39 protein-coding genes and 1 tRNA gene (2 of these 40 cut by a window edge) are annotated in these 57,671 nt (G+C 47.7%); 32 read left to right on the top strand and 8 right to left on the bottom strand.

The features are described from left to right. On the bottom strand, positions 1-42 hold part of the coding region annotated (locus HMPREF3190_RS03645) for a response regulator transcription factor (RefSeq protein ID WP_066780482.1) (this coding region is incomplete at its 3' end). Its footprint begins 904 nt before the window's first position; 42 of 946 annotated nt are visible. Positions 43-364: 322 nt separating this feature from the next. Between HMPREF3190_RS03645 and argF the strand changes: the two genes are divergently transcribed. From argF to HMPREF3190_RS03625, 4 genes are all read left to right on the top strand, one after another. Continuing rightward, positions 365-1,357: an ornithine carbamoyltransferase gene (argF, locus tag HMPREF3190_RS03640; RefSeq protein ID WP_066780480.1), complete on the top strand. Its 993-nt coding sequence runs from the start codon at positions 365-367 to the stop codon at positions 1,355-1,357. A gap of 10 nt (positions 1,358-1,367) precedes the next feature. Then, the gene (gene arcC, locus HMPREF3190_RS03635) at positions 1,368-2,324 is read left to right on the top strand and encodes a carbamate kinase (RefSeq protein ID WP_066780478.1); all 957 of its coding nucleotides are present in this window, start codon (positions 1,368-1,370) and stop codon (positions 2,322-2,324) included. Positions 2,325-2,742: 418 nt separating this feature from the next. Next, positions 2,743-4,326, top strand: coding sequence for a YfcC family protein (locus HMPREF3190_RS03630; protein ID WP_066780476.1), 1,584 nt, complete (start codon positions 2,743-2,745; stop codon positions 4,324-4,326). Positions 4,327-4,947: 621 nt separating this feature from the next. Next, the gene (locus HMPREF3190_RS03625; protein WP_066780473.1) at positions 4,948-7,674 is read left to right on the top strand and encodes an InlB B-repeat-containing protein; all 2,727 of its coding nucleotides are present in this window, start codon (positions 4,948-4,950) and stop codon (positions 7,672-7,674) included. Between the two features lie 175 nt (positions 7,675-7,849). Here the strand turns inward: HMPREF3190_RS03625 and HMPREF3190_RS03620 are convergent, their stop codons facing one another. Continuing rightward, complete coding sequence (locus HMPREF3190_RS03620) at positions 7,850-8,449, bottom strand: hypothetical protein (RefSeq protein WP_066780471.1); 600 nt, start codon at positions 8,447-8,449, stop codon at positions 7,850-7,852. Between the two features lie 277 nt (positions 8,450-8,726). On the opposite strand from HMPREF3190_RS03620, the gene HMPREF3190_RS03615 reads away from it, so the two are divergent. The 18 genes from HMPREF3190_RS03615 to HMPREF3190_RS03520 all read left to right on the top strand — a co-directional run bounded on the left by HMPREF3190_RS03615 (position 8,727) and on the right by HMPREF3190_RS03520 (position 41,438). Next, positions 8,727-8,981 (top strand): dynein gamma chain protein, encoded by a 255-nt coding sequence (locus HMPREF3190_RS03615; protein ID WP_066780469.1) that lies wholly within the window; start codon positions 8,727-8,729, stop codon positions 8,979-8,981. Positions 8,982-8,987: 6 nt separating this feature from the next. Beyond that, a complete protein-coding gene (nikR, locus tag HMPREF3190_RS03610) occupies positions 8,988-9,410 on the top strand; it encodes a nickel-responsive transcriptional regulator NikR (RefSeq protein ID WP_066780467.1) in 423 nt (140 codons plus the stop codon). A 249-nt stretch (positions 9,411-9,659) separates the two neighbouring features. Then, positions 9,660-10,682: a hydrogenase expression/formation protein HypE gene (gene hypE / locus HMPREF3190_RS03605; RefSeq protein ID WP_066780466.1), complete on the top strand. Its 1,023-nt coding sequence runs from the start codon at positions 9,660-9,662 to the stop codon at positions 10,680-10,682. Between the two features lie 406 nt (positions 10,683-11,088). Beyond that, positions 11,089-11,736: a hypothetical protein gene (locus HMPREF3190_RS03595; protein ID WP_066780463.1), complete on the top strand. Its 648-nt coding sequence runs from the start codon at positions 11,089-11,091 to the stop codon at positions 11,734-11,736. Between the two features lie 103 nt (positions 11,737-11,839). Beyond that, positions 11,840-16,450 carry a hypothetical protein gene (locus HMPREF3190_RS03590; RefSeq protein WP_449676136.1) on the top strand — a complete coding sequence of 1,537 codons (4,611 nt, stop codon included), beginning with the start codon at positions 11,840-11,842 and terminating at the stop codon, positions 16,448-16,450. Positions 16,451-16,805: 355 nt separating this feature from the next. Then, the gene (gene dnaK / locus HMPREF3190_RS03585) at positions 16,806-18,734 is read left to right on the top strand and encodes a molecular chaperone DnaK (RefSeq protein WP_066780459.1); all 1,929 of its coding nucleotides are present in this window, start codon (positions 16,806-16,808) and stop codon (positions 18,732-18,734) included. Between the two features lie 5 nt (positions 18,735-18,739). Continuing rightward, the gene (locus HMPREF3190_RS03580; protein WP_066780457.1) at positions 18,740-19,630 is read left to right on the top strand and encodes a nucleotide exchange factor GrpE; all 891 of its coding nucleotides are present in this window, start codon (positions 18,740-18,742) and stop codon (positions 19,628-19,630) included. Positions 19,631-19,698: 68 nt separating this feature from the next. Beyond that, positions 19,699-20,850, top strand: coding sequence for a DnaJ C-terminal domain-containing protein (locus HMPREF3190_RS03575; RefSeq protein ID WP_066780455.1), 1,152 nt, complete (start codon positions 19,699-19,701; stop codon positions 20,848-20,850). Between the two features lie 39 nt (positions 20,851-20,889). After that, on the top strand, positions 20,890-21,288 hold the full coding sequence (locus HMPREF3190_RS03570; protein WP_066780453.1) for a heat shock protein transcriptional repressor HspR: 399 nt from the start codon (positions 20,890-20,892) through the stop codon (positions 21,286-21,288). A 44-nt stretch (positions 21,289-21,332) separates the two neighbouring features. Then, positions 21,333-23,924 (top strand): ATP-dependent chaperone ClpB, encoded by a 2,592-nt coding sequence (gene clpB, locus HMPREF3190_RS03565; protein WP_066780451.1) that lies wholly within the window; start codon positions 21,333-21,335, stop codon positions 23,922-23,924. 553 nt (positions 23,925-24,477) lie between these two features. Further along, the gene (locus HMPREF3190_RS03555; protein WP_066780447.1) at positions 24,478-26,010 is read left to right on the top strand and encodes a TrkH family potassium uptake protein; all 1,533 of its coding nucleotides are present in this window, start codon (positions 24,478-24,480) and stop codon (positions 26,008-26,010) included. 3 nt (positions 26,011-26,013) lie between these two features. Then, on the top strand, positions 26,014-26,952 hold the full coding sequence (locus tag HMPREF3190_RS03550; protein ID WP_066780445.1) for a hypothetical protein: 939 nt from the start codon (positions 26,014-26,016) through the stop codon (positions 26,950-26,952). Next, the gene (gene rsgA / locus HMPREF3190_RS03545) at positions 26,952-27,959 is read left to right on the top strand and encodes a ribosome small subunit-dependent GTPase A (protein ID WP_066780443.1); all 1,008 of its coding nucleotides are present in this window, start codon (positions 26,952-26,954) and stop codon (positions 27,957-27,959) included. The genes HMPREF3190_RS03550 and rsgA overlap by 1 nt, the downstream gene beginning before the upstream one ends. Positions 27,960-28,208: 249 nt before the next feature. Further along, positions 28,209-29,495, top strand: a complete 1,287-nt coding sequence (locus tag HMPREF3190_RS03540; RefSeq protein WP_082715134.1) for a glycosyltransferase family 2 protein — start codon at positions 28,209-28,211, stop codon at positions 29,493-29,495. Between the two features lie 2 nt (positions 29,496-29,497). After that, the gene (locus tag HMPREF3190_RS03535) at positions 29,498-30,427 is read left to right on the top strand and encodes a sulfite exporter TauE/SafE family protein (protein WP_066780441.1); all 930 of its coding nucleotides are present in this window, start codon (positions 29,498-29,500) and stop codon (positions 30,425-30,427) included. Between the two features lie 183 nt (positions 30,428-30,610). Beyond that, positions 30,611-31,969 (top strand): histidine kinase, encoded by a 1,359-nt coding sequence (locus HMPREF3190_RS03530; RefSeq protein WP_082715133.1) that lies wholly within the window; start codon positions 30,611-30,613, stop codon positions 31,967-31,969. A 9-nt stretch (positions 31,970-31,978) separates the two neighbouring features. Further along, positions 31,979-32,932: a class I SAM-dependent methyltransferase gene (locus HMPREF3190_RS03525; RefSeq protein WP_066780439.1), complete on the top strand. Its 954-nt coding sequence runs from the start codon at positions 31,979-31,981 to the stop codon at positions 32,930-32,932. Positions 32,933-33,269: 337 nt separating this feature from the next. Next, on the top strand, positions 33,270-41,438 hold the full coding sequence (locus HMPREF3190_RS03520; protein ID WP_449676131.1) for an InlB B-repeat-containing protein: 8,169 nt from the start codon (positions 33,270-33,272) through the stop codon (positions 41,436-41,438). A 123-nt stretch (positions 41,439-41,561) separates the two neighbouring features. On the opposite strand, the gene HMPREF3190_RS03515 is transcribed toward HMPREF3190_RS03520, so the two are convergent. The 5 genes from HMPREF3190_RS03515 to HMPREF3190_RS03495 all read right to left on the bottom strand — a co-directional run bounded on the left by HMPREF3190_RS03515 (position 41,562) and on the right by HMPREF3190_RS03495 (position 46,500). Continuing rightward, positions 41,562-42,383, bottom strand: coding sequence for a TlyA family RNA methyltransferase (locus HMPREF3190_RS03515; RefSeq protein WP_449676129.1), 822 nt, complete (start codon positions 42,381-42,383; stop codon positions 41,562-41,564). Further along, a complete protein-coding gene (locus tag HMPREF3190_RS03510) occupies positions 42,373-43,101 on the bottom strand; it encodes a class I SAM-dependent DNA methyltransferase (protein ID WP_449676127.1) in 729 nt (242 codons plus the stop codon). The genes HMPREF3190_RS03515 and HMPREF3190_RS03510 overlap by 11 nt, the downstream gene beginning before the upstream one ends. Before the next feature lie 217 nt (positions 43,102-43,318). Next, positions 43,319-44,251 (bottom strand): ABC transporter ATP-binding protein, encoded by a 933-nt coding sequence (locus HMPREF3190_RS03505; protein WP_082715130.1) that lies wholly within the window; start codon positions 44,249-44,251, stop codon positions 43,319-43,321. Positions 44,252-44,263: 12 nt separating this feature from the next. Beyond that, positions 44,264-45,355, bottom strand: a complete 1,092-nt coding sequence (locus HMPREF3190_RS03500; RefSeq protein ID WP_066780433.1) for an iron ABC transporter permease — start codon at positions 45,353-45,355, stop codon at positions 44,264-44,266. A 5-nt stretch (positions 45,356-45,360) separates the two neighbouring features. Next, a complete protein-coding gene (locus HMPREF3190_RS03495) occupies positions 45,361-46,500 on the bottom strand; it encodes an ABC transporter substrate-binding protein (protein ID WP_066780431.1) in 1,140 nt (379 codons plus the stop codon). 496 nt (positions 46,501-46,996) lie between these two features. On the opposite strand from HMPREF3190_RS03495, the gene HMPREF3190_RS03490 reads away from it, so the two are divergent. Next, positions 46,997-47,083: transfer RNA gene (locus HMPREF3190_RS03490), tRNA-Leu, on the top strand. A gap of 75 nt (positions 47,084-47,158) precedes the next feature. Beyond that, positions 47,159-49,327, top strand: coding sequence for a serine/threonine-protein kinase (locus HMPREF3190_RS03485; RefSeq protein ID WP_066780429.1), 2,169 nt, complete (start codon positions 47,159-47,161; stop codon positions 49,325-49,327). 248 nt (positions 49,328-49,575) lie between these two features. Here HMPREF3190_RS03485 and HMPREF3190_RS03480 read toward each other — a convergent pair whose 3' ends face one another. Further along, positions 49,576-49,827, bottom strand: coding sequence for a DUF6724 family protein (locus HMPREF3190_RS03480; protein ID WP_066780427.1), 252 nt, complete (start codon positions 49,825-49,827; stop codon positions 49,576-49,578). Between the two features lie 466 nt (positions 49,828-50,293). Here HMPREF3190_RS03480 and serS point away from each other — a divergent pair, with 466 nt between their 5' ends. The 8 genes from serS to HMPREF3190_RS03440 form a co-directional block, all read left to right on the top strand. Then, entirely contained in the window at positions 50,294-51,571 is a 1,278-nt protein-coding gene (gene serS / locus HMPREF3190_RS03475) for a serine--tRNA ligase (protein ID WP_066780558.1), read from the top strand. 14 nt (positions 51,572-51,585) lie between these two features. Further along, positions 51,586-53,055, top strand: coding sequence for a hypothetical protein (locus tag HMPREF3190_RS03470; protein WP_066780425.1), 1,470 nt, complete (start codon positions 51,586-51,588; stop codon positions 53,053-53,055). A 3-nt stretch (positions 53,056-53,058) separates the two neighbouring features. Further along, entirely contained in the window at positions 53,059-53,478 is a 420-nt protein-coding gene (locus HMPREF3190_RS03465) for a hypothetical protein (RefSeq protein ID WP_066780420.1), read from the top strand. 219 nt (positions 53,479-53,697) lie between these two features. After that, positions 53,698-54,237 carry a YtxH domain-containing protein gene (locus HMPREF3190_RS03460; protein ID WP_066780418.1) on the top strand — a complete coding sequence of 180 codons (540 nt, stop codon included), beginning with the start codon at positions 53,698-53,700 and terminating at the stop codon, positions 54,235-54,237. Positions 54,238-54,320: 83 nt separating this feature from the next. Next, positions 54,321-55,214, top strand: coding sequence for a PRC-barrel domain-containing protein (locus HMPREF3190_RS03455; RefSeq protein ID WP_066780416.1), 894 nt, complete (start codon positions 54,321-54,323; stop codon positions 55,212-55,214). A gap of 43 nt (positions 55,215-55,257) precedes the next feature. Beyond that, positions 55,258-56,136, top strand: a complete 879-nt coding sequence (locus tag HMPREF3190_RS03450) for a TVP38/TMEM64 family protein (protein ID WP_082715128.1) — start codon at positions 55,258-55,260, stop codon at positions 56,134-56,136. Further along, a complete protein-coding gene (locus HMPREF3190_RS03445) occupies positions 56,129-56,416 on the top strand; it encodes a TM2 domain-containing protein (RefSeq protein ID WP_066780556.1) in 288 nt (95 codons plus the stop codon). The genes HMPREF3190_RS03450 and HMPREF3190_RS03445 overlap by 8 nt, the downstream gene beginning before the upstream one ends. A gap of 341 nt (positions 56,417-56,757) precedes the next feature. After that, on the top strand, positions 56,758-57,671 hold the 5' portion of the coding sequence (locus HMPREF3190_RS03440; protein WP_066780414.1) for an aldolase. The gene runs 31 nt beyond the window's last position; only the first 914 of its 945 coding nucleotides appear in the window; it begins with the start codon at positions 56,758-56,760; the stop codon falls past the right edge of the window.

Genomic DNA, 57,671 nt, shown 5'->3' with positions numbered 1-57,671 from the left:
CATAATAATGAGGGTGTAAAAGAACAAAATAAATTCCATCATTGCGTACACCCTTTCTTATGAAAGAAATTTCGTCATTTCTGAAACCATATACACTATAATGCTTTCAACAGGATTTTCCAAGAGGAGTAGTGCGGTATACCATCCCACTGGTACGGGAGTACTCCTTACTAGCACCGCAAATGCACCTTTATATACACCTATAAGTATACTTTTCAATTCACGCACAACTTGTCATGATACAAGTGTCCCCAGACGTTGGAGCGTTGCCCGCGGGTGGCGTTTCGCGTTGGAAATAGAAACAGCCTTCATAAGAAGGCAACAATCAAGTGCCGATATTTCGGCAGGAAGAAAGGAAGAGATCATGGGTGTAAACATTAGTGGACGTAACTTCTTAAAGCTCCTCGACTACACGCCACAGGAAATTGAATACCTCCTTGCGCTTTCTAAAAACTTTAAGGATATGAAGCGCGCAGGCGTTCCTCACCGCTATCTTGAGGGCAAGAACATTGTTCTTCTTTTCGAAAAAACCTCTACGCGCACTCGTTGCGCCTTTGAAGTAGCAGGCTCCGATTTGGGCATGGGCGTTACCTACCTCGAGCCTGGTTGTTCTCAGATGGGCAAAAAAGAGTCAATTGAAGATACTGCGCGCGTTCTTGGACGAATGTACGACGGTATCGAGTATCGTGGTTTTGCTCAGGAAAAAGTGGAAACGCTGGGTAAATATGCAGGTGTTCCTGTATGGAATGGTCTTACAACCGAATTCCACCCAACACAAATGCTGGCTGACATTCTTACCGTTCGCGAAGAATTTGGCGATACGCGTGGCCGCAAGCTTACCTTTATGGGCGATGCGGGCAACAACGTTGCAAATTCACTGATGGTTGTGTGCGCCAAACTGGGTATCGACTTTTGCGCATGCGGTCCTAAAAAGCAAATGCCTGCAGCCGATTTGGTTGAAACATGCAAGAAAATTGCTGCAGAAAATGGCTCAAGCATTCTTCTTACGGAAGATGTTGCTGAAGGTGTTGCTGGCGCAAGCGTGGTATACACCGACATTTGGGTATCAATGGGCGAGCCTGCAGAGCTGTGGGAAGAGCGCATCAAGATTTTGTCTCCGTATCGCGTAACCAGCGAGGTTATGGCAAAAGCTGCTCCTGACGCTATCTTTATGCACTGCCTGCCTTCATTCCATGACACCAAAACAACTGTTGGTGCTGAAATTGCTGAGAAATTCGGCGTAACAGAGATGGAAGTAACTGACGAAGTGTTTGAAAGCTCTCGTTCACGTGTGTTTGATGAGGCCGAAAACCGCATGCACACCATTAAAGCTGTTATGTATGCAACCTTGAAATAAGGAGTTCACTATGCCTTATACAAAAGGAGATAAAAATAGCGTGGTAGTTGCACTGGGCGGCAATGCGCTTGGCAAAACGCCAGAAGAGCAGCTTGAGCTGGTGCATCATACTGCGAAACACATTGTAGACATGGTTGCTGAAGGCATTAACGTTGTTCTATCACATGGCAATGGCCCTCAAGTTGGCATTATTAACAACGCGTTTGGCGTGGCATCAAAAGCCGACGACAAAATTCCATCGATGCCGTTCCCTGAGTGCGGTGCGATGAGCCAAGGCTACATCGGATACCACCTTTCACAAGCTATTTTAGGTGAAGTGAAGCGCCGCGGCATTTTGCGCTCAACAGTAACGCTTATTACGCAAACGGTTGTTTACCCTGATGACCCAGCGTTTAAGAACCCCACCAAGCCAGTGGGTGCGTTCATGACGGAAGAAGAAGCGAAGGCGAAAGCCGCTGCAACGGGAATTACCGTGAAAGAAGATGCTGGTCGTGGCTGGCGTCAGGTAGTTGCAAGCCCCGAGCCTCAGCGTATCGTTGAGTTTGATGCCGTGAAAGACCTGATGGACGCAGGATACATTGTTATTTCAACAGGTGGCGGCGGCATTCCTGTGTTCGAACAGAACGACAGTTACGTTGGTGTACCTGCAGTGATTGACAAAGACCGTTCGTCTGCAAAGTTAGCTGCTGCGTTTAAGGCCGACATGCTGGTTATTCTTACTGCTGTTGAAAAAGTGGCAATTAACTTTAACACGCCTCAGCAGGAAAACATCGATCACATGAACATTGAACAGGCGCAAGAGTACATTAAGCAGGGACAATTTGCTCCTGGCTCTATGCTGCCGAAGATTGAAGCGTGCTTGGCATATTTGAAAGAGTATCCACAGGGTAAGGCTCTTATTACGAGCCTCGATCATGCTGCTGCGGGCTTACGCGGAGAAACAGGTACTGTTATTACTGCACTGTAATGGTGCAATACTACAGCCGATGTATTCTTTGCAAGGCTCTTAGCATTATTCGCTGACGAGAGAAGGATTATGCGTTTTTCATTACACTCACACATACAGCGCATAGTTCCTTTTCTCGCAGTGAATTACATTGCAGCACGTGAAAGTACGCAGAGCTAGCTGAAAGTATGCAGATCGAAAACAAAGAATAAAATCGCGATGAAATTGATCGCGGAGTATTAAAAACTGGTAATGCAAGTAAGAATAGTAAAATTATCGGGTATACTATGACCGTTTATAAACATGCAGGATGTATATCGACCTACGTTCAACGCGCGCTGCGCATACGCCCGATAGGTTACGAATCTACTTGCTGTTTGAGCACGAAAGAAAAACAGGTACATGTGCAATGAATGTTTCATTGCCGAAAGGAGGAGTGATGACAACAGATACCACGCAGGTTGCATCTCCTGTTGAACCTACGAACGAAAAGAAGAAGCATCACATTAAGGTGCCTTCGGCGTTTACCATTCTTTTCTTGGTAACCGTTCTTGCCGTTGCTGCGACTTGGCTAATTCCTGCCGGTTCGTACGCAAAATTGCAGTATCAAACCACAACTCATACGCTGCAAGTGAAAGCCCCCGATGGAACAAAAAGCGATTTACCCGCTACTCAAGAATCTCTCGATAAACTAGGCGTAAAAATTGGAATTGAAAAGTTTACCGAGGGAGCTATTACCAAAGCAATTTCTATTCCTGGAACGTATTCGGGGCTTCCCCAAAAGGGGCAAGGTGTTGAACAAATCCCTGTAAGTATGGTAAGCGGTACTATTGAAGGTATCGACATTATCGTATTTATTTTGGTTTTAGGTGGTCTTATTGGAGTAGTTGAGGCATCAGGCGCGTTTGAATCGGGCTTGGTGGCGCTTACGAAAAAAACGAAAGGGCGCGAGTTTGCGCTGGTACTTTTCGTAAGTTTGTTCATGGTACTGGGCGGATCGCTGTGCGGTCTTGAGGAAGAAGCGGTAGCGTTTTATCCCATTCTGGCACCAATTTTCATAGCTCTTGGCTACGACTCAATCATAACGGTTGGTTCAATTTTCATGGCTGGATCAATCGGAACGACGTTCTCAACCGTTAATCCATTCTCAACAATTATCGCGTCGAACGCAGCCGGCTTTATGTGGACTGAAGGCTTGGTATGGCGTGTGGCGTCGTGCATCGTTGGTGCTATCGTTATTATTTGCTACCTGTATTGGTACGGCAAAAAAGTGAAGGCTGACCCTTCGTTCTCATATACCTATGAAGACCGCGAGCAGTTCAACGCTCAGTGGGGCTTGATGGGTGCAGCCGACAAAGTTCCACCGTTCAACATCAAGCGTAAGTTCATTTTGGTGTTGTTCGTGGCGGCATTTGTGCTGATGGTATTCGGCGTTATGAAGCTGAAATGGTGGTTCCCACAGATGGCAGCGTCGTTCTTGACCATCGCTATCATCATTATGTGCATTGAAGGTTTCTCGAAGGGCGGAAAGAGCGAAAAGCAGCTGGTAGACGCGTTTTCTGCCGGTTCTTCAAGCCTCGTAGCTGTTGCTCTTATCATCGGCTTGGCTCGTGGCGTAAACCACGTTCTTGATCACGGTATGATTTCTGACACCTTGCTGTTCTGGTCGTCGAACTTGGTTTCTGGCATGTCAGGCCCGCTGTTTATCATTATGCTGATGGTGGTATTCTTCCTGCTGGGCTTCGTAGTGCCATCGTCTTCGGGCTTGGCAGTGCTGTCGATGCCAATTTTTGCGCCTTTGGCAGACACCGTTGGCATTCCTCGCTGGATTATTGTTTGCGCATATCAATGGGGTCAATACGCGATGCTCTACATTGCTCCTACGGGCTTAGTTATGGCAACGCTGCAAATGCTTGATATGAAGTATCAGCATTGGTTGAAGTTCTCATTGCCGATGGTTGCATTTACGTTTGTGTTCGGTGCAATCTTGTGCGCGATTATGACTATCATCTATCACGTGTAGCGCCGCTGGATATTGTGAGAGGCATTACGTTGCATGTTTCGTAATGTCGTACGGTGTATCTCGCTGGTGCGTGTAGAAAAAGTTCAAGAAGAGCTGCTGGCATACGCTGGCAGCTCTTTTTTTGCGTTTACGCGGCAACTTTTATGAACCCGGCTGCGTGTTTGTTGCGTCCAGCTTGCGCTTATGAAGGTAGGAGTGTTTCTGCAATTACGCCGTGGCACGTTCCACTATCCACGCCGCCGCTATCCGTGGCGCCGCCAACTCCACCCTCCCGCTCCCGTTGCAAAATCTCATAACCCCAGTTCTGCGCATCGCTACGAAAAAAAACTGTGGAAATGCACGTTTTTTTCACGCAACTCTTGCAATACTTATTCTTTCCTACTTCCTATGCCATCCTAATAACACTCTGAGCAAAGCTAAATGATAGACGTAGGAGTTTGATTACATATGTTGAACTCGGATTATTTTGTTTGAAGCAAGTAAAAGTTGAAGTTTCTTAAAAAAGAATTAATATTCGCTGTCTTGTATTATGTATGGCAAGATAATCAGGTATTATTTCTACTAATATAAATGTTTTACTATATGCTTATAACAGTGATGCCGTCATGAGAGGAGAGCTTTATGTATTGCACACGAAAAGCTATTCCAAGGTGTATAAGCGCCGTATTGGCAATTCTTTGTTTGGCTGCTCTTGCATTATCGGTACACGTTGTACCTGCATTTGCAGCTCATGATATTGCTGGTACTGACAGAGCGAATCAAACTGTTATTCATGTTAATGCCACAACAGGTGATGACGCTTATGACGGTACAGAGGCGCATCCGTATAAAACATTGCAAGCTGCAATTACAAACGCACCTGATGGCACATGTCTTACGATACACGGCGAACAAAAAGTTTCCTCTAAAATTACCATTTCAAAATCTCTAACCTTAGTTGCAGGGGACGCTCAAGCAAAATTGGTACAAGAAGGCAACAATGGCGCGCTTGAGTTTAACGCTGCTGATAAAACGCTTACTGTTGGTGACGCGCAAGCCGCCAACGCGAATGCGGCACAAGCGTCAAGCGCACCTGTATTGACCATTGAAAAATTATCCTTAAAGGTAACCGCTGGCCGTTTTGAAATGTATGATGGTGTGAAATTTGTTGGCCCTGATGATGCTGCGGTATTGTTTCAAGGAAAGCAAGCTAAAGGCGCTGTTTATGGCGGAACTGTTACAACCGATTCCACATTAGCTAAGCCGCGTTATGCATTCTCGCTTACCGATGGCGCGCATATCGACGCTGTTCGGGGGGGGGTATTCAGTGTTGGCGCTTCAGCGATAAGCGTTGTTGGTGAAGGCAGTACAATAGATGAAATATCAGGTGGCACTTTCAAAAACAATAAGCCGCAACCGCTCGTAAGCGGTTCATCTTGCATATATGTTGCTAACGGGGGGCATATCAAAAAAATTTCTGGCGGAACGTTTGAGTCAGTATGGGATGCAGCACTCGATGTACGCGATGGAGGCTGGGTTGACGAGATAAGCGGCGGTTCTTTTAACGCTACGCCTGATGTTGCGTATCATAAATATGAAAAGAGTGGTGGTTGGTGGAGGTATCATTATTTTTCTGGGGTTCTTGTGTATGTGACACCGGGCGCAAACAATCTCAAGAATAAAACGGGCATCGGAACTATTAGTGGCGGAACATTTAATGGCGTGCATTCAATTTTTACCGTAGGTAGAAACGATTTAGGTGCTGAAAAAAATGGAGAAGCCACTATCGATAAAATTACGGGTGGTACTTTTAGTTCAACTGCTATTCCTGATCTTCCTAAAGATGCGGTTTTATCTATGAGTGCATTGTTTTTTGGGCAAGTTTCAAAAATTGACACAATCGAAGGTGGCAATTTTACTACTGATGCCGGCACTGCACTTACTCTTGAAGGAGATTTCAACTTTCAAGAAACAGTGCCAGAAATAGGTGAAATAAAGGGAGGAGCCTTTACGTCATCACGTGGCACCGCAGTGGTTGTCAACCAAGGTCATGTAAAGAAAATATCAGCCGGCACTTTTGAAAGTACGGGCAATGGGTATGCAGTAGAAGTTTCGATGAGGCGAGGTTCAATTGATGAAATTTCTGGTGGTACCTATAAAGGTACACAAGGAGTAATTAAGTGTGAAAGCGGTAGTATCGGTAAAATTTCAAACGGCATATTTTACACGAAAAACGATACAGCAAATGAGAATTTTGACAAAGCTGCAGCGTTGAATAATCATTCACAGAATGCATTATTGCTTGAGCCAGAGCTTAGTACGACACAGGTCGACAAAGGACAAGGAAGATATTTTGCGCATTTAAGAGAAGATCAGTGGTGGGTGCACACTAAAATCGGTCAAAACCTTACTATGCCGCAGTATACAGGGCTTGATGGTACAAAAAAAGATTATGTCTTCAGCGGATATAATTATATTTTCCCGTTTAAAAATCCTTCAGCGAGTGATGCATACGATAATGCATATCGATTTTTCAAGGTACTCTTTATAAAGAGCGACAAATCTTTAGGAGCGATTGATAGAAAAGATAACGATTATTATGATGCGTCTGAGGGTTTTGACACAACTCCACATACTATTTATGCACTTGAGAAGAAGTACGACACCACTGGGGATATGCTCGATAATGATTATCGATATTTAAAAAAACAAGCTACATTATCGTACGATGCTAATTTTCCAAGCGGCGCAAACGGGTCGGGCGACGTGCCACAAACGCCAAAGGAAATAAAGGCTTTCAACTATTCATACTTGGAAAATACTGTATCGTTTAAAAATAATGAGCCTGCGGAAAGCTTATTTGAAGTGAAATCTAACAGCAAAAAGCTTGCCGTGGAAGGTTATGAGTTTATTGGCTGGAATACCAAAGCTGACGGATCGGGTATATGGCTTAAACCTGATACGTATGTTGCTATGCCCGCTTACAATGTAACCTTATATGCTCAGTGGAAACAAACCACTCCGCCGACGCCGCCAACTCCGCCGACGCCGCCAACACCGCCTGCGCCGCCAACACCTCCAACACCGCCGACACCACCAACTCCGCCTGCGCCACCTGCGCCTTTGCCAACGCCACGTGAATTAACACCACTGACGCCAGCTATAACAAAACCACAGGCTGGCACATCGCAATCAGCGCCCGAGCAGCAGAAACTTACTGGAAATTCTGAAGCCCCTGGGCACATTCATTCCGCGGTTATTCCTAAAACACGAGATAATGTAGGAATGTTTATGATTGCTGCATTCGGCTTCATGGCAACAGGTTTATATATACTGCGAAAGCAATATAACCGTGTCAAGGGATTGTGATACAGCATTCGTACAAATATGATGGACGATTGGTTACGATACGTTCCACGAACGACATGTTGTATGGACGATGCGTTGTACAGATATTAAAATGCATATTGCAATAGCTCCGAATGGTAATGAGGGGCGTAGATGTTCGTTGAAAAAACGTTTAGGGGTTCATTAAATGGGCGTTTTAGGCGTTTGAGGCAAGCAAAGGTTCGAGTTGCTTGATAAGGCTCCACACCTGCTGCTTTGCGTGCTGAGAAGCAAGAGCGGCACCGAAGTTGCGCAAGGCAATGCACGGACGCCCGAACAAACGCAGGTATTCTCCCTGCTCATTAGCATAAATTTTGCAAACAGGAACATCGCGCGCCGTGGGGTTAGGCGTCTGCGTCAACGAAGGCGCCAACACTCTAAGTTCGGGCATCGCCTGTATGAGCTCCGCAAATTGGTTGGTGTGGTTTTCTGTGGTCGGCGCTTGCGCATATCCCGCTTTCAACTGCGAAAAAAATGCCTCGTCGCAACATATAAGCGCTATTGGATCGATGCCTTCTACCACCTTCACCAGTTGTCGCGCTTGAAGGCTCGCGTCTTGATTTTTGGGGTTCTGTGACACGAAAGCATAATCGTTATCGGCAATGTTCAGCGCGGCTATGATACGCGTCCAAGCTTCCATTTCCGCAGATGACGCCTCAAACGGACGCGTGCTGGCAATAACAAGGCGCGCTGCTGCGTTCCCCGCTATAAAGGCGGCGAACTGTTTAGCGCACGTGTATTGCGAGCTTTCAAGCATGCTTGCTCCTTTTGCGATGAATGTTGCGCCTTTCTGTGCGCGCTACGTGCATTTTCTGCGCTTTCATTCCAACACACCCAACACACCCAACACATTATAACGTATAGTCTGCTTGACGACATTCAACGAGAAACTTGCTACAATAATACGTTTTCTAAATTTCTCATACATTCGTTACAATTTTGCGATAAATAGAGAATTATTTGTCTGTTCTCTACCAAAAAATGCAAACTGCGGTATATTACGAATTAGACGAAAAATGTTAAGGGAGGATATTATGTGTACAAATGGTGTTAATACAGGTCAATTTGACCAAATGGTTGAACAAATCGATGACCATGTAAAGTTGGAGCGCCGCTGGACACACAACTTAGCTCATATGGCTGCCGATGGTGGTTTCGCAAAAACAGGCAAAACGCTTCATGAAGCTATGGAAAAACTTGACGAAGTTCGTGCTTTGCTGGCAGATGCGCGTGATGCGCTTGAAGATGACGCTGAGGCCGCTTCTGGTGTCGTAACAAATTTGGTGTAACCGCTTATGAAAGACGACCTCATTCGTTTTTCTGTTGCTATGCCTGCGTCGCTGCTCACCCGCTTTGATTCGCTGGTGGCGCGGCGCGGTCTTGCAAAAAACAGAAGTGAAGTTGTGCGCGATTTAGTGCGTGAAGCGTTGGTTGCGCAAGACTCCGAGCTGCCAGGCGCCGAGGTGATGGGCACACTTACTATTGTGTACGACCATCATGCAAGCGAAGTGCAAGAAAAACTCCACGACATTCAGCATAATTATTATGGGCATGTTATTTCTACGGTGCATGTGCATTTGAACGAGCATAGCTGCCTTGAGGTAATTATTTTGCGCGGCGAGTCGTTTGCGGTTCAAGACATTGCCAACACCATCCTTGGAACCAAGGGCGTGAAAAATGGCAAGTTGGTGCTTACGTCAACGTCGGCACTTGCTTAATGTGTGCACACAAATGATCGCGTGAATGTACGTTCGCACTTTGTTTGTAGAAGCAAGAGTGAGTGAACAAGAACATACAGCTTGAAGCCGAGGTATATCTTGGTTGGTGCGCATCGCACGTAGTGGTTGTACATGCGCAAAGCCCTGATAGTACAAGTTGTACGCGCGCAAACAGCACAAAATAAGGTAACATTTGACATTGCTGGCGTACATAATAGCCAGCTTTCTTTTTTCACAAGGAGGTTTTTGGTGGATGAAGCAGTAATGCTGGGGCATGGCTCTGGCGGATCGATGATGAAGCGCATTATCGACGAAGTGTTCTTTAAAGCGTATGGCGACGAAATCTTGCTGAAAGGCGATGACGCAGCCGTTTTGCCTGCTCCTAAGCGCAACGAGCGCCTTGCATTTTCTACCGACTCGTTTGTGGTTTCGCCCCATTTCTTCCCCGGCGGCGACATCGGCAAGCTTGCCATCTGCGGCACCGTCAACGATGTTGCCACAAGCGGCGCGCGCGTGAAATACCTGTCGTGCGGATTTGTGCTTGAAGAGGGCTACCCGATGGATAACGTGAAGCGCATTTGTGCGACCATGGCGAAAACCGCAGCTGAGGCGGGCGTTCAACTGGTCACCGGCGACACGAAAGTGGTGAACAAAGGGCACGGCGATGGCGTGTTCATTAACACAAGCGGCGTTGGTTTTATTCCCGATGGCATCGATCTTAGTGGAACGAATTGCCAGCCCGGAGACAAAATTTTGCTTTCAGGAACGCTGGGCGATCATGGTATTACTATTATGAGTTGTCGTGAGTCGTTGTCGTTTCAAACCGATATTCAAAGTGATGCTGCACCGCTTAATCATCTTATTGCCGATGTATTGGCTGTGGCGCCGCACACGCGCGCTTTCCGCGACCCAACGCGCGGCGGATTGGCGTCAACACTGAACGAATTTGCTGCTCAGTCGCAAACCGACATGGTGGTTGACCAGGACGCCGTGCCCGTGAAGGACAATGTTATGGGCGCGTGTGAGATGCTGGGCTACGACATTTTCCAGGTGGCGAACGAAGGCAAGATGGTTGCTATTGTACCTGCTAGCGAGGCCGACGCTGCGCTTGCTGCCATGAAGGCGAACTGCTACGGGCGCGATGCTGCCATCATTGGCGAGGTAACTGAAATGGCCGCCAATCGAGGCCCGAAGGCGCTTATTCGCACACCTATTGGCGGTTTGCGTATTCTTGATATGCTGGTTGGAGAACAGCTGCCGCGCATTTGTTAGTTTTGTTCGAGTAGAAATGTCTGTCTGGTGAGGGTGCGTTTTTGTGCTCCCTCACCAGTTTGCTTTTTCCAGCACCCATTCGCCAGCATCGCACATTCGACGGCGCTACACACTCTCTTTCGCACCCATCCGCCAGCAGCGGCGATAGGAAAGTTATGTAGACTTTGTGTATTCACGCCCGACACCATCTACATTCCCGCTTATAGTTTATGCGTTTTGATAAGGCATTTTATAATTTTTACTAATGCTGTGCTGAATAATTCTTTATATTTTTTAATTTTTTTTCGCCAGATGTTGCAGCTGCAACATCTTTTTTCTTGCTCTTCCTATAAAAAGTAAGTTGTAGTTACCTATAAGCAATGGTTAACAAAATAATCATTGCCTTACACGAGTGAAAGGAAGACTCATGAATACTGAAAACTCACTAACACGCCGCGATTTGTTTAAAAAATCAGCAGGTGGAGCGCTTGCTGTTGCAGTGCTTGCCGCAGGCATGAACGCAGGCGGCGTACCAACGCTGGCGCAGCATGCCACCCAAGGAGCCAGTTTCTTTGAGGGCGCCGTACCAAGCGCATTTGCTGCTTCGCCAAATGATGATATAGCGCACATTACAGCTCCTGGTACTTATACCGTAACAGCAAATATATATGTCGACAAGAAGGATACGCCTATCCACAAAAATGCGTATGTTACCAATCCAAGCGAGCCCCCGCTCCATAAACCCATTACTCCTGTTAAGCAGAACGCAACGCTTACTATTACCGAAGATGGTAAAAAATTGCTGCACGTTCCGGTAGTGAACAATACGCTTGGTGTGATGCATATTTCTGATGTTTCGACTGATGGTGTCCTTCATGTTCAAAGTCGTCAAACAACGAAATGGTCCACATTTTTCTATAAAGGCGATAAACGTATTTCTGAAATAGTGTTTGATATTACTCATGTTAAAGATTTCTCTCATGCATATACCTTCACAGCCTGCGTTGAATTCGTAAAATTTGCATTATATAGAGGAGAAAAGCACTGGGATTTGCATGTTACGCTGGGATTTTAATGCATATCCAGCATATGCGTAATGAGATTTTTCCCTGAGCTTTATCACGCTTCATACATATTGAAAGTCGTTTAACGCATTTATTGCTTGAATTCATGCAGAGATGAGAAAGGAAGGGCTTATCGTTATGAGAACATTTTCCACACGGATACTGCACGTTTTCTTAGCTGTGGTGTTGTGTGTTTCAATGGCACCACATGTGGCATTTGCAGATACGGTGCCAACAGCAGGCACAACTACGCAAGAACCATCGAATGCGCCACAACAGGCAGCACAACCTTTGCCTGCGCCTTCGCCGAAAGCCTCGGCAGATCCATTGGGCGCGCAACCAAGCTCGCCGCATACATCGAATACGTCTTCGTACGTGCCTGCGCCATCAGCAGTTCAGCCACAGCAAGATGCACAGAGCATACAAGCAGGCAAGAATTTAACTGAACGTACTAATGTTGCACCCACTAAAGAGAACGCTTCATTAGCACAGAGCCAAAACAGTTATGGTGATAGTGCGCATGTACCATCTTCGACTTCAGCTTCGCCTGCGTTGCTCAATAGTACAGGCAGTTTAGAAAACCGAAGCGCAACTGAAGCAGGTGCAGATGGTAGCACTTTAAGTGACGAGCCATCCTCGGAAGAAGACACACCAAATACTCTTGGAGAAAAACCAGCTGACGTGTGCCCCAATACAGAGCCTGATCCGTATCTTCCTGGTAGTGAGCCAAAATTTTATAGCGCAGCCGACTTATCTGATGGTACGTATTCCGTAACAGCAAATATTTCTATACTCACACCTATTGGCGCACGCGGATACACTACAAGCCCCGTTAATCCAGTAGGTATTGGCCCACGCGGCATTCCAACAGCGCCGTTGACGTATAATGCAACGTTAAAGGTTAATCAGGGCGTATATGAATTGTCGATTGATTTGCTTAATCCTGCATTTACGGTACAAGAAGTGTCAAGCGGATCAACTATAGAAGTAAAATCGCTACACACCTCTCCTATTCCTAAATCGCCTGCTGTTGGCGCAGATATGGGCCATAATGCCAATATTGCTAAGCCGGGTAGTCCTAAAACGCGTATTGACCATTTAGATCTTGTATTAAAAAATCATAGTGGACTGTATCAATTTGGTAGTGGGCGCTCAGGATGGCGCGTATTTGCAACTCCACTTGATATGTGGATTCCTAATTGCGATGGCGAACCATCACACAGTTTGGATGTTACCGTTGATCTCAAAAATGCGCGCTTGTTAGGGAACGCAAGCGGCACGAAAGTATTTGCCGACAATGCTAATAAAACGCGTGTAGAGCTTTCATTTACAACACAATCAACGCATATTGCAGATATTAATGCGGGAAAATTGCTTGTACATATGACGCCGCTTACCAATGAACAGGATATTCAGTACTGGGTTAATTCTTTACACTCATATTATTCCGATATTAAAGCCGATTCAGGTGTGCGCTTGTACTCACTTAATGCGCGCAATAACAACACAGACATACCATTTGATTTAGGTATGAGTGCAAAAGTTCAACTTCCTCTTGTTCATGCCGATGACAAGGTAGTATTCCTTGATTCACAGGGCGCTCATGAATTATCAGGACAAAGGGAAACGGTCGGTTCGACAAGTTTTATAACCGTTACCGTTCATGATACGGGGATATTTTACGTTGTACCTAAACAGGTAGCATCAAAGCAGTTATATACGCTGTGTTCGCCACGTGATAATGATACGCACGTGCGTACCGTTTTAAGTTATGGCGACCCTGTGAGGTCTGATGAAGCAAGTGATGAAGACTATTTGCAGCTTAAAGCATACGTTACTACGTCTTTCGATGCAATGAGAGATTTTGCAAAGATCAAGGTTAAAACTACTCCGCTTAATAATGTAAATGATTTTGGCGTTACAGATGCGCTACGTGCTACATCGTATGGAATTGCTACGTATGGAAAGGCTCCAGGAGCTACGGTGGCAACACCTGTTATGCGTGCAGATTTATCTGGCAGCGGCGCTGAGATGTTCCTCGACCTAACGTATACGTTGCCTACTTCAACAGGGCAAGCGCAGGTATTTGCTCTTCTTTCCGATACTTCAGGCAAGCAGTATGGAAAATGCAAACTGAGTTCCTTGTCTTTCGGTAATAGCGTAAGTGTGTCATTAAATGAAAATCAAGCTAACATTGATGCGCTCCTCAAGGGGATTATTTCTGATGAAGAAGCGGCGCAGTCTGGTAAAGCAATATTTGATTACCTTGTGTTTTATGGAGCCATCTATGATTCAACTTCGAGCGATCTTGAGGGGCAACCATCCTTACATTCTAAAGACGGCGCTACGTTGATTGCATCGTTGGTAGTTGTTGACGCTGGTAAAAAAGTTAAACAGCCAAAACCACAAGTTAATTTATTGTATAGTGGTCAAAAGCAACATGTGCTTGCAAGCACTAACGAATTCAATGTTGAGGGCGGAAGTGCAACCGAGCCTGGCGTGTATGAGGCAACCGTTACACCAAAACGTGGTTTTGTGTGGGAAGATGGTACTACAACGCCCTATAAATTTACCTGGCAAATTATGAATAGTGACACGTCAGGACATGGCGTTCCTTTGCCAAGTGTTCCTGGTGGACAGGGTGGCGACCATAATCAGGGAACACAGCCTGAAAACCCGAGCACTCCCTCAGGCGATGAGCAGCCAGCGGGTGATGGGTCTATTAAACCAGGCACCTATACGGTTTCTGCAAATATCTGGTTTGATAAGCACGACACAGGTTTGCCTTTGAATCCGCACATCACGAATCCTGGCTTTCCGCCGAAAGATCCTGTTGCAAAGAATGCACGCCTTACCGTTAACGATAACGGCGAAGCAAGCGTAACGGTACCTATTTCTATTCAGTCGAAAATTATGCATATTAAGAGCATTTCGGGATTGAATATTACCAATACTCAAACACGAAGCGATAGTAGTTCTACAGGCGATGACATTACATCCATTACAGTGAACTTAGGAAAGTTAAACTCAGGTCAAACGAGTGTGACGATACCGTGCAACGTGCAAGTACATTTGGGAGATTTAGCGTTCCAGATGGTTGCGAGCCTTGTTGGTGGAACGCGCGATCATAACTGGCCTGCAACGTTTAATATGCGCATGAGCGGTTTGCCCTCGTCGGGTGGCGGATCGATTCCTCCTGCGCTGCGTGACAAGCTGAACCAAATTCTTTCGGGCAATCAGCAGCAGTCGGGTACTTCTGATAATCAGACAGGGCAAGCTCAAAGCGGTTCTGATCTTACCAACTTTACGCCAGGCACCTTGGGAATTGCTGCTAAAAAAGGCGTAACGGTTGAGATGAATGGCGATGCCATAAAACAAGGTGACGCAGCGTCTGGAATGGTAGATGCGCAGCAAAGTTTAGCAGCTGGCAACGTTGCTGTTGAGGGTATTCTTGAAGGACCTAATGTTCCTGATGGTTCGGTATGTAATATTACAACCGCTGCACTCGATAGCATACAAGTTGCAAGCGCTGCTCCTGCTATTATGCAAGTGCTCGGCAAAGAGCTTGCCGATCCGCAAGCGGTGGCCGGTGTGTTTGATGTGTCACTTAACGTCAACAGCACGCCTGTTCACGACAACTTCGGTAATCTGGTGCTGAGCTTCCCTGCATCGCCTGAATATAATGGCAAGCAAGTAAAAGTATGGCATTTCCACGCCAATAACACTGTTACGAGTGAAATATGCACGGTGAAAGATGGCTGTTTCTCGATTGCGGTATCCGATTTGTCGAAGTTTGCCTACGCGCTGCTTGAGAACGTGAAACAAGACGCTCAGAAAGCGACGCAAAACCCGCAGACTATCGATGCAAGCCCCGTACCTGCTGTTCCCGGCGATGCCGATCAGAACGCACAGGGTGGTGCTGGTGTCGCAGGTGCTGATGCGTCGGCAAACCACATTGCCGCAGGTACCTACACGGTTTCTGCAAACATTTGGTTTGATAAGCACGACACAGGATTGCCGCTGAACCCGCACATTACCAATCCTGGTTTTCCGCCGATGAACCCTGTTGCTAACAATGCACGTCTGGTTGTAAATGAGGCAGGGGAAGGCTGGGTTACTATTCCTATTGCTATCCAAAGTCGCATTATGAACATCCAAAGCATTAGCGGCTTGAACATTACTCAGTCGGATTATTCAGATGGTGGTCTGCGCTCCATAACGGTTTACCTGGGAGTTTTATCGGGTAATCGCGCTGCTATTGTGAAGCATTGCTCGGCAACCGTGCGCATCGGCGATTTGGCAATGACCATTGCAGGCGCTGTTTTCAAGGGCGAACGCATGCACACATGGCCAGCAACCTTTAGTTTGAACTTTAGCGGTTTGCCCCGTTCAGGTGGTGGACGTGTTCCCGATGTTGTGAAGAATTACATGGCAGGTGCACACGACAACACTGTTACAAATGCCGAAGAAGCAGCGCTTGACGCACTGGGCGATTCCTCGGTTACGCCTCAAAATGATGCCGATACATCCACGCGCGCGCAAGCGAAATCGAAGGGCATTGCGCCTGATCAAAGCACTGCTATGAACGCGTCAACGGTTGCGGGCATCGTGGTTGTTGTGCTGGCGCTGGCGGCACTGTGCGCCTACGCGATTGTGCGTTCTCGTAAGTTGCGTCAGCAGTTTACCAAGTTTGATGATAGTGAGCGAGGTCCAAGTCAGCATTAATCGCTGTGTTTAAGGTAAAAATCAGCTTCACGTAAGAGCTTCGAGTGAGAACTTAGGTTCATGGCAGGGTTTTGAGTTATATGTGCTGTGCGCAGCGTGTGCTTGAACGTGAAGCTGAACATATTCCGTCTTCCTTCTTTGTGATGCCACTTGCCTGTATGGGTAGGTGGCATTCTTCTTTATGACGATGGGTAGGTGGCATTCTTCTTTATGACAATCTAACAGCGGATTTCGATTTTCTCCTTACCGATTATTACAAAATATCAACACAAATCATGAAAAAACTTGACAAGTAGGCACTCATATTTCATACTAACAATCGCAAAGAAAAGATTGTGAGAGGAAGTAAGATATTATGGCTAAGATTCTTGGTATCGACCTTGGAACTACCAACTCTGCGATGGCAGTTATGGAGGGTAGCGAACCTGAGATTCTCGTAAATGCAGAAGGCGACCGCACTACACCATCGGTTGAGGGTTTCCGCAAAGACGGCGAGCGTGTTGTTGGTAAAGCTGCAAAAAATCAGGCAGTTACTAATCCTGAAAACACCGTGTCGTCAGTAAAGCGTTTCATTGGTCGTTCATATAATGAAACAGCAGAAGAACGCAAAACCATCGCTTATACCGTTGAGGCTGGTAAAGATGGTCGTGCAGTAGTAAACATTGATGGCAAGCATTACACTCCTGAAGAGATTTCCGCTATGGTGCTGCAAAAGTTGAAGGCCGACGCAGAAAAGCGCGTTGGTTCTCCTATTACGCAGGCTGTTATTACTGTTCCTGCGTACTTTAACGACGCTCAGCGTCAGGCAACCAAAGACGCTGGTAAAATTGCAGGTCTTGAAGTGCTGCGTATTATTAACGAGCCAACGGCCGCAGCTCTTGCGTACGGCTTAGACAAAGTTCACAAAGACCAGAAAATCTTGGTGTTCGACTTGGGCGGCGGTACCTTCGACGTTTCCGTGCTTGAACTGGGCGATGGCGTGTTTGAAGTTGCGTCAACGGCCGGCGATAACCACCTTGGCGGCGACGATTGGGATCAGCGCGTTATCGATTGGATTGCCGACAAATTCCAGAAAGAAAACGGCATTGATCTGCGTAAAGACAAAATGGCGCTTCAGCGCTTGAAGGAAGCTGCCGAAAAAGCGAAAATGGAGCTTTCGTCAACCACGCAAGCAAACATCAACCTGCCATTTATTACGGCCGATGCGTCGGGTCCAAAGCACCTCGATTACACGCTTACCCGCGCAGAGTTCGAGCGCATTACGCACGACTTGCTGGAGCGTTGTCGCAAACCTGTCGAGCAAGCGCTGCATGATGCAGGTATTAGCGCTGGTCAAATTGACGAAGTGATTCTCGTTGGCGGTTCAACGCGTATGCCAGCTGTTCAGGAGCTTGCAAAGCAAATGACAGGCAAACAGCCTAACATGTCGGTAAACCCCGATGAGGTAGTTGCTATGGGCGCTGCTGTTCAGGGTGGTGTTTTGGCTGGTGACGTTGAGGGTATTCTGTTGCTTGATGTAACGCCTCTGTCGCTTGGTGTTGAAACACTCGGTGGTGTTATGACGAAGATGATCGACCGCAACACCACTATTCCTACGCGTAAAACGGAAGTGTACTCAACAGCTGCCGACAATCAAACATCGGTTGAAATTCATGTTTTGCAAGGTGAGCGTCCTATGGCTGCCGACAACAAAACGCTTGGTCGCTTCCAATTAACCGGTATTCCAGCGGCGCGTCGTGGTGTTCCACAAATTGAAGTTACCTTCGACATCGACGCAAACGGTATTGTAAATGTGTCCGCTAAAGATTTAGGAACGGGCAAGCAGCAGCAAATTACCATTTCAGGTTCAACCGCCTTGTCTGATGACGAAGTTCAGCGCATGGTGAAAGATGCTGAGGAAAACGCCGCTGCCGATGAAGCGCGCAAGGAAGAAATTGAAGTGCGCAACACCTGCGATTCGCTGGTAAATGCTACCGAGCAAACGTTGCAGCAGCTGGGCGATAAGGTTCCTGCCGATTCAAAGAAGCAGGTAGAAGACGCCGTTGCGCAGGCAAAACAGGCGCTTGCTGGCAAGGATGTTGCCGCTATTAAGGCTGCAAGTGAGAATTTGCAGCAAGCAAGCAATAAGTTGGCAGAAGTTGCGTATGGCCAAAACGGCGCTGGTGCGCAGGCCGGTGGCGCAGCTGCGGGCGCGGCGGGCGCTCAAGCCGAGCCGTCAAGTGACGAGCCTATTGAAGCCGATTACGAAGTTGTTGACGATAAAGATAAAAAAGAAGGGAAGTAACAGCTATGAGTATGCCCAGCGTATTTCCTCATAATGAGGCTCCTCGCGAAGGCGACTCACGCGAGAGCGAACCCTTTCAGAACTTTCACGACCCAAACTTTGCAAGCGATGCGCCTGGTAATGGCGCATCGCAACCGGTAGATGGCGCGCAAGGCGTTGACGGAGACGCTGCTGCATGTGCTGGTAATGGCGCTGATCGTTGTGTCGCCGGTGTTGCGGGTGTTGATGCTGCTGGCGCTGCTGGTAGTGCACCTACAAGTAGTACTGCGCACGATACTGCCAATAATAACGCACATCAAATGCACGGTTTTCGTCGTAAGAAGCACGTTCACGACGCATCGCACGCGCACGGTGAGCAGCATGATGTTGTAAGCGAAGCAGAAGATGTGTTGCGCAAAGCAAGCGACAAGCTTTCTGCCGATTTGGAGGCCGCGCGAAAAGATGCAGCTACCTGGCAAGATAAGTTTGTTCGCCTGCATGCAGAGTGGGATACGTACCGTCGCCGCATGAATGAACAGCGCGAAGAAGAAAAGGTGTTGGCGTGCGAAAAGCTCGTTAAAAGCTTGCTGCCGTTGCTTGACGACTTCGATCGCACTATTTCCTATGCTCAGGAGCATGGCGAAGCCGGATTGCTTGAGGGTGTGTGTGCCGTGAACACGAAATTGCTTGACACGCTTTCAAAAAGTGGGCTTGAAACCATCGATCCGCAAGGTTGTGCCTTCGATGCGCTGGAGTGTCAGGCGGTAGCTACCGTGGATGACCCCGATCAACCTGACGAAACGGTAGCAGCGGTATTCCAAAAGGGTTATCGCATGGGATCAAAAGTGTTGCGCGCCGCTATGGTAAGCGTAACAACGGGTGGTCCTAAGCGTCCTTCCGATGAAGAAGAGCTTTAATCTTGTATAACAAACAATCACGAAGGGGTGCACTAAGCGCCCCTTTAGTATAAAAGGTGGTGGAACAAATGGCGAATAAACCCGATTATTACAAAGTGCTCGGTGTTGCTCGCGATGCGTCTGCCGCAACAATTAAAAAAGCGTTTCGGCAGTTAGCACGTAAGTATCACCCCGATGCGGGTGGCGATGAAGCCAAGTTTAAGGAATTGAACGAAGCCTACGAAGTGCTTTCTAACGAAAAAAGCCGTAAACTGTACGATCAATTTGGAACAGCAAACCCCTCACAAGCACCTGGTGGCGCTACCTGGGCAGATTTTTCGGGCTCAGGTGCAGGTGGCGTTGGCGGATTTGCAGGCATGTCGTGGGACGATATTCTCGAGCAAATTCGCAACAGTGAAGGCGCGTTTTCGCACTATGGGAGTACACGTGCAGGAAGCGCTGCCGGCTCTCCCTTTGGAAGCGCGTCTCCTTTCGGAGCAGGCTCGCCTTTCGGTGGGTCGTCGCCTTTCGGTGGCGCAAGTCAAAACTTCGAGTATCATTTCTCGGGTGCGCAGCGCTCGCCGTTTGGACAGGAATCTTCCTGTGCGCGTAAAGGGAGCGACATTACTATCACCCTGCCTATCAGCTTTGATGAAGCATTTCACGGTTGCACAAAGCGCATTGCAATAAAAGTGCCGCCATCAGGAACAAAGCGTGAATTAACCATCGCTATTCCAGCTGGGTGCGCCAACGACACGAAATTGCGTTTCAGTGGAAAGGGTGCTGCGGGCGAAGCAGGAGCTGCACCAGGCAATCTATACGTTCGCGTGCAGGTTGAACAGCATCCGCTGTATAGCTTAGTGGGCAGCGATGTGCGCATGCCTGTTCACGTGCCATTTGACGTTGCGGCGCTGGGCGGATCGGTAGTGTTGCAAGCGCCCGATAAATCGCAGGTCAAGCTTGCTATCCATCCGGGAACATCGTCGCATACCGAGCTTGTTATCAAAGGCAAAGGCGCGCATAAGAAAAACGCGCCAGCTGGTAATTTAATTGCGTGCGTAGAAATTGATGTTCCTACGGCGCTGACGGCAAAGCAACGCGCAGCCATAGAACAGTTGCGTGAGGAACGCTTACATCAGCAAGCGCAAAGTCAGGCGCAGGAGCAAGTGCATGATCCAGCACGTCAGAGCGCATACACGCAGCAGTATCAGGATGCACATCAGCACACGCAGGAACACTAACACACAAGAACAAGTACACGATTAATCACAGGAGACATCATGCCATTTAATAATGATAGAAATCGACCCGTGTATATGATTGGCGTCGCTGCGGAATTGGCAGGTATTCATCCTCAAACTTTACGTTCCTACGAACAGCGAGGTTTGGTAAACCCGCAGCGTACCAGCGGAAATACGCGTATGTATTCGCAAGCAGACATCGAGCGCCTTGAGCTTATCACCGAGCTTACCGACGAAGGCATTAACGTTGCTGGCGTCATTCGTATTCTCGATTTGCAAGGCCGCCTTGACGAGCGCGATTCCGAAATTGACGACTTGCACAAAAAAGTGCGCCGCTTGGCCGACAGAGTGCACGAACTGGAAACGCGCCAGAACGTGAACTCGCTTGTCGACGAAGACGGTGCGCCAATGATTACCGTTCGTCGCCTTCTTCCCTGATAGCAGTGTAGCAATACACGTGTGGGAACAAAAAAGGAGGAACTATGAGACTCGATAAATTAGCCATTTCGGCACAAACAGCGCTGCAAAATGCGCTGAGCGTTGCCAGCGAAGCAGAATCGGCAACAATTGAACCAATTCACCTGCTGAAAGCCCTTATTGAAGGTTCAGAAAACAACTTTTCTGCCATCATCAAGCGCATCGGCGCCGATCCAGCATTGTTGAAAGCAAACATTAACGAAGCCATCGCCGCCATGCCAAAACAGCAGGGCAGCGCGCCGCTTCCGATACCCAGCTCGGCAACGCTTAAAACGCTTGATAACGCGGTTGCGTTGGCGGAAAAAATGGGCGACAGCTATGCCACCAGCGAACACGTTCTTATTTCGCTTGCAAACGACAAAACGCAGGCAGGAAAGCTACTTGCCATGGAAGGTATCACGCAGAAAACCGTTCAGGAAGCCTACGAGAACTTGCGTGGGTCAAGCCGCATTACGGAAGCTAGCGACAAAGTTGAACTTGATGCGCTGAATAAGTACGGGCAAAGCCTTACACAGCAGGCGCGCGAGGGAAAGCTTGACCCTGTTATTGGTCGTTCTGAAGAAATTCGCCGCACGATACAGGTGCTTTCGCGTCGTACGAAGAACAATCCTGTGCTGATAGGCGAGCCAGGAACTGGTAAAACAGCCATCGTTGAGGGCTTGGCGCAGCGTATTGTGGCAGGCGATGTTCCTTCAAGTTTGAAAGATCGCGACATCATCAGCCTTGACATTGCGTCGATGCTGGCAGGCGCGAAGTATCGTGGAGAATTTGAGGACCGCTTGAAGGCCGTGTTGCGCGAAGTGAAGCAAAGCGCTGGCAGAATTATTTTGTTCATTGATGAGTTGCATACTATTGTTGGAGCAGGCTCAGGTTCAGATAGCACTATCGACGCTGGTAACATGCTTAAACCTGCACTTGCACGCGGCGAGCTTCATGCTATTGGCGCAACTACGCTTGACGAGTATCGCACGTATATCGAGAAAGACGCTGCTCTTGAGCGCCGTTTTCAGCCGGTGTTTATTGGCGAGCCGAACAGTGAAGACACGATCGCCATTTTGCGTGGCTTGAAAGAAAAGTATGAAATTCACCACGGCGTTCGCATTACTGATGGCGCGATTGTTGCGGCGGCTGAGCTTTCTAATCGCTACATTGCCGATAGATTTTTGCCTGATAAAGCAATCGATTTGATTGACGAAGCGGCAAGTAGGCTGCGTATCGAAATCGACTCTATGCCTGAAGAAGTTGACGCATGCGAGCGGAAATTAACGCAGATGCAAATTGAGGAACAGGCGCTTTTGAAGGAAACTGACGAAGCCAGCAAGCAGCGTCTTGATGCGTTGCGCAAAGAAATTGCTGTTGCGAAGGAAAATTTGGATGTTCGCAAAGCGGAATGGAAAAACGAAAAGGATGTTATCGAGCGTGTGCAGAAGCTGAAAGCCCAGTTAGATGAGGCATCAGCGGAAGAAGAACGCGCCACGCGTGATGGCAACTTGTCGCTTGCATCCGAGCTTCGCTACGCAAAAATTCCGCAGTTGAAAGCAGACATTAAGCACGCTGAAGCGGAAATTACCGAGAAGCAGAAAAACGGCGCCTTGCTGAAAGAGGAAGTTACGGAAGCAGAAATTGCAGAAGTGGTGTCGGCGTGGACGGGTATTCCTGTTCAAAAGATGATGCGCGGTGAGATGGAAAAGCTTGCCGACCTTGAAAGCAAGCTTCATGAGCGCGTGATTGGGCAAGATGCTGCTGTGAATGCTGTTGCTGGTGCGATTCGCCGCAACCGTGCTGGCTTGTCCGACCCGCATAAGCCAATCGGTTCGTTCTTGTTCCTTGGTCCTACGGGTGTTGGTAAAACCGAGCTTGCAAAAGCGCTGGCAGATTACTTGTTCGACAGCGAAAAAGCTATGGTGCGCATTGATATGTCGGAGTACATGGAAAAGTTCAGCGTGGCGCGTTTAATTGGTGCGCCTCCTGGATATGTTGGCTATGACGAGGGCGGACAGCTTACCGAAGCGGTGCGCAGGCGTCCGTACAGCGTTGTGTTGCTTGACGAAATTGAGAAAGCGCACCCCGACGTGTTCAACATTTTGCTGCAAGTGCTCGACGATGGGCGCCTTACGGACAGTCAGGGCCGCGTGGTGAATTTCAAGAACACGATTATCATTATGACCAGTAACGTTGGCTCGCAGTACATACGCCAGTTCCAAGAGAACAACGACGTCAAGCAGCGCGACAAGGCAATACAAGAGTCGTTGCGCGCAACGTTTAGGCCCGAGTTTTTGAACCGTATCGACGAAATTGTTACGTTTGATGCCTTGAGCATTGCAACACTTGAGCCGATTGTGAAGTTGCAGCTTGATGATGTGCGGAAACGTCTTGAAGACCGCAGCATTACGCTTACGGTTACGCCCAGTGCGCTTGACGCGCTTGCCATTGACGGATTCGATCCGGTGTATGGTGCTCGTCCGTTAAAGCGCCTGATACAGCGCAAAGTTGTGGACAAAATTGCCGAGCGCATTGTGCAAGGAACGCTTCATGACCATGATACCGTAACCATTGATGTTGGAAGTGAAGGCGAATACACGTGCACGGTATCGTAGCGCTGTGATGGAGCATAGGCGCGCAATTGCGCTGTTCAGCAGTGTAGCATGTGCGGTGTCGTAGCGCCGTGGGTGGCGTAGGAACATGTACGGTGTCGTAGTTGCTGTGCGCGGCGTTGCAAATAACCTCGTTCATCAACAACAAAACCACGATAGCATTGCGCTACCGTGGTTTTTATTGTGCTTTGCAACGAAGTGCGCTATGCGCCGACTTGCAACTACATACGATGCGCCGACCTGCAACTATATACGATGCGCCGACTTGCAACTACATACGATGCGCCGACCTGCAACGACGTATCCAGAATACTTCCTTATCGAGCATGCTTTCTTGTGCCTCAAAATGACCAGTACATCATATTGCAACTTTTTACGCACGCAGCATTCGTTCTTGTATTAAAATAGGCACATGATTAAACAACGACTAAAAAATGTCTGGGCAACTGTTAAAATAGCACTTCCATGCTATGCAATTGTGTTGTTGTGCCTTGTGACTTTTATGATTTTTGGCAATGTGCTTGTTACCGTTACCCGTTTGTGGGCAGGATAACGTATGTGGGAACGTTTAACCTGGAGCGATGTTCGCATTATTGCTCACTATCTGGGTGTATTGCTGTCATTTATGAGCGCAGGTTTTGCCATACCGTTTGTGGTAGCGCTGTTATGTGAAGAATGGGAAAGCGCTGCGCACTATTTGCTCGTGGCGGGCATCGCGCTTATCGTGGGCACGCTGCTGCGCTTTTTACATATTCGACCTGGAAAAATTTCTCATCATCAAGCCTTGTTTGTTACGGGACTTTCGTGGATTGTGCTGGGGCTTATGGCTGCTGTACCTCTGTATATGTCGGGGCACTATCTGTCGCCCACCGATGCTGTATTCGATGCTGTATCGGGCTTAACAACAACAGGCGCGTCTGTTATTGTTGATCTTGACCATCTCTCGAATGCCGATAATATGTGGCGCTTTCTTATGCACGGCATTGGCGGCTTGGGGCTTATTGTAGTAGGTGTAACCTTTGGCCTGTTCGGACGCGGAGGTGGTGCATCGCTGTATTCGTCTGAGGGAAGAAGCGAGCACATTGTACCAAACGTTATGCAAACGGCACGCTTTATTTTTCGTATTGCAGCAGTGGTTATTCTTATTGCAACATTTTTGCTCTTTGTACTGTGCGCACTGCAAGGAATGGAGCCATCGCGTGCTTTTTTGCATTCCTTATGGTTATCGATGTCGGCATTCATGACGGGCGGTTTTGCGCCTGTTCAGCAGAGTGTTTTGTACTATCGTTCTGCGCCTGTTGAATTTATTATTATGATTGTAATGTTTTTCGGTTCGATCAATTTTGTGCTTCATTCAAGCATTTTGCGTGGTAAAGTACGTGATTTTTTTCGCGATACTGAAACGATTACAACATTTTTATGGTTGTCGGTGCTTATTGTCGTGCTTGCTGCAACGATTTCAGGAGCACAGTATTTCTCGGGTTTGCCAGCGATGTTGCGTCACGATTTGTTTATGGTAATTTCCGCGTATTCTACAACGGGGTTTGCAAACATTAACGAAACGCAGCTTACGTCGTCGTATACATCAGGCGCGCTTATTACACTTGCTATTTTGATGGGTGTTGGTGGTGGATCGGGCTCAACAGCAGGTGGAATTAAGCTTAACCGTGTAGGATTTATTTTCAAGACAATTTTTGCAGCGCTACGTCAATCGCTCGCGCCCGAGTCGGCGCGTATTGTTATTCCATATTATCACATGGGTGATCGCATTCTCGACTCTGCTACGGTACGCAGCGCCATGACGGTTACATCGCTTTATACGATAACGTACATTGTTGGTGCGCTGATGGGCATTGCTGCAGGTTACGATGCCACAAAGTCGATTTTTGAATCGGTGGCAATGGCTTCAAATGCAGGCATTACTTCAGGTATTATTGTGCCTGGTATGTCGGCACCGCTTGAGTTGTTCTATATTTTCGAGATGTGGGCAGGGCGTTTGGAGTTTGTAACGCTGTTCGCACTGATTGTTAAAGTTGCAACAACGCTGTTCCCTGTAATGGTTGCGCGTCATGGGCATAATATAAGGTAAGGTATGGCACAAAACGTAACATATCGCGTGTATAAAACGTGCGTGCAGCTTGCTTGTGCGCTCGTGATACTTGTGAGCATGCTCTATGGTGTGCCTTTCTTTGAGAAGACGCGTTTAGCATCGGCACTTTCCGCGCCTGACCTTAATGCACCTGCGCTTTCCACTCCATCAATTGCTACTCCATCACTTGCCACTGGTGCCCCGTCGCTTTTTTCTGCATTGTCCGCACCATCATTATCAACACGTGCGCCATCGTTACCTGCGTCATCGTTGCAAACGTCCGCACCATCGCTTATAACTGCTGCAAATCAATTATCGGTAAGCGATGCTTCTGGCACGAGCACTCATGATCCTTTTACCAATGCAAACACACATACGAATACGCTTATCAAAATAAACCCCAACAAACAGGGGGGTACGGTTTCGGTAGGCTCAACATCGGTTGATAGCAACCCTGAAAATGTCATTAACGAGGCAATGGGTAGCGACAGTTCGTTTGTATACGAAACTGAAATTGCTGCACTTAATAATCAGCCGCATTTGTATGATAGACGTACCGTGCAGGTTACAGGTGAAGTAGTGGGCGACATTATTAAAGCGGAAGACCCTCATTATCGTTGGCTTATTATTCAAGATTTGAATATAGGTTCTGATGCGCAAATTTCGCTTTACGTTACACCTGTTCAAGCACAAAAAATTGACAAGTTTGGACGATATGGTGTGCGCGGGAGCATCATTAAAGCGACAGGTATGTTTCAGGAAGTCGACCCCGAGCTTGAGGGTGCGCAAAGTTTACGCACGTCCGATCTTGTCGTTCTTGAAAAAGGAGTTATTACTAAGCCACCGTTTCGCTTAGATCATTTTATGCCAGGTTTCTTTGCGGTATTTCTAGGCTGTGTAGTACTGTATGTGTTTTATCGCGCCCATGAAAGGCAGCGTTAGTGAATATCACAGTCTTTGGACAAATTGTAAAACTCGACCGCGATTTACCACTGGTACGTGTTGATGCTTGTGCTTCTGAAAGCGGCTGTGTGCTAGAAGAGAAACGTGTTTCAGAAAAAGAGATTTCGCCAGATGAAACTCGTGTTCATGAGGGTATGTTAGTGCGAGCAAAACACGCTACGACGCTGGTAAAAACATCGCATGAGCGCGCTACTATTGGTGACAAGGTTCGTCTTACGCTGGCGGAACATAATAGCTGTGCTATTATTGAAGAAATTTTGCCGCGCACGACGGCATTTGTACGGCGCGACCCAGGAAAAACAGCACTACCTCAAGTTCTTGCCAGTAATTTTGATCATGTGATTATCCTTGCTCCCATAACGAAGCTGCACATTGAATATCTTGAACGTGCGCTGGTAATTGCATGTCAAACAGGTGCACGTGTATCGTTATTGCTTACTAAAGCCGATTTAGTGGCGCCTGACATCGCACAAGCTGAACAGCAACGCATTCAACAGCTCGTTGGAGCGTCATTTACGGTAGCACTATTTTCAGCAACTGACACGCGCTATCAAACACTGCCTGCAACGTGGTTTACACCAGGATCGCTCAGTGTATTGCTGGGTAAAAGCGGTGTAGGCAAATCGACACTTACGAATATTCTGGCAGGTAAATGCGTCGCGCATACGCAAGAAGTGCGTGCACGAGATGGAAAAGGTCGTCATACAACCGTTTCACGCAGTATAATTACTCTTGCGTCGGGTGCGGGGGTCATTGACATGCCAGGCATTCGTGGCTTAGGCTTATACGATGCGCATAGGGGGCTTTCGCGAGCGTTTAGTGATATTGAGTGTCTTGCTGATCAGTGTAAATTTCGCAATTGTAGCCATACTCACGAGCCACAATGTGCTGTCCAACAGGCAATAGATGAGGGGATTTGTTCTAAGCGTCGTCTTGAGAGTTATCTGCGTTTGCGCACAGAATTGTATAATGAAGCAGGTCAATGAGTAATAGAGCAGTAACCAACGAACTCGTGCAGCGATAATGGCGCAATGCAGCAGTGATGCAAGCAGTTACGTTGCCATTGACCAGCAGTAAGTAATGCAGCAGTAATGTCGCCATTGAGCAGCACAGTAGAAGCAATACAGCAGCAACAGAGAAGCACACTACCGCGAAGCGATTTTTTCGCACAGCCTAACCTTCATCAATATCTCACATGTGATGGTATGAAGGAACAGGTGATATAAGGAGGTACCATGGATCCGTTATTAGTTATTCCCACCTATATTACACAGCATCGTATTACGCGCAGAACTGAGGCGCTCAGCCCGTTTGACCATACTACAGCACTTACGCAAGAGGGTGAGCTCAAACGCTGTCTTACATCGTTATGTGGTGTTGCGCATATTTCACGTATTATGGTTGTTATTTCGTGTGACGCTACTATTGAAGACCAAGCTAAAGAAAAAGTTGCGCGTATTTTTGAACAATTCCCCAGTTTGCCGCTGTTTATGGTGGGGCCAAGTGAAGCGCGCGTGTTGGTTGGTCATCTTGCACAACAGCTTGACAAAAACTTTGATGGCTTAATTGGCGTTCAAGGTTATTCCGCTTTGCGTAATTTATCGCTTGTAGTGGCGCATTTGTTGCACTTCGACTCGGTTGTGTTTTTAGACGACGATATGATTGTTCAAGATCCTCATTTTATGGAAAAGGCCATGTATGGCCTTGGAAAACTGACGCGCAAAGGTATTCCTATTCTTGCGAAAACAGGGTCGTTTCTCGATACAAAAAGCTCGCGAAAGGCGCGTGACACAAACGAAGTATGGAATTACTTTTGGCGCTTGCCACGTGCGTTTAATCAGTGGCTTACCCGTGCGCAGCGAGGTCCGCGGCTTCAACGTTCCCATTTTGTATGCGGAGGCTGTATGGCGCTTCACAAAGAAGCGTTTAGCCGCGTGGCGTTTGATCCGTGGATACAACGCGGCGAAGATCTCGACTACATGCTGAACTTGCGTATGTATGGTTCGGAAATGTGGTACGACAAAGCGTGGCTTGTGCACCATCGCCCCCCTGTTCAGCGTAATGAAGGTTTGCGTTTTTACCACGATGTATTTCGCTGGTTTTACGAATATCGAAAAATGGAATACAGCAAAACGCAAATCGACTTGTTGCAAATTAAACCTGCATCGCTGAATCCTTATCCAGGACCTTACCTTGAGTCGGGCGTTATTCGTCGCGCGACGCTTACAGCATCGCTTCGCCTGCTGTTTTGTAAAGATAAGCCCGGGTATCGCAAGGCGTTGTGCGCATCGCGCTCAGAAGCGCGCGTGTATGCTCAGGAAAATTGCGACAAGTATTTCGGCTTTCAATATATGTGGCCAAGCGTTATGGAGTTTGTTGAAAAGAACGATGATTTGCACGATGTGCTTGTTCATATGGTAGACACTCAGCAGCACGCTGAAAGCTTAAAGACCACCGAGCGTAGTTATATCGATCCAGGCGCAACAGGTGAAATTCGCTTAAGCTTACCCGACAACGAGTAGTTGTGGAGGTAGCTGTCGATATGTGGTACTTGAATATATTGTTTGGCTTTTTTGTAGGCATTGCTTCGGGCTTGCTGGGCATTGGCGGCGGCGGGCTTTTGGTTACGCTGCTGCGCGTGGCAGGGGGAATGCCTGCTATTGAATGTACGGCAACGGCCCTGTTCACGGTTATTCCGACGTCTGTTTCGGGTGTTGTTACGCACGCGCGCCACAAAACTTCCTGCGTGTCGCTGGGCGTTCTTATGGGATGCGGCGGCGCGTGCAGTGCGCCCGTGGGAGTGCTGCTTGCAACGCATTCTCCTGATTGGTTCATAATGACAACTGCGGCGCTGGTGATAGGGCTTTCAGCGGTGAAGATGTTCCAAAAAGCGGCTGTTCTGTCGCGAGAACGTAAGCGCGCGGAACGGTTGGACGCATCACAAGGCACGAACGCAGCGTGCGTTGGTGCGGCAGCAGGCGCCGACGCATCACCTTGCACAGCGCCAATTCCCCACGCGTCGCCCATTGACGAGCATGCATCTTCCGCAGCGCTACACTGCCGCCCGCAGCATCGCCGCTTTTCTGTGCGCACTGTTGTTATTGCGCTGGCGATAGGCCTGATAGCAGGGCTGGCTTCGGGTTACGTTGGCGTCGGTGGCGGTTTTGTGATGGTACCGCTGATGATAGCGTTTCTGAATATAAAACCTTCGCTGGCGTCGGGTACGTCGCTTGTTGCTGTTATGATTTTGGCGGTGCCGGGCGTGATTACGCAATTCGTGCTTGGCAACGTGAACGTGCTGGTAGGAGTGCTGTTGGCGCTTGGCTCAATCCCCGGTGCCGTGGTGGGCGCGCGCCTGGTAACGATATTGCCCGAGCGCATGATAAGCCTGCTATTCGGGATATTTCTTCTTTTGTCGGCAGTTGGTTTGGTGGTAAGGGAACTGCTGGTGTAAACTGCTGAAAGGCGCACCGCGTCGCCCCTGCACGAACAGACGATGCACCGCTCGCGAACAGACGACGCACCGCCCCGAGCCCGCACGCCCCCGCGCCCGCAAGCGCTACAAGCGCAGCCGCCGCCCCGCGCCCGCCCGCGATTCCGCACCTCGCGCGCAGCGAAGCACATGGTAAGGACACCTATGACATTTGGCAAAAAACGAGCTCGTTCCATAACATCGGAAGCAATTCTTGGCATTCTTGCTGCAGCATCGGGTTGCGCGCTGGTGTCGCTTAACCTCATGCGCGTCGAAGAGCTGCACTTTCACCTTATTGCGCTTATCGTGTTCGCCCTGTCATTTATGAGCTTCATCCGTCTGCTTATGGACCCCGATTCTATACGTGCAGTTCAAAGCAATTCTGTGTTGCGTATTGCAAGCGAAACGTTAGAGTATCTTGCTGATGGTCTTGATACCAATTCAGCTCAAAAAGTGTGTGACTTGCTGTTACCTGAAACAGCCGCTATTGCTGTTGCTATTACCGATAAGGAAAATATTTTGGGTTATTCGGGATACACTGATGGTAATAGTATTCAGGGACGCAAAATTCGTACAACTGCTACGCATTTAACGTTAAGCGATGGTAACGTGCGCGTGCTCCATTCCGCCGAAGAAATTGGTCTTCCACACAATTCACGCATTCGAGCTGCGATTATTGTGCCGCTTGTGGTGGCACATCGCATTGCAGGCACGCTTAAATTTTACTATCGCACGCCGCTGCATATGAGTCAAACGCAAGAGTCATTGGCGTCAGGTTTTGCGGAGCTTATTTCTACTCAAATGGCAGCCGCGGCGCTGGAAGAAAAAACACGTCTGGCAACCAGCATGGAACTAAAGGCACTGCAAGCCCAGATAAACCCGCACTTCTTGTTTAATACTATCAACACCATTAGCGCTCTTATTCGCACGAACCCAACGCAAGCACGCGTGCTGCTGCGCGATTTTGCTGTGTTTTATCGGCGCGCTTTGGAAGATTCCGCCGATCTTATTCAGCTTGATCGGGAAATTTCACAAGTAAAACGCTATTTATCGTTTGAAATTGCCCGTTTTGGCGAAGAACGCTTGTGCCTTGAAGTGCGTATTGATCCTGCGCTTGAGTTTTGCATGGTGCCTTCGTTTATGATTCAGCCGCTTGTCGAAAACGCTGTTCGTCATGGAATGCCTGCCACAGGGCGACTGACGATTACCATTATCGCGAAAAACGTCAGCAATGAAGTACACATTTTTGTTAACGACAACGGTGTTGGGATGAGCAAAGAGCGCCTTGCTACTATTATGCATCCTGAATGTAGTACGGGGCTTGGTATTGCGGTAAAAAACGTGTCCGATCGTATGCGCAGCTATTTTGGTGCCGATGCGCGCATGAGCATTAAAAGTATTGAGGGTTGTGGCACAACGGTACACTTTCGTTTAGGTGTGCTTGAACAGCGCGGTGATATGCTTTATCCTCCTACGTATAAATTGCTTGAAGAAGCGCAGGTGTCTGCGCCCGTTTCTGATTAGGTGTCGCGTATGCAATCGCATCATAGTGAGTCTTTTTCTCATACTGCAGATAGAACGTCTTTGTCGCGTAGTGAAACGCGCGCCCCTTCGTTACATTCAGTATTGCGTGATTATTATGATGCGCAGCAGGAACAGTTGCATTCGCACGATGTGCTTGCTGGTGCATGTCGTTTGCCGTTTCCGTCAGAACATATAGAATCAGCGCGTGTGTTAGATGTGCAGTGCCGTGGTGCAAAAGGTGTCTGCTGTTTGGCTGATAAAGTGAAGCAGAATGGGTTTGTGTGGGGCGTTGACACATCACCTCAGAACATTCAGCATGCACGTTGCAAAGCTCCGGCGTATTTGCAGCGGAGCAATCTTTCTGTGTCGATAGTTCACTTTTCGTGTACGTATCCTGAAACACTTTATGAACATTGTACTGAGCAGTTGTTATATAAAAATAAGCTCCCCTTTGACTTTGTATTTGCCAGTGCAAGCTTAAATGTGTGTTACAGCATGTCACGCGCATTGCAACAAATTCGCGCTGTGCTTGCTCCTGATGGCGTGTTTGTGTTTGATGCTGTGTTGTGTACAACCGCTCTTTCAAGCCAGCAGCGCTTAGCGGCGCGCCGTAAGGGCGATCAGTTGCACGCTGCATTAACGTATGAAGAACTTAAAGATGAACTGCTTCGTTGTGGTTTTGTGTCCGTAAAAACATACGGTCATGAAATGCTGCAGGTGTCATCTGCGCCCAGAGCGTCTAGCACATCAATGCCCTTTGAGCTTGTGTCAAAGCTCGTGTCAGTTCCAGCACTGGAGTCAGTTTCAACCCCAGCTCTAAACTTAGCTCGAGCCTCAGAGTTAGCTTCAGCTTCAGACCCGCAGTCGTCCTCAGATCAAACGCCAGCCTTAGGCTCAGCAGCAGCGTCAGCACCGCGTGCCCCCGAATGGTATCGCGCTGTTGTACAAGCATGCACAGCATGATAGATGGTGTTATTTTTGTGCTTTTTTCTGCGTATTGTTTGAGGTATTTTGGTATTTTTATGCACTCTTGGGCATTTTGTTAGTAAAACTGCTCGCAATCTTATACAATTTCCTTTTTTACCTCTTTCGTGTATGGAATATATATCTCCAGTTGAGGTAAGCACAATGCACAAGCGAGAGGGGTTTGTGTGACAATGCGTAAGCTGGGGTTATAGCAACCCTTGCTCTGCATCTATGCAACTATGAGTATAACTATTCTTATATAAATTTTAAGGTAAATAAGGTACAATGCAACCTTACGCATAAATAGGGAAGTGTAGAGATAGGATATAGGGCTATGGCAAAACATAAACAGCAGAAGCGATGCAAAAAGAATAGTCCAAAGCACGCACGCGTATCAGAAGTTACAAAAAATAGCTCTTCATTGGGTGTTGTTGCATCAGTTGCATTGGCGTCAACGCTGGCTATTGCTCCTTTTTCATCCGCTCAAGCGCTTGAAACGCAAGCGTCCGAGCCTTCCCCTGCCACCGATAATGCATCGCCCTCTCAATCAAAGGCGCATATTCAAGTCAATGCATCTCAACCCACTATCGATGTGTATGGTACACAGGGATCTTCCTCGATAGCGCCGAATGCATCAGCGCGTTCTGCAACAGCGAAAGTGCCTTCTCCTGAAGAGGTGCGTATGGCGGCAGCAGTTACACAAACACGTGCTGCCTCACCCGACAATCAATCGCGCGCAAACGCAGGTAGTGCACATGCAGGCAGCGCACAGAATACATCGCCTGTTCCAACAAACTCTTCAAGCAGTACACCACAGCCTGCGAACGGCACAAAAAGCACCGTTATTACGCCTAACCTCAATAACCCTACTGCTTCAACACAAGAAGATGCAAATAATCAGGTACAACGTGAAAAAGATACCACAAAAATTTATACGTTTAAGGTTACGTATTGTGTTGAGGGGTATCATCAAAAAGAGCTGTTACAGCCCACAGAGTTTACCTTTACCGATGACGAACTTACCAAGATAAGTGATCCAAGCGGTGAGGGTTTATATATTCCTGTTGTAACTACTAAAGGCTATCAAGCACAGCGTGGCAACTACATTAAAGTTGATGGCAAGTATGTCCTTGACACTCAAAAAGACGATTCAGTACAGTCGTATATCAAAATCGATCGTCAGCTTGTTGAAGCGCATGTTAACACGATTACTTCAACAGATACAAATATCATATCTCAGTATACGGTTGAGTATCGCCCTAAAACAATTACGTACTATGTACGCCATATGATACAAGATCCGAATAACCCTAATCAGTTTAATGAGTACAACGGTACTGGCTATACTATTACGGTACCTGATAAGCAGGGTGGGTCGCAACCAGTTCACGTGAGCAAAGCAAAAGGCGTTGTTGGACAAAACTTGTATGCGCAACCTATTACTATTGAGGGGTACTCACCCGAGCTTAATTTGATAAGTTCACCTATTCCCGATGATGAAGATTATGCTGATGCAGATACGGATGATCCTGCTAATAGCAATCGTCCAAAGAAATATTTACTGCTTGAACTTCGCTACCTATTGAATAAGCATGAAGTGTCGTATGACACACAGGGTGGCACTGCTATTCAAGCAAAAACGTTTCGATACGGCATGCAAGTTGATGCTGTTCCAGAGCCTAAGCGTAAAGGATACGTGTTTGATGGATGGACGTGCAATACAGGAGCCATAAGGCAGACACCAGCAGGTGCTGGTGGATCGTCTGTTCCGTCGTATAATCCAGCAACACCGAATAAAGATCCTCAGGCAACATTTATTCAACATATGCCCGATGCCAATGTGCATTTTGTAGCGCATTGGAAGATAGCTTCACAGCAGGCACAGTATCACATCAACATCTGGGTGCAAAAAGCCGACTTACCTAAACCTGATGACCCTACCAATATGGATAATTATGACTTTATTGGTATGGTAACTAAGCAAGGTACCACTAACGGCACTATTTCACAAAACGATTTGAATCTTACTGATGATGATGTTGCAAAACTTGCCTGGCCTGATGCCTCGTTGCGTGAGCGCATTGGCAATAAGAGCGACCTTGCTCGGTATTTTATGGAAGATGCAACAACGGAGGGTCTTACCAATTCATTAAATGTAGGTGAAGAGCCCGAGTATGTTGGTTCAAAAGAAATGCGCCCTCGTACAAAAATACGCCCCGACGGCACTACCGTTGTGAATAAGGTCTTTAACAGGCGCGTGTACGAGCTTATTTTCGCGAACCCCGATATTGTGAACGCGGGCGGCACAAGTAAAAAACTGTTTGATGTGGTTAACCACTTTACCATTACAAAAGGCGATAAGGAATATAACGATACCGATAAGAGCAAACTCTATAAAGTTACTTATCGCTTTGGACAAACCATTCATTACACCAGCGGTTTTCCTACAGACACCGAAACAAAACGGTATAAAACAGAAGAAGACGACTCGCGCGTATTTGGTTTAGGTTGGAGAGTTGCAAACGACGCTGGAAAAGTTTTCTTTATAGACACACCCCCATACCGCTTTGATGTTAATCACTTTATAGTACCTAAGTTAAAGAATGCAGCTTTTTCGCAGAATAATATCCGTCTTTTTGGAGAAAAGCTTACGCCTTATCAGCGCGTCCTTGTTCCCGATGCAAATAACAATGGTGCAGGATCAATACATGTTCTGGTTAAGCTTGAAACCGAAGAATCTGCGCGCAGAAACGATGATAACAATCGTGAGTATGTAGCCTCTGAGCTCAGCTATACTAAAGACGACACGCTGAGTACTGAATACGACTACGGAGCTCCCACCATTGAAGGCTTTGAGTCGCTTCAACAAACACAGAGAATAGAAGATTTTCTCGACGTAGACGGTTATTACGATAAGCTTGCCGAAGAGCTTACAGATGTATGGGAAAAAGACCACCCCAACGAAGATGACCCTGACGGTGGCGACGAAGACTTTAGAGACTGGGTTGCACAAAAATTCCCTCATCTTGTCTTTACGCAAGAAGGCTCTAACGGCGCAGAACTCGAGGAAAATGGCTTTTTATGCTTTAAGTACAAGCGCAAAAAAGCACCGATACGCTTTGCTGTTGATGAAGTAACACCTATCCAAGAAGCAAACGATAAGGCACAAGCGCTGGAGCCGTTTGCTACTAATATTAAAAAGCTTGGGTATCACTACGACAAAGCAGTAACAAAACAAGCACCTGGCGCAGGGAAACAGTTTGCCGATACCTATACGTTTGAGCTTAATGGAAAAACATATACGTTTAAGCGTCCTGCGCAAATACCGTATGATTATGAATTTGCAGGGTGGTCGCTTGATCCTAGTGGCACTCAAAAGCTTACGCCGCTTAAGAGCGATGGAACGCCCTATACTGATGCAGAATTTGCAGAGTTGCTTACAAAGTCGCCCGAAGACATTGCAAAAGCGCTTGGCAATATTCCGCTTGAATCAGCCGGCATCACGCTGTATGCAAGTTGGAAGCGCGTTGATGTTATTCATACACTTGATATTGATATGAATCGTGATGATGCGCCTGCTCATACGCAAGTATTTGTAAAGCATGGAGAATATGCCAAAAAGGCACGCACCACCGCACACGATACCGATAGTACTACGCAGCGCGATTATTTTCCTGCTGTTGCCGAGCGTCAAGGTTATATCTTTAATGGCTGGCTGCAAAAATATACGAAGGCTGATGGCAGCGAGATATGGCTTCCGTTCTCGTTTAAATCACCTGTGCTTGAAAATTTGCAGATTAAAGCGCAATGGATTGAAGATAAGCGCGTTAAAGGCACCGTGTCGCATATCTTTTTGCGTGAGGGTTATACCGTTGAACAATACAAACAAGCACAACAAGAACATAATAACGAGCTTCTTAAGAAAATGGTAGCTGACCAACAGGATGTTACGTATGCGAATTTACGCCCACGTTCAAGTTATGCAGCAGAAGCGGCATATCGAAATGGTGACTATTACCCCGACCATACGTATTCAACCTTTGTCGTAAGCGACAATGAAGCCGATAATCATGCTGAATTTATCTATACGCCCTATGCTACGCGTCACTATACGGTGCACTATAAAGATGCAGCCGGTAATGAACTTGCAGCTCCTGAAACCTTTGTGTCAAATAAACTTACCTACGATGTTGCACATGCGAAAGTTATACCAGGGTATCGCTTACCAGACAACGAAGCACTAGCTCGCCAGCTTCATTTTGAAGCAGACGAGCATGGCGCATATAAAAACAACTATGACGTAAATTTTGTATATGATGACGTGCGCATTCTTTCTCGTACCAGTAACGATCAAGTCACGCCCGATAATTATTCGCGCTTGCAATTTGATACGGAGACGACAGAACTGTCGATGGAAAGCGGGAAGGTTAAGTCCACAAAATCCACGGTCGCGGGAGGCGATCTGGCACCGTTTAATGGCACAAATACGGGCGATACAGCGCATTCCACCAATACACTAACCTTTGATGTTGTAAAAGGAACTAAAGCGTATGAGGCGCCACTGCCTATACCTCATGCAAAAGATGGTTATACCTTTACTGGCTGGACATCAAAAGTGGTATTTGCAAAAGGTGAAACAGGTGTTGACGGTGCAAATCGTTTACCTGTATTCTCAGAAGAATTCCCTTACAAGGTAGTTTATACAGCGCATTTCAAAAAAACACAGGTTACGTTTGTAGGCGCTAATGATAACGCCACGCCACCCGATGGTTATTACAAAGTTACCTATTCAGCTGATCAAAACGGCCGCTTGTCACGCCAAATTTCTGACGGTCAAGGTGGCACGAAAACAGAAACGCTTGATACGCTTACTAATGTAGTTGTAGTAGATAAATATAAAGACAACGTAATTGAAGCTCCTACTGCTGTTCCCGATAAAGGCTTTGAAGAGAAAGGCGATTTTGAGTTTAAGGGGCGTGATGAAAAAGACCGCTCGTATGTAAAGCATTTTGAAATGATCACGCCGTTAGCTGCCGAAAAGCGTTTTGTGTTGCCAGGTAAGCATGTATTGCAGAACAATGAAAGCATCAAGTCGCTTATTGCAAATAATGATACGTATGCCGATACCGACGATGCAACAACAGGAGCGCAAGCTGCAACATACGAATTTTGTGACGAACACGGTAACCCTGCCACGCTTGATGAAGTTACTCCTGGTGAGCACAAAATTTTCATTAAGGTTACCGCAGGTCGTGCTCATAGTCGTGTATCTAAATTAGTGCCTTACTTCTATGAAGTGCTGCCACAAATTATGTTTGGTGAAGCGTTTAAAGCAAAGCAGTATCCTGCTGAAAATGTTGCACACTATAAAAAGATTACGTTTAAATCGAATATCGATCAAGGTGAACTGGTAGGCAAAGATCAAGCTGCCGTTGAGGGCGCCTATAAAACACTGGAAACCTACGTATATACCGGCGACAATGCTCCTGCTTCATATCAACTTGACCTTCCGTCTGCGATTGGTAAAGATCATGAATCGGATGGATATCATTATGTATTTCGTGGCTGGCGCAAGCTTGGTGCAGCAGACCAGGGAGGCGCTATCGATTTCAAAACATTTGTGCCTGACATTAAGCCAACGGCACGCTATCACGATATTGCGAAACTGACCAGCGATATTGTTTTAGAAGCGGTATATGAAAAGATTTCCTACATTACGCAAAAAACCGATAATGGTAACGTTCCACCTGATAGCGTAGTTGTGTCGTTCAAACCAGCTGCAGGGCGTATTTGGGCAGATGGCACTACAGGCCCTAAGGTGTATTACGTTAAAAAAGGTATGGATATCTCGCGCCTTGATGAACAAGGTGTGCCCATTAAGCAAGGTGAAAATAAGAAATCGATACTCGATGCGCTTGGTGAGCAGTTGTATGGCTATCAGCACGCATGGTCGAAAAGCTCGATGCAAGGCATTACAGAAGATGATACGGTAGGCGATAATCCAGGTGAGTGGCTTGCAGCTAATGCGTTTCAGGAGTTTGTTGCAAAGCAGAGTGCTGTTATTGAGCCGACATTGGTTGATGAGCGCGTGATACTTAAAGGTGATGCGCTGCCTCATGCACGCGATTTTATTGCAAATATCGCCGAACTTGAGGGTGACAACCTGAAAGACGATGATCACGATGGTAAGCCTGATAACGACGCAATACGCATAGAATATATCAATAAACCCAGTTCAGCTACACCAGGTACGTATACTGTGCCGTTTAGAATAACCGTTAAGCATAAAGACGGTCAGCAAGATTTTGTCTATCGTCTTGTATCGGTGCTTAAAGTGATGCCGCGTGTGTTAAGCCCAGAAAAATCTCAGGCGTTATTTGAAAGCATCGAACAGAAAAACAATGCTCAACATGCACCTGAACTTACGCAAGAAGAGAAATTGTTTAAAGACAAGTATGTTTCAGTAGTATTTGAAACCGATACTTCGCAAGGTGAGCTGCTTGATCTTAATCATCGCGATAAGCTGTTGCGCACTGTCGTGAAACATACGGATGGTGCAAACGATATTACGCTTAGCGTGCCACAAGTAAAATCGCTGCTTAATTTGAAAGAAGCTGACGGGAGAGCGTTCGACTATAAGTTTATTGGTTGGGAGCTGGTAGATAGCCAAACGGGCGCTCATCTTGGTATGGTGCCTGCTGATGGTTCGTCTGCTGACGGCGCATCTGCGCATGGTGCACGTACGCGTACGCGTCGTGCTCTTCTCGATGCACCAGATGCGGTGGGAATGGATCGTGGCGCCTCTTTGCAAGATGCACGTCGCAATCCGCAAAAAATTGATATTACGCCAGATGAGCGCTCTATCAAGGCTAAGTTTAAACAGGCAATTATCTATCGTGCAGTATATGATAAGGTGTATCACATACTTGACGCAGGCGCTGTCGATTCTGTTCCCGAGGGTTATGTGCCTGTGGTTATTATGCCTGCTCCTGGTCATACATGGGAAGATGGTACGCGCGATCCATACATTAAATATGTTAAAAGCGGTAGCTCGATTAAAGACACTATTGATGTAATGCAAAAGCAAATTTCAGGCTTTATTGCGTGGACTGTGTACGATTCTGATAGTAAGAAGTTAACAGATCCTGCCGATATAGCTGATCGTAATCCAACACGTGCCCGTACGTTCATTGCGCGTCAAAGTGAATTGCCTGAAATTACTACCAAGGACGATGTAACTATTAGTGCAGGTGACAAGCTTCCTTCGTATACCGATTTGGTAGGCACTACAACAGTGATTGATCCTACTACTGGCAAAGAGAAGCTTGGTGCAGATGGTAAGCCCGAGCTTATGAATAGTCTTCGCGCTTTTACTGATCCAGCAATTAATAAACGCTTTGCAGGATGGAAAACGCCTGAAAATGGTTATAATTCGTTCGATTCGTCAAAACCAGGCGTGTATACCGTACGTTTTGGTTTGAACTACTTTACCGATGCGTGGGATATGAACCCTGATGGTACGCCTAAGAAAGACAAAAATGGCAACCCTCTGTTCAAAACGGAAACGCAATGGGTGAACGTGACAGTACGTGTCTTGCCACGCGTTATTGCAGCTCAAGATATGCCTGCCGACCAGTTGGTAGAGAATAATTACATCAAGAATCACTACAAGCGCGTTACGTTTATGGTTGCAAAGCATGATCATGGAGCACTTGCGAGTGCGTGGAATTCGTATTACGTGCTGAAGAGTATTGATGTGAACCCGAACGAGATGTTGGAAAGTGTCAATGGTGTAACACAAGCTGCTCCTCAGGGAGCATCGGCACGCGATAGCGTTGGCGCGCCCCTTGTTATTGCAAAGCCAGGATATATTTTCAGCGATTGGGTAAAAATTCCTCAGCGTGATGGTTCAATTGTGTATATGGCGCACTTCCATAAATTGCCGCGCTTATCAGCCACGTTTAGCGCCCAAACGTTTGAATCAAAGTTCTTCACCAGCACGCTTGCCACTGACGCGCAAAATCCGTTAAAGGTGAAAGAAGGAACCATTTTAGGCTTTGCACCTGGTAGTCCTACGTATGGTTTGTCAGTTGTAAACAACAAGGGAGAATTTAACATTTCAGGTACACCTACCGTAACTGATTGGAAAGCCGGCGAGCAAACGCGTGACGTACAGTTGCATTTTGAGTCACGCGACAAATATGGTCGTGAAGGTGAATTTGTTGTCACGATACGCATTGCGCGTAATGCTGCTACGCCGTCAGGCAACAATCCTGAGATTCCAGGTGATGGTTTTGTGCAGTCTCCTGGTGCCGCTCGTACGTCTGCTGAAGAACGCTTTAATGCTACTCAGCGCTCCCCACGTCATGCAAGAGAGTCACTGCCAAAAACAAGCGATGTTCCTTCGCATCCATTGCTAGAATTAGTGGCTGGCTCGGGGATTGCACTTATTGGAACAGCGTTTATTGCGAAGCGAAAGAAGAAGAACAAGCATACGAAGTAGTACATGACACGAAGTAGTACATGTCACGAAGTAGTACAGGTAACGTCATGCATGCAAAGGAACATGTAACGCGTAACAGGTAATAGTGCGCGTGCGGGGTAGCATGCGACACGCTTCGTAAGATTATTGCAACACAGCGCGCACAAGGTATTCGATATTGCCTTTGCGCGCTCCTTTTATGGGCGACTCAACACAGCCACTTACGGTAAATCCGGCCTCCTCAAGAGCCTGTTCAACCTCATGAATCGTGCGCGTGCGCACGTCATTATCAAGCACAACGCCGCCACACGTTTCATTGTGTTTCGACTCAAATTGCGGCTTCACTAAGCCGATGAACACGCTTCCTGGGTGGCCTAACTGCGCAAACACGCCCGCCAGCGACGCAAGCCCAATAAAACTTAGGTCGGCCACCATCACATCGTAGGGAGCGTCCAACTCATCAGGCGAAACGGTGCGAATGTTCGTACGTTCAAACACGCGAACGCGCGTATTGGTGCGAATTTTCCATGCTAACTGCCCGTAGTTGACATCCACACAGCTTACTTGTGCAGCCCCTGCTTGCAGCAAGCAATCGCTAAAGCCACCTGTTGACGAGCCAATATCGATGCAACGTTTCCCTGCAACGCTTTCATGAAAAAATGTAAGAGCTTTTTCTAGTTTATAACCCCCGCGCGATACATAGCATGAATGTGTTTTGAGTGTTATTGTATCGCTTGCGCGAACGCGCGTGGCAGGCGAAGTTGCAAAGCAGTCATTTACTTTTACTTCGCGTGCCATAATGAAACGCAGTGCTTCATCAGGCGTGTTTATGAGGCCGCGCGCAATCATTGCCACATCAAGACGCTGCGACGCACCCGATGTGCGTTTGTGTGTGTGGTTCGTGGAGAGTGTGCTTGTGTGTTGTGCCAAGGCGGCAGGCGTGTTTGTTTCGCGCTTATTGTTCACGTTTATAGCCGCCAAAGCAATAGAATAACGGTGTATCAGCGCGCACATCTATCACAAAATCGCTTTCCCAACAGGCAATTTCTGTGGGGATATCCTCAAGCACATGCGCATGACAGCGCGGCATGCATGCCGATGCGCCGCTGTGTTCGTTGGCATGTTCTCCGTTCTGTTCGCACACACCATCATGATTGCCGCCGTGTATGCCGCAATCATGCTGTTTGCTGTGCATGTGTTGAGCTCCTTCGTGCATGTGTTGCGCGTGGATAGCATTAAGCGCGTCTTTGCTGAGCGTGTGGCACACCAAAAAACGACCGCTCGGCGCCAACAGGCGCTTGATAATGTGCACCAACTGGGTTTTGTCGCCGAAGTGCGGATACACATTGCACATAACAATCGCGTCGAAGCGCTCGGTGGTCTCAAACGTATAAATGTCTTGGTTCAGCAGCGTAAAGGTGTCGTTTGCTTTCTGCTGCGCTTGTTTCAGCATTTCCGTAGAAATATCAAGCGCGGTAACATGGCGTGCGTGCGCTTGTATGAATGCAGAAAACATAATGCCTGTTCCGCATCCTATATCAAGCACGCAACTGTTCTCATGTACGCCCGCAAGCTCGGCAAACAGCCCCGACAGTGTGCTTGTGTGTGCGTCTTTCGCATCCCACGTGGCAGCTTTTGCATTGAAAAATGCTGCTTGTTCATTGTTGTTAAAGGTATCGGACATATTACACTTCCTTATAACGATAAAGGGAACGCTTCTGTGTCTTGCGTCGTGCGCTTGTTTCAGCAGTATGTATAGGGCATTCTGTGGCGCGTGCCAATCACCTGCTATGTGCTGCGCGTTTGGTGCAAGCCGTATGCCTCGCATTCCTTCCGATGCTGCTCCGCGCCATTCGTCACGCACCATGCAGCACAAGCCCTGCGTCTTGCGCCATTACGCACTATTCATCAGGCATTATTACCGCATAGCCCTTATGATGCACAATGTCAGCATGAATGCCGTACACATCATATACCAGCTGTTCAGTAATAATGTCGCTGCCGCCGCATGCATATATTGTACCCGATTTCATAACCACAAAATGATTGCAATAGCGCAGCGCCAAGTTGATGTCGTGCATGATAGCAAGCGCGCTTGAGCCCATTTGTTTTACCTGTTCACACACCAGTTTCATAACTTCTATTTGATTGGTAATGTCTAGATTGTTGGTGGGCTCGTCCAGCAACAGCACGTCGGTTTCTTGCACCAGCGCACGTGCAATTGCCACTTTTTGAAATTCGCCACCCGACAGCTCGTTCAGCAGGCGCGTTTGATATGCTCCCAGCGACAAGCGTTCGATAATGCGCTCCACAACTGCGTAATCGTGCTCACTGGGCTGAAACGTAAGGTAGGGCAAGCGCCCCAGCAGCAGCGCATCGTAGACCGTAGTGGCGTTTGCCTGCGTGCGTTGCTCCACCAGCGTTAACAGCTGCGCTCGCGCCAGCCGCGACAGCTGCTTGATTTCGTGGCCAAGAATGCTCACGCTGCCGTGTTGCGGTGAGAGCGTGTGCATGAGGCAGTTCATGAACGTCGATTTGCCCGATCCGTTCATGCCTAGCACTGCGCTAAACATGCCAGGCTGTATTGTGAGGCTTATGTTATGCAAAATGCGCTGGCCGGCGTTGTATGAAAAGCTCACATTGTTGACGAAGAACGCGGGCGCGCCTTCGCACGGTGCGATGATTTTTTTCGTGTGGGTAGTTGTATCTGAACAGGATTTTTGCGCTTGTGGCTCGCTCGGCACACCCGTTGCCGCATTGTATGATGAACCCGTCGCCATCTCACTCCTTGCGTTCGTGCCGTTCTTCATGCGTGCGTTCTCCAAAGTATCCATGGCTGTACCTCTTTAGCGCTTCGAGCGTTTCAACAGCAGGAATATAAACAGCGGAGCTCCAATAAACGAGGTAATCGAGCTGATAGGCAGTACAACCGAGGGGATGGTGTTAGCGGCAATGAGGTCGCTTATTTGCAGCAAACACGCGCCAACCAGGGCCGAGCACACGAACAAGCTGCGGTAATCGCTGCCGATAATGCGCCGCATAATATGGGGTGCCACCAGGCCGATGAAGTTAATGGTGCCGCAAAACGCGATGATAATTGACGATCCCAGCGACGCCATAATCAGCAGCGCAATTCGCGTTCGCCCTACGTTGATGCCGAGCGCATGAGCGCACCCTTCTCCTGCTTCAAGTGCATTGCATTTCCAGCGCTGAAAGAAGAAAAAAATGCAGCAAATAACGGCAATAACGCCCATGAGGGCCACTTCATTATACGAAACGCGCCGTAAACTGCCGAACATCCAGAACACAACAGCGGCCACTTGCGTGTCGTCGGCGAAGTATTGCACCAGCGCCGTTGAGCCTGCGAACAGCGCCGATAGCGCCACGCCGCACAGCACCACGCTTTCCGCGGTCAGTTCGCGCACGCGCGACAGCACGTAAATTACCACGCTCGACAGCGACGCGCCAATAAACGCGCACAGCGCTGTAACGTAGGGGTTCGTGAACGTTACCCCGTCGTGCGTAGACGTATTACCTGCTCCCAGCACAATAATGGCAATGGAAGCGCCAAAAGCTGCTCCCTGCGCAATGCCAAGCGTGCTTGCCGAAGCAAGCGGATTGCGCAGAGAACTTTGATAGGCACAGCCCGCCGCCGCCAGCGTAATACCGCCGATGATAGCGCATAACACGTGCGGCATACGAAGGCTCCATACAACCGTTTGAGCATATTCCGGAGCCTGAAACGTAAGCGCTGCCAACACGGTGGGCACATCCAAACCCGACGACCCACAGCCCAAGGAGATACCGGCAAGTATCACCATGATAATTGCGCTAATAACGCAGGTGATGCGCCTTTTTCGCACAATTTTTGCGTACGCTGCATTGTAGCGCGGCTTACAGCGTGCATTATTGCGTGGCGTGTGCCTTATCAGTTTCATACGCGCTACTTAAACGTAATGGTGGTAAAGTCGAAGCCCTGCGCCTTCAAGTCGGCGTAATAGGCTTTTCCTAAGAGCGTCGTAAAAATTTCGTCGTATTTCTTGGGCATATCCATGTCGGCAAATTGCTTCGGATACATCACTTTTCCGCAGAAGAACGTATCGCAAATAGCCATTTCAACATTCGTGCCGTTAAAGTTAAAGAAAGGCTGCGTGTAAATTTTGCCTTCCTTGAACACTTTCAGCTTGTCGAAAAACGCCTTGTGGTCGTTGTAATCTTTCTGCATCAGGTTCATGTTCGCCTGGTTAAGGAACATAACATCGGGGTTCCAGGTACCAATCTGCTCGAACGTGGTGTCAAATTCCGACTTTTGACCCGACTCATCGGCAACATTGCGTGCATGAATTGCTTCAAACACGGGATAATGCGCACACGTTCCCGTAATCGATTTTGCACCTCGGTAATTTACTGCTCCAACATAGGCTTTTGGACGTTCGGCATCGGGAATGTCTTTCGTGCGTTTGTCCAAATCGGCTTTCCAGTTTGCAATTGCGGTGGTTACTTTTTTAGCGTGCTCGGAACATCCCAGCACCTCGCCCACAATTGTGATTGACTTGCTAACGCCTTCACCAAAAATTTCGCTGTTTGAATCAACGCCTACAACAGGTATTTTCAGCTGCTCTTGCAATTTGTCGCATTCGGGTTTCGTGCGGCTTGAAAGAATAACATCGGGGTGCAAGCCAAGCATTTTTTCGGTGTCAACAGCGGTATCCATACGATGATTGCCGTTGCTGGTTATGGGAAGCTTGTCGAACTTGTCTTTGTACGCCATCGCATACGGACGGTTTGGGCCGGGCTTCTTTTCTTTTTCAGTGCACGCAACAAGTTTATCCATGCCACCTGCATAAACGACGTAGCGCGCGGCACATCCCACGGTTGCTGCTGTTTTTACTTGCGCGGGAATGGTAACGCTTCTGCCATACGAGTCGGTAATGGTGCGCGTTTGAGCAGCCTTTTCTTTCTGGGCGGGCTCGGGTGCTTTTTGAGCAGGCGATCCACATCCTCCCAACAGTGATGCGCTTAGCAGCGCTACGCACAGCGCGCTTATTCCCAAAAGAAATTTCCTGCGAATTATGTGTGTCATACCTGCTCCTTTCGTTGAAAAGCATGGGTGGCGTGCGCGTGCGCCTAAACGGTTGCAAAGGCGCTTAAATACGCACACGAATATTCATATAATAACCCTTATATTACAGTTTCATTACAATAAGCAGTTTTTTGTGCTGAAATTGCTGGTAGATGCGCATCGGGAATGTGAATAGTGTGCGAATGGGAACGTAAGCGGCGCGTGGCGCGTGCGGCTAGCCAATGGGAACGTGAGCGGCGCGTGGCGCGTGCCAATGGGAACGCTGGCACCAAGAACGTGCATGCACACCCGCGCCTAAGCCCGCAGGTGTTCTTCATCAGTCACGCTACCGGTTGCGCCATTCGTGGCAGTTCTTTTTTGCAGGAACAACACGTGCACAGTTTCTTCAACGAATCTGGCAATAATCACACAGCGGCTTGCGTTTTTTGCTCATGTCAGGTATCATTCAAACGCGTTGTTGCGCTGGTATCACGTGCGCACAACATAGGTATTACTTGCGGGTGTGGCGAAATTGGCAGACGCGTACGGTTCAGGTCCGTATGAAGGCAACTTCATGAAGGTTCAAGTCCTTTCACCCGCACCATTGCTTTTGGTGCCGTTAGCTTCATTTCTACGTATCGTTCCACGCACAGCTTACGCTCAGAAGTAAGGAGCTATTGTGGCTGATGCACCTCTCATTCTTAATCGGTATCGTGTTCTTGCTACGCTTGGATCGGGCGGTTTTGGCGAGGTGTTATTGGCGTGGGATCCGCGCATTCAGCGTAAAGTTGCGCTCAAAAAAATTCTTCTTACCAGTATTGACGCCCAGCGCTCTGCCCTTGATGATGCTGCTTCACAAGAATTTCATGCGCTTTCGCATATTCCTGGTATTGATGAAGCGCGTACAGCAGCTCTTCTTAAAGACGAGCATATTGTTACTATTTATGATGTAGCGATTTGTGATTCCTATGCGTATTTGATCATGGAATATATTGAAGGCATTACGCTTACGCAGTTAATGGAGCGTTATGCTCACAATATTACGCTCGATGCATTGACGGCGCTTTTTGATGGTATTGCTGCAGCGCTGAGTGTCGCGCATCGCGCATCGGTCTTGCATTTAGATATTAAACCCGACAACATTCTTATTACGCCCGATGGAAAAGTGAAAGTAACCGATTTTGGTCTAGCAACCTTGTTGGATGCAGCGGGGCGTGGGCAAACCGCAGGTGGTACTATTGGATATATGCCGCTCGAACAAATTACGCGCCAGCATTTGGACGTTCGAACCGATGAATGGGCACTGGCGTCTTTGACGTATTGCTTAATTGCGCAGGAAAATCCGTTCAAAGCATCTACGTTAGAAGAAGCACAACATATCCTTTCAACAGCGCGTATTGCCTTACCATCTGCCTGTTGGGAAGAGATTGCTCCCGAAATTGACGATGTATTGCTGTATGCACTTGATCCAAACCCTGACAACCGCTATGCCAGCATTGACGATTTTGCTGAAGAGATGGATCGGTTTTTAGGGGATGCGGCTTGCGGTGCTGAAGATCTGGAGTTGTGCGTACGCCATGCGCTTGATCATGCGAATAGCGTTGGTGCTGATGGTAGCGCCGATGAGGGCGCTGGTGCTGGTGCTGGGAGCACATCAAGCAAACATAATGGAGCAGGTCACAAGCATATATGGTCGCTTCTTACGGGTTTCTTTTCAAAAAAGGGCAATCAGGAACAGCCAGCGCCGCATTCGCGCGCATATGGTGTTGCGCAAGGCGTAAAATCAGCTGGTTGGGATATTCTTGAGCGTGCCGCTGCGCGTGTAGAAGCAAATGATACGTTGTTGCTTGAACAGCAACAAGCTGCTCATGAACGCCGTTTGCAGGAAGAATTGCCACAATCAGGCAGAGGCGCTCGGAGTGCGGGCGTAGGCACGCGCGGCTCACGAGGTGCTGGTGGTGCCGGTGGTGCTGGTGGCGCGACATGTTCCCCGCATGGGCTGTTTTCGTTTTCTCGATGTCGTGAAAGGCTCAAGGCTATGAACAAGCTTATTTCTCCGCGCGTGGTGTCGTGTGCCGCTCGCGTCGTAAGTGCATGTGGAAGCGCATTTTTACTGTATCTTGCAACGATGAACATTCCCTATGCTTTTAGTGTGCCGTATTTTGCATTTCCTATGATTGCAGCAATGTGCGGAGCCGTTCTTGGCGCTGTGTTTCCGCCTTTGGGAGCCGTTGTGGGATTCATGGCACTTTCAATTGCGTTCATTTTAAGCAACGTGCCATGGCTTGGTATTGTACTGGTTGCGCTTACGCTTGCGTGGTACTCATCATTGGGAAAAAATCGTACGGCAGCAACGAATTTCACCACGTCAGCTATTGTATTAAGCGCTTTCGGCGGCGCTCCGTTGGCGTTTTTGGGTGCAGGCTGTGTGCTGAAACCTCTGCAAGCGCTCATAAGTTCGGTATATTCATGCATATGGCTGTTTATTTTTGCATCGCTCGGAGCACAAAACGTGTATGCGTGGGACATTATCAGTCACGGTAGTTTTTTTGCTCTTGATGTGGGAAGCAATCTTATGCAGTTACTCTGCAATGCGCAAACATACATTCTGCTTGCGGGCTTGCTGCTTGCGTGCGTGTTGCAATCGCTGTTCGCGATGGCGGATAAACGCTTGGTTGATGTTGTGGGAACGTTTGGCTCAGGAATCGTGCTTGCTATAAGTGCCGCGTGTGCTACCTGGGTAAACAGCAATTTCACGAACCTGTTTATACCGTCACAGTTGCTGGTAATTATTGCGTTTTCGGTGCTGCTGGTGGCACTGTTTCAAGCGCTTGTGCGTCCGCGATAGTGCGCAAAACGTTGTCAAAGACGTCTGCCTTAGAAAGACGCGTAGAAGTGCTTGCGGCATAAATATCCGCTTCATCAAGTTTTTTTCGATATCGTCGTTTAGAATAGAGTATTGTTTGACACTCATGAGAGCCATAGCTCCATAATTGTTTTTTGTGAGAAATACGGATGTGTTGGAGTTTAGAACCGTTTCTTCTACTTCTGGGAATGTATTTCTTACATCGGAAACTGGACGAATATTACGCGAAGTTATTTCGCGCCCTCATCTGACGAAGAAGTGCCGTTTGACGTGCTGCTTGATGCACCGTTTGAAGCGTCATTTGCATCGCTGTTCGCTTCCCAGGCGTTTTCGGGCTCTTCACCGCGATCAACGAAAGTTTTGCGCGTTTTCACTTCCATAATCATAGCGGCAACGATGCTGATAATAAGTCCTGCTGCAACAAGCACGCCAATTCCTGCGTACTGCTCAAATAAGAAGTGATATATCGCAGCGAAATCCATCGATAGCTCCTTGACCTTAGGTTTGTTCGTGTTGCGTGTTTGCCAGTACCGCGCACGCCGCGAGAACGTAAGCCACAGCAACAAGTACGCACAAAGTTTATGAAAATCTGAGATACATTGCATATTATCATAATTTTTGGGAACGTATAGAGCTGTTCTCGTGTGTTCCTGTTCCCACAATCGCGCCAACGCCCGCGCCAACTCTCGTGCGTTCCCGCCAGTGAGCACTTTTTCAAACGCTTCAGGCAGCAGCCCGCGCTGCTCTCGTGCGTTCCCGCTCCGCCACGCTCACCCGTAAGCCCGCAAGCCAGCACCGTTGCAAGCACTGCACACACCCGTTCTCGTTGAGCATGTGCATTTCGTTTAAGGTACAACGACATCGTCCGAAAGGAGAAAAACTGCGCTATACTTGCACTACATGTATTCCTTTATGCTTATCAACGCTAAGAGTTTGAGGAGCGCTATTATGCTTGATTTACGCTTTGTCCGCGACCATCAAGAAGAAGTTGCGCAGGCTATGCACAACCGAAATGCTGAGTGGGACGCGCAGTTATTTGCCGACCTTGATGCTACTCGTCGTGAAAGCATTTCATCAGAAGAAGCACTTCAAGCATCGCGTAACGCACGTTCAAAGGAAATTGGCGCTCTTATTGCCGCAGGTAAACAGGAAGAAGCCGAGCAAGCAAAGGCGGATGTTCGCGCTATTAACGATCAACTTTCAGAGATTTCTGCCAAGCGTGAAGCAATAGATACGCGTTTGCATGAATTGTTGTTGAAAACGCCGAATATGCCTTGTGCTGAAACTCCTGTTGGCAAAGATGAAAACGACAATCCAGAAGTGCGTCGTTGGGGAACACCCCGTGAATTTAATTTTGAGCCGCTCGCGCATTGGGATTTGGGTGCTAATCTGGGTATTCTCGATTCTGAGCGCGGAGCAAAGCTGGCAGAAAGCCGCTTTGTGTTGTTGGGTGGATTGGGAGCGCGCCTCGAGCGTTCCATTATCAATTTTATGGCTGATACGCACACCACCCGCGGTTATAAAGAGTGGTGGTGTCCTGCTATGGCAAATGCGCAAACCATGACAGGTACAGGTCAGTTGCCAAAATTTGAAGAAGACATGTTTAAAACGCGTGAGGGTTTGTATCTTATTCCAACGGCGGAAGTGCAGTTAACTAATATTCATGCAGGCGAAATTCTGGAAGCTGCCGATTTGCCACTGCGCTATTGCGCGTTTACGCCGTGTTTCCGAGAAGAAGCAGGAAGCGCAGGTCGTGATACCCGTGGTCTTATTCGCCTTCATCAGTTTGACAAGGTTGAAATGGTCAAATATGCAAAACCAGAGGAAAGCTATAACGAGCTTGAGCTTATGACAAACGATGCAGAAAATATCTTGCAGTTGTTTGGTTTACCGTATCGCGTTATTACGCTTTGCACGGGTGATATTGGCTTTTCAGCTGCAAAAACTTATGATGTTGAAGTGTATTTGCCTTCGTATAACGGCTACAAGGAAATTTCGTCATGCTCGAATTGCGAAGACTTTCAAGCGCGCCGCATGAACATTCGTTATCGCGACCCCGAGCAGTTCAAAGGCACCCGTTTAGTGCATACGCTGAATGGTTCAGGCTTGGCAGTTGGGCGCACGATGGCTGCAATTTTGGAGAACTATCAGATGGAAGACGGCTCTGTTCGCGTTCCTGATGTGCTGGTTCCTTATATGGGTACCGATGTTATTGAACCTGCTTAGAGGTGTTTGTTAGCGTGACGGCACCGCGACATACCAGTGGATCGTTTAGTTCGGATGCGCACGATAACGAAGCTTTCGAAATACCATGCACTGTGCCTGCTGTTCGTATGAAGCATGCACGAGTGTTTCATGACATACAGAACGATATTCCTGTTGTGCAGCCTCCCGTTCCCGATGTGTCGCGTGCTGATACTGTGCCTGATGCATCGCGTTTGGCTGGCGTACCTGCTGTTTGTCGTGTTTCTACTACCGGTGCGCTACCACGTGTTCCTGCAATTTTTGCTGATGAGCATGCCGATTCTGCACATTCTGCAATACATGAACGTATTCAGCAAGAACACGCTGTAAAGCAAGCTTCTATTCCGTATGAGCGTAGTGCACGCAGCGAACATTGGAGCGAGTCCATTAGTAGTTTGCAGCACGAAACAGCAAACTTACGCAAGCTTGATAGCTCGAGAGTGCCGCGTATTGATACGCGTACCGATACGGCGCATGCGCCATCTGTGTCTCAAGAGAGTAAGCATGCCACACCCACCGCTGTTCCGCACAACAGTAAACCCACCGCACCCGTGGCTGCGCAGCAGAATAGTGAGCATTCTGCATTCTCTGCACCTCAGGATATTAAACCGCACATGCCTCAGTTTTCGCTGGTGAAAGGCGATGCTGCACGTGATAATACTTCATCACAGGCTGTGCGTCATGCTGTGCATGCAACAGCGAATGCATACGTACACCGTTCACATAACACAACCGAGCAGGTGCGTTTTGCAGCGCGATTGGCATCAGCACAGCAAACAGAAGCGTCATCAGCGCGCACAAACTATAGAAGTCGTGCAACGCGAGCAATGCAATCAGCTGAGGGGTCTGCACCAGCAGCCCAAACCCAACCAGCACGTACATCGCACCTACGTACTAACTCGCACACATCCGTGCACTCGCGTACAACTTCGCGATTGTCCACACGCTCGCATGCAGCTAGCCGTTCACACGCGCGCTCAAACGTGCGCCCACGAGCAAACGACACGCTCCATGGCGCTCGGTTTATTATCACAGGTTCGCTTGTGGTGCTGGTTCTTGTTACGCTTATCAGCGGTATATTTGCATGGAATCGTTGGTGGCGATTCAACGATGTTCAAGATATTCAGGGTGAATGGGTGGTACAAGGCTCATCAGTATCCGTTTTCTTTACTAACGATAAAATCTTGCTTACCAAGAAGTTACCGTACGATTATAAGATTGATCCAGTTGCTAAAACACTCACATTCTCATTTGGGAAATTTCAAGGAAGCGGACGCTATATGTTCAGGCACAATCGCACGCAGCTTGTTATTTTAGATGGTGCAACGTTTTCGCCGGTATCAACATTGCGCGACGATATTGATGATATGCTGCATCCTGATATTATGGACGATATTATCAGCCAGAAAAAAGCACCAGTAAGCGTGTTCGAGCGGCCTATTCACGTACCTGCGCCGAAAGAGTAACGCATGGCATTGCGTATTAACAGTATTGATATTTTTCCGCGTGAAGCCCATATTTGTGTAAGTATAGGTAATGCGTTTCCAAAAACGGTATCGTCTGCGTGTGCGCAGTATATTTTGCAGCAATATCCTCAGCTTGCCAATCATGCTTGTTTTAGCGGGGGTGCGCGCGTATTTGGACAGGTTATTCAAGGAACATCGGTGCCTCACGTACTCGAGCATCTCATTATTCACGAACAACTTTTACAATGCGCGTATGCGTATTGTGCCTCATCAGCATTGCGCCTTGTAGGGTGTACCACATGGAATAACGATGAACACACGAGCGCGCTTATTCGTGTTATGTTTTACGATGACCTTGTATTGTTACGGGCTTTGCGCACACAAACGGCATTCTTGAATAAAGTTTTGAAACAATGTTCGTAAGGCAGCATTCATAGCACATACGATAGTATTCATAGCAAGCGCCGGCAGCATTAAAGCAAGCCTGATTCCTGCCTGATTCTTGGGGGCTTCCTCTATGGGGTTCCTTCATGGGTGCCGCCAATCTTACATTTTTGCAAGTTTCATATGATGGTAGCGTAGCGTGTGCTTATCACAGGTATAATAAAGTAATACAAATGTACACACAAGAAGGAGGACACCATGAAAAAGCTGGGAGCATTTATCCTCGGTGGTTTAGTGGGCGGTGCAATTGCTTTGCTGTATGCGCCTCGCACTGGTAAAGAATCGCGCGAATTGGTGTGCGAAAAAGTAAATGCTGTATGGGGAGAAGCGAAAGATTGGACATCATCAGCTCCTGCGGGCGTGCATGATGCATTTCAAACGGCAGTTTCTCGTGGTGACAGCCTGCTTCATGATATGTCTGAAAAAGGTCAGAAGTTTGCAGAAACCGCTCGTGAACGGGGGCAGCAGTTTGCCGAGAACGCTCGTGAACGGGGAGCGCAATTTGCTGAAACTGCTCGCGAAAAAGGACAGCAGGCATATAGCGCAGTTACATCGCGCGTAACGGGTGCTCCTGCATCGTTTGATGATGCAAACGACGAGCTGCGCGAAAAGATTGAAGCTGCACGTCAGCGCATTTCCGATCAGGTAATTCGCAACGCAGAAGAATCAACATGCACTCCTGCACAAAATGTAGAACACTACACCAGCGCTGAACGTGACGAATCAAGCGAACAATAAGCACACGGGTTTACCTATACGTGTAGCTAGAAAAATGATTCTATATACTGCACTGCGTTAAACGTAAGGACTTATATCGGGTTATGGTATCTTCTGTTTTTGAACATAATGTAGAGCAACTATCAACACGCTTTCTTAAAGGGAAGCGTGTGTTTTATTGTGACAAACAGGGGCGCGAACATCGTGTTGGTAAAGTGCATATGTGCGTATTTCATCCAGAAAAACCTCTGGTTATGGGATTGTTAGTGCGACGTCCTGATCTTGCATTTATGGTGCACCGTAGCGATATTTTTGTATGGCGCGATGCGTTTTCTATTGAAGACGGGCGTATAAAACTTTCTTCCGACAGATTGCGTTGGGGTAAAAAGGCACTCAAACAAGCTCCTCCATCTGGTGATGTGTGCGAAGACGATGCAGTGCTGTTCGATTATGAAAAATGTGTACTTTGGGAAGGTATGCCGCTTATTACGCGTAACGGCCAGCATATTGGCAGCGTGGGTGATGTGCTGTTCAGTGTAAATACAGGGAGCGTTATACAGGTAGTTGCTACACAAGGAGCTGGCACAGACGCACTGATTGGAACACGCACGATTCCTGCAAACTTACTTGTTGGCTTTCGTTTTGGCAAAGGCGCTCGCTTGCGTGATAGCGCGGCATCAAATCAATCGCTTACGCAAAATGGCAGTTCAGATACTGAATTATTGGGCGCTATTATGATTGACGATGCTGCAGAACAGCTTGAAGAAGCAGGTGGAGCAGCTGTTGCGCTTGGTACAGGTGTCGGTAAAGTACAACAGCGTGTCGTTCAAAACGTCAAAGATATTACGCCGCCGTTACAAGACGCTACTAAAACCGTTGCGCGTGAAGCTACTAAAGCAGCGTATAAGGGTGCGCAGGCAACACAACAGCAGCTTAAACGTGCAAAAGGTATGTTTGCAGCATTTAAGGAAGAGTACGAGAAAGCATCACGCGACTAATATAGAGTGAATTGTACTGCTCGTTTCGCACGTAAGGAATATTATGTCTCATAAACAGTCTGATAGTACCAGCACTAATGCTACCAGCACCGCGCGCGCATCGTCACGTTCCCAAGAAACACCAACCCCATCTGCCGCTTCTGTACAAGGATCATCACGCCCGCGTCTTCAAAAAGATGAAATCATCAAGTTTTTAATTCTTATTGGGATTGGGTGCGTTGGTGTAGCGTGCGTTATTGCGCTGTGGCCTCAAATTATGGATTTGTTTTCAGAGGGTGGCGTTAATAGGCTTGTCGATAGAGTGCAGCAAGCAGGTTCGTGGGGTGTGTTGTGCTTACTTGGTTTGCAGCTGCTGCAAGTAATTGTGGCATTTATTCCTGGTGAAGTAGTGCAAGTAGCGGCTGGACTGATGTATGGACCCGCGCTTGGCGCGTTGATTATTGTGGTAGGCGCAGCACTTTCGTCTGCGATTGTGTATATCATGGTGCATAAATTGGGCGCGCCTTTCGTTCAAAAAATGGTTCCAGAAAAATATATGAACCAAATACAGAAGTTTGAGGAAAGCAATAAATTTGAAGTGATTGTATTCATTTTATTTTTCCTGCCTGGCATGCCAAAAGACGCATTTACCTATCTGTTGCCACTCACGCGTATGAAGCTGGTGCCTTTTTTGGTTATCACGACGCTCGCGCGCACACCTGGAATTGTTGCATCAACGTATGCAACGGCTGGTTTTGTGAACGGGAATATCGTTGAGGCAGTTATTATCGTTGCTGTTGTGGTTATTATTGCGGTGGTAGGAATTATATTCCAGAAGCAAATTGTAAGTGCGCTCGGTCGTTTTACGTCGCATGCGTCTGCAACGCACGACACCACCGCCACCCACAAAACGCAGGAAAGCCACTCCCATGATCATGAATAATCATTTTGATGCCGCTACGTATCGTCCGCGTAAAACAAAATACGCAGCAGCTTTATATGCATTTTTCCTTGGTATATTTGGCATTCATAAGTTCTATTTAGGTTATTATCAAACAGGGTTTATTATGCTTGCTATCAGCGTTATTGGTGGAATTGTAACATTTGGTATTGCAAGTTGTGTAATGTGGCTTATTAGTATTGTTGAAGGTATTGTTTATTGCTTGCGTAAACCAGATGCGTTTCAGCAAACGTATGTGCTGCATGAGCGCTCATGGTTTTAGATGCGTGATATAACAGCTACAATTGTGCGTTTACCTCTACGCTTATAGGTACGCTGAACCTCAATCGTACGGGTGCAGGCGTACGCTACCGCGCGTGTGTTTATGCATACCACCGCACAAGCGACACACGGGGCATGTACTCGAGCCGTATTGCCCGCAATACCGCTTGCGTGTTCGTTTTTGCCATAATACGGTGCATTGCTCCAGAGTGCATGTCTTTTCGTTACAATACAGCTATACGCTTAAACGTTTGTGCTGTATACCGTTGTGCTTTTAGTATGCGTGTACCTGCGCATATCGAGCTTTATAAGCCCACGTAGCATATCAACAAAGGAGTAACTATGCTGTCAATTTCTCGAAATGACGTTCGCGTGCCGATGGATGTACCTGCTGATGTACGTGAAACGTATATCAGCAATTATCTTGCTGCAACGCGTTCAACAGGTCGTTTGATGCTTTTTGCATGCGATCAAAAGGTTGAACATTTGAATGCCGATTTTTATGGTGAAGGTATTGATCCAGCCGATAATAATCCCGAGCATTTTTTTCGCATTGCTTCACAGGGATGTTGTGGAGTTCTTGCAGGTCAGCGTGGACTTATTGCGCATTATGCTGCGAGCTATCCTCAATTGAATTATCTCGTTAAGATGAATTCAAAGACCAATTTAGTAAAAACAGCACAAAGCGATCCTTATTCAGGCATGCTCTACGATTTAGATGACATTTTACTTATGCGCGATGCTGGCGTAAATGTGGTAGGGCTTGGTTATACGGTATATTTGGGCAGTGATTATGAAGCAAGTATGCTCTCTGAGGCAGGCGCTCTTATTGCGCGCGCTCATGCCGAGGGTTTGCTGGTAGTGCTCTGGGTTTATCCACGTGGCGCAGCTGTAAAAGCAGAAAAAGATCCAGCGCTTATTGCAGGTGCAGCAGGTGTTGCGCTGTGCTTAGGCGCCGATTTTGTGAAAGTAAACCCACCTAAAGTGGACGGTGATGCTCATGCAAGTGCTCGTGCTTTAGCCATTGCATCAGAAGCAGCAGGTAGATGTGGGCTTGTTTGTGCTGGCGGTTCTACTGTTGATGCGCGCAGTTTTTTGGAGCAGCTGCATGATCAAATTCATGTGGGACATGCGCTTGGCAATGCTACGGGACGTAATATTCACCAGCGATCACTTGATGAAGCCGTGCGTTTAACGAAAGCAATTAGCGCTCTTACCCTTGCGGATGCTTCTGTTGATGAAGCGGTTGCCATTTA

Origin of the sequence: Umbribacter vaginalis (assembly GCA_001552935.1) — a bacterium.
Lineage (GTDB): Bacteria > Actinomycetota > Coriobacteriia > Coriobacteriales > Eggerthellaceae > Berryella > Berryella vaginalis.
This window is presented reverse-complemented; position numbering and strand designations above follow the sequence as displayed.

Bases quoted from the DNA above. Each gene is read 5' to 3' on its own strand.
- argF (WP_066780480.1), top strand. From the start codon at position 365: ATGGGTGTAAACATTAGTGGACGTAACTTCTTAAAGCTCCTCGACTAC.
- arcC (WP_066780478.1), top strand. From the start codon at position 1,368: ATGCCTTATACAAAAGGAGATAAAAATAGCGTGGTAGTTGCACTGGGC.
- HMPREF3190_RS03630 (WP_066780476.1), top strand. From the start codon at position 2,743: ATGACAACAGATACCACGCAGGTTGCATCTCCTGTTGAACCTACGAAC.
- HMPREF3190_RS03625 (WP_066780473.1), top strand. From the start codon at position 4,948: ATGTATTGCACACGAAAAGCTATTCCAAGGTGTATAAGCGCCGTATTG.
- HMPREF3190_RS03620 (WP_066780471.1), bottom strand. From the start codon at position 8,449: ATGCTTGAAAGCTCGCAATACACGTGCGCTAAACAGTTCGCCGCCTTT.
- HMPREF3190_RS03615 (WP_066780469.1), top strand. From the start codon at position 8,727: ATGTGTACAAATGGTGTTAATACAGGTCAATTTGACCAAATGGTTGAA.
- nikR (WP_066780467.1), top strand. From the start codon at position 8,988: ATGAAAGACGACCTCATTCGTTTTTCTGTTGCTATGCCTGCGTCGCTG.
- HMPREF3190_RS03595 (WP_066780463.1), top strand. From the start codon at position 11,089: ATGAATACTGAAAACTCACTAACACGCCGCGATTTGTTTAAAAAATCA.
- HMPREF3190_RS03590 (WP_449676136.1), top strand. From the start codon at position 11,840: ATGAGAAAGGAAGGGCTTATCGTTATGAGAACATTTTCCACACGGATA.
- dnaK (WP_066780459.1), top strand. From the start codon at position 16,806: ATGGCTAAGATTCTTGGTATCGACCTTGGAACTACCAACTCTGCGATG.
- HMPREF3190_RS03580 (WP_066780457.1), top strand. From the start codon at position 18,740: ATGAGTATGCCCAGCGTATTTCCTCATAATGAGGCTCCTCGCGAAGGC.
- HMPREF3190_RS03575 (WP_066780455.1), top strand. From the start codon at position 19,699: ATGGCGAATAAACCCGATTATTACAAAGTGCTCGGTGTTGCTCGCGAT.
- HMPREF3190_RS03570 (WP_066780453.1), top strand. From the start codon at position 20,890: ATGCCATTTAATAATGATAGAAATCGACCCGTGTATATGATTGGCGTC.
- clpB (WP_066780451.1), top strand. From the start codon at position 21,333: ATGAGACTCGATAAATTAGCCATTTCGGCACAAACAGCGCTGCAAAAT.
- HMPREF3190_RS03555 (WP_066780447.1), top strand. From the start codon at position 24,478: ATGTGGGAACGTTTAACCTGGAGCGATGTTCGCATTATTGCTCACTAT.
- HMPREF3190_RS03550 (WP_066780445.1), top strand. From the start codon at position 26,014: ATGGCACAAAACGTAACATATCGCGTGTATAAAACGTGCGTGCAGCTT.
- HMPREF3190_RS03540 (WP_082715134.1), top strand. From the start codon at position 28,209: ATGGATCCGTTATTAGTTATTCCCACCTATATTACACAGCATCGTATT.
- HMPREF3190_RS03530 (WP_082715133.1), top strand. From the start codon at position 30,611: ATGACATTTGGCAAAAAACGAGCTCGTTCCATAACATCGGAAGCAATT.
- HMPREF3190_RS03525 (WP_066780439.1), top strand. From the start codon at position 31,979: ATGCAATCGCATCATAGTGAGTCTTTTTCTCATACTGCAGATAGAACG.
- HMPREF3190_RS03520 (WP_449676131.1), top strand. From the start codon at position 33,270: ATGGCAAAACATAAACAGCAGAAGCGATGCAAAAAGAATAGTCCAAAG.
- HMPREF3190_RS03510 (WP_449676127.1), bottom strand. From the start codon at position 43,101: ATGTCCGATACCTTTAACAACAATGAACAAGCAGCATTTTTCAATGCA.
- HMPREF3190_RS03505 (WP_082715130.1), bottom strand. From the start codon at position 44,251: ATGGATACTTTGGAGAACGCACGCATGAAGAACGGCACGAACGCAAGG.
- HMPREF3190_RS03500 (WP_066780433.1), bottom strand. From the start codon at position 45,355: ATGAAACTGATAAGGCACACGCCACGCAATAATGCACGCTGTAAGCCG.
- HMPREF3190_RS03495 (WP_066780431.1), bottom strand. From the start codon at position 46,500: ATGACACACATAATTCGCAGGAAATTTCTTTTGGGAATAAGCGCGCTG.
- HMPREF3190_RS03480 (WP_066780427.1), bottom strand. From the start codon at position 49,827: ATGGATTTCGCTGCGATATATCACTTCTTATTTGAGCAGTACGCAGGA.
- serS (WP_066780558.1), top strand. From the start codon at position 50,294: ATGCTTGATTTACGCTTTGTCCGCGACCATCAAGAAGAAGTTGCGCAG.
- HMPREF3190_RS03465 (WP_066780420.1), top strand. From the start codon at position 53,059: ATGGCATTGCGTATTAACAGTATTGATATTTTTCCGCGTGAAGCCCAT.
- HMPREF3190_RS03460 (WP_066780418.1), top strand. From the start codon at position 53,698: ATGAAAAAGCTGGGAGCATTTATCCTCGGTGGTTTAGTGGGCGGTGCA.
- HMPREF3190_RS03455 (WP_066780416.1), top strand. From the start codon at position 54,321: ATGGTATCTTCTGTTTTTGAACATAATGTAGAGCAACTATCAACACGC.
- HMPREF3190_RS03450 (WP_082715128.1), top strand. From the start codon at position 55,258: ATGTCTCATAAACAGTCTGATAGTACCAGCACTAATGCTACCAGCACC.
- HMPREF3190_RS03445 (WP_066780556.1), top strand. From the start codon at position 56,129: ATGAATAATCATTTTGATGCCGCTACGTATCGTCCGCGTAAAACAAAA.